The sequence below is a fragment of the Roseomonas indoligenes genome (assembly GCF_017813365.1).
Classification (GTDB): Bacteria; Pseudomonadota; Alphaproteobacteria; order Acetobacterales; family Acetobacteraceae; genus Roseomonas; species Roseomonas indoligenes.
On the sequence record NZ_JAGIZA010000003.1, the window covers coordinates 429,929 to 474,709 of the forward strand.

Below are 44,781 nucleotides of genomic sequence, written 5' to 3' on the forward strand. Positions count from 1 at the left end.
TTTCGTCCGGGGTCTCCCGAGGCATGAGAGGCGGTACGTCCCGCCCCGAGGCACATCTAGCGATTCGCTCGCTCCGATGCACGCGGCTTTTTGAAGGCAAGACGCGAGCCCTGCCAGCAACTTATGAGGCGTGGCGGAAATGCCATGGCAAGTTTGCGCGGCGTCCATGGCCACCCGCGCCGAAAGCGCGGTCTACCCTCCGTCAAGACGCCTTCGCGGCTTTCGGGCGCATGGCGCGCGCCAGATCCGTCATTCGCCTGTCAAGAAAATCCAGCGCGGCGGCGGTGTCTTCCGGTTCACGCAACCAGAAGGTCAGGGTGGCGGCGTAGAGGCCGGCCAGCGAGGCACGACGCGTGTACCAGGAGAAATCGGCGGAGGTGTCGCTGGCGGCAGCCCAGACGGCGTCCGCGGTTCGGGCCAGGGTGCGGGCCATGATGCGGGCGTTCCAGGGCAGGGCGAGGATGGAGAGGGCGCGCCGGAGGGCATCCCGGTGCGGCGAGGTCTGCTGCAGCCGGATCTCGAGGATCCGGCGGATCCGGGCGGGGGTGCGGAGGGCTGCGAGGTCTTCCCGTGCCGCCGCCTCCTCCATCCGGCGGTCGGCGAGGTCGCTCCAGGCTTCCGCGGCGCCGGCGGGGCCGGTCGGGAAGAGCCAGCGATGGGCGGCGGGCTCTTCCCCGGCGCCGCGCAGCCCGGCCTCCAGCGCGGCCGCGGTCCATCCGAGGCGGGGAACATGCGGGAGGGTGGCCAGGATGGCGGCGTCCCGCTCCGCGCTGCGCTCGATCACCGTGCCTTCTCCTTGCCGTCTCTCGGGCCTTCGGCGGGCGCCTGATGGCGCGCGAGTTCCTCGTTGAAGCCGAGGCGGGAGAGATCCTCCATCCGCATGGGGTAGAGAAGCCCCTCCAGATGGTCGAATTCGTGCTGCATCACGCGGGCGGCCATGCCGTCCGCCTCCCCGGCCACGGGGCGGCCCTCGGCGTCCAGGCCCTTCCAGGCAATCCGGGTGGCGCGGCGCACCTCCCCGCGCAGGCCGGGGATGGAGAGGCACCCCTCCCAGCCGAGTTCCCTCTCCTCCCCGATCGGGGCGATCTCCGGGTTGAACAGGGCGAAGATGCGGGGTCCGTCCCGCATGACGAAGAGGCGCAGGGGAATATGGACCTGCGGGGCGGCGAGGCCGAGGCCACTGGCGTCGACCATCGTTTCCGCCATGTCGGTGGCCAGGCGGCGCATCTCCGGGGTGGTGGGGTCTGGCACGGGGTCGGCCCGGCGCAGCAGGACCGGGTGGCCCATGCGGGCGATCTTCAGGATGGCCATTCGCGTTCCAAGAGTGTCGGGGCAACCGTGGCCCAGCCCCGCATGTTGGAGCGGTGGCCGGATTCGTCACCAGTGTGCGGCGCAGCGGCGTTTCGGGCTTCCGCCCCCCTTGCTCCGCATGCTACACGGCCGGGCTTTCGCCGGAAGGGATTCGGTCCCGCCGGCCTTTTGCGATCGTCAAACTCAACCCCTGACCAGGAGGTCGTTGCCGCGTGCAAGTCGTCGTTCGGGACAACAACATCGACCAGGCGCTGAAGGCGCTCAAGAAGAAGCTGCAGCGCGAAGGCGTGTTTCGCGAGATGAAGCTGCGCCGCCACTTCGAGAAGCCCTCCGAGCGCCGTGCGCGCGAGGCCGCCGAGGCCGTTCGCCGCGCCCGCAAGGTCGAGCGCAAGCGCCTGGAGCGCGAGGGCTTCTGAGCCCTTCCCGCCCCTGACCGATCAGGTCCGGGGGGCGGGACACCGATGACGTCAGGAGCCGCGGCGCGGGATCACCCCGCGCATCGCGGCTTTTGGCGTTTCTACCCGGTCTTGCTAAGGCCCCAGAAGGTGGCGAAATTCGGCACCACGTCCCGCAGCGTGTTCCGGTAGGCGGTGGCCTGGAAGTACTGGCCGAGCGGGATGAAGGGCACCGTTTCGAAGGCGCGGCGCTGCATCCGGCCGGCGACTGTTTTCTGCACCTGCAGGTCAGGGGCGTCGAACCACTCGTCCCGCAGGGTTTCCAGCTCCGGGTCGTCGGGCCAGCCGAACCAGCCGGCCCCGCCATTGGCGCGGAGCTGGGTGTTGGCGGCCGGCGTGGCGTTGTCGGATCCCGCGGAGAAGGTGACGAAGGCGCTCCAGCCGCCGGCATCGGGCGCGGCCTTGCTGGCGCGGCGGGTGAGGACGGAGCCCCAGTCCGTCGCCTGGTAATCGAGGTTCAGGCCGATCTTCCTCATCGTATCGGCCATCACCTCGCTCATCGCGTTCAGGTGGGGCAGGTCGGTGGGGACGATGAAGACGACCTTCTCGCCCTTGTAGCCGGCGGCGGCGAGCTCGCGCTTCGAGCGCTCCAGGTCCCTGGGGCGGGACAGGATATCCAGGGCGATATCGTTGGCGAGCGGGGTGCCGGGGGTGAAGACGCCCGCGGGAACCCGCCACATGGCCGGGTCGTCGCCGGCGCAGGCGATCATCAGGTCCTTCTGGTCGATGGCGCCCAGCACCGCCCGGCGGACCAGCGGATTGTTGAAGGGCGGCTGCAGGTGGTTCATGCGGAAGCTGGCGCCGTAGCCCGCGCGGTCCAGTACGGCCACGGTCAGGTTGCGGTTCCGGCGCAGCAGGGGCAGCAGGTCGGGGGTGGCGAAGTCCCACCAGTCTACCTCCCCGGCCTGGAGGGCGGCGGCGGCGGTGGCCGGATCCGGGGTGGTCAGCCACTCCACCCGATCAAGATTGACGATCTTGGGGCCGGCGGTGCCACTGGGCGTCCCGTTCGGGCGGGGGACGTAGCGCTCGTTGCGGGCGTAGACGGCCCGGGCGCCGGGGACGCGCTCACCGGCCAGGAAGCGATAGGGGCCGGAGCCGACGATTTCCGCGACCTGCGTGGTACCGGGGGTCCTCGCCAGGCGCTCCGGCATCATCGCCGGCATGAAGACGCCGAACTTGCCCAGGGCGTTGGGCAGCATCGGAAAGGGCTTCTTCAGGCGGAAGAGGATGTGCCGGTCGTCAGGGGCGGAGAGCTCGTCGGTCGCGGCCATCAGCGTGGCGCCGAATCCGTCCCGGCTCGCCCAGCGGCGGATGGAGGCGACGCAGTCCCTGGCGAGGACGGGCTCGCCATCATGCCAGCGAAGGCCCTCGCGGAGCGTCAGGGTCCAGCGGCGGCCGTCCTCCTCCACGCTGTGGCCTTCGACCATCTGCGGCTGCGGCTGGTAGTCCGCGTCCGTGCCGTAGAGGGTGTCAAAGACCATGAAGCCGTGGTTGCGCGTGACGTAGGCGGTGTTCCAGTGCGGGTCGAGGGTCGAGAGATCGGCCTGCGGGATGAACTTCAGGACCCGGGCGCCCTGCGCCGCCCCCTGGCGCGGGGATGCCAGGGCGGCGCCTGCAGCCAAGCCGGCCGCCCCGAGGATTTGCCGTCGCCGCATCGCACCGAACTCCCGATCAGGCCGGCATGGCAGCACGGCGCGGCGCGGCCGTCACCTTTCCCCGGACAACCGCGGGGCCCCTGCCCCGTTCGCATGTCGCAGAACCGGACGCCCCATGCCCCAGCTCACGCCCGAACTGATTGCCCGTGTCCCGCCGCCGCCCGAGGGGCCGCCCGTGCCCGCGCCGGACGAGCTGCGGCTGCGGGCGGAGATGACGGTGTTCCTGCATGACCGGGACCCGAAGCTCGGGATCTGGGTCTTTGCCTATGGCGCGCTGATGTGGCGGCACGGGGAGGCCGCGCCCGATATCGTCGCGCCCGCGCGCCTGCCGGGATTCGCCCGCCGCTACGACCTGTCCGATGTGCACGACCGGGGGACGCCGGCGCGGCCGGGACTGACGCTCGGGCTGGAGCCGAACGCGGCGCTGGCCTGCGCGGGGCTGCTGCTCCATCTGCCGGGGCCGGACGTGGCGGCGCATCTCTGGCCGGTCTGGAAGCAGGAGATGGGGCCTGGCTTCTACGTGCCGGAGTGGCACGACGCCCTGCTGACGACGGCGCATGACGGGAGCGGCGCGCCGGTTCGGGCGCTGTGCTTCATGACGAGGCGCGGGCACCGGCTGCATGTCGGGGAGCGGCCGGTGCATGAGACCGCCGACACCTTGTCCCGCGCCGCGGGGCCGAACGGGTCGGGCGCCGCCTACCTGATGGACGCGGCCGGGATCCTGCGGGCGAAGGGGATGCGGGACGCGATGCTGGAGAGCCTGGAGGCGGAGGTGGCCCGCCGCCTCCAGACGATGCCGCCTATTTCTGGAGAGCCTGGACGATCTGCTGGGTGACCTTCTTGGCGTCGCCGAAGAGCATCATCGTGTTGTCGCGGAAGAAGAGCTCGTTCTCCACACCGGCATAGCCGCTGGCCATGCCGCGCTTGACGAAGAACACGGTCTTGGCGCGCTCCACCTCCAGGATGGGCATGCCGTAGATCGCGGAGGACTTGTCGGTCTTGGCGGCGGGGTTGGTCACGTCGTTGGCGCCGATCACGTAGGCCACGTCGGCCTCCGCGAATTCGGGGTTGATCTCCTCCAGCTCGTGCACGTCGTCGTAGGGGACGTTGGCTTCGGCGAGCAGGACGTTCATGTGGCCGGGCATGCGGCCAGCGACGGGGTGGATGGCGTACTCCACCGTCGCGCCCTCCTTCTTGAGGAGGTCGGCCATCTCCCGCACCACCTGCTGGGCCTGGGCCACCGCCATGCCATAGCCGGGGACGATGATGACCTTGCCGGCGTTCTTCATGATGTAGGCCGCGTCCTCCGGGCTGCCGGACTTCACGGGGCGGGCGGGGCCGCCGGCGCCTGCACCGGCCGAGGCCGCGCCACCCGCATCGGCGCCGAAGCCGCCGAGGAGGACGTTGAGGATGGAGCGGTTCATCCCCTTGCACATGATGTAGGAAAGGATCGCGCCGGAGGCGCCGACGAGGGCGCCGGTGACGATCAGCAGCAGGTTGCCGATGGTGAAGCCGATGCCGGCCGCGGCCCAGCCGGAGTAGCTGTTCAGCATCGAGACGACGACGGGCATGTCCGCCCCGCCGATCGGGATGATGAGCAGGAAGCCGAGCGCGAAGGACAGGATCGCGATGATCCAGAAGAGCCAGGCGGGGCCGCCGGTGGCGACGAAGGTGGCGATCAGCAGGACCAGCACCACGCCGAGCGCGGCGTTCAGGGGGTGCTGGCCCTTGAAGAGGATGGGCGCGCCGGACATGCGCCCGGCCAGCTTGGCGAAGGCGATGACGGAGCCGGAGAAGGTGACGGCGCCGATGGCGAGGCCGAGCGACATCTCCACCAGGGACTGGGCGTGGATGTTGCCGGGGGTGCCGATGCCGAAGCTGGTCGGCGCGTAGAGGGCGGCGGCGGCCACGAAGACGGCGGCGAGGCCGACGAGGGAGTGGAAGGCGGCAACCAGCTGCGGCAGGGCTGTCATCTGGATGCGATTGGCCACCACCGCGCCGATGGTGCCGCCGATGGCCAGACCCGCGATGATGAGGCCGATGCCGCCGACCCGCATGCCCGGCTGGGCCAGGGTGGCGACGATGGCGATGGCCATGCCGACCATGCCCATGATGTTGCCGCGGCGGCTGGTGCGGGGGTGGGAAAGTCCCTTCAGCGCCAGGATGAAGAGGATCGAGGCGACGAGGTAGGCGAGCGTCGAGAGCGTGTGCGCCACCGGTTCAGCCCTTCCGCTGGAACATGGCGAGCATCCGCCGGGTGACGAGGAAGCCGCCGAAGATGTTCACGGCGGCCAGGGTGACGGCGAGGAAACCGAAGGCCTGGGCGATCCAGGATTCGCCCAGCCCGGTGGCGAGCATGGCGCCGACCACGATGACGGAGGAGATGGCGTTGGTGACGCCCATCAGCGGGGAGTGCAGCGCGGGCGTCACGCTCCAGACCACGTGGTAGCCAACGAAGCAGGCCAGCACGAAGATGGTGAAGAGGAGCAGGAAGGGCTCGGCGGCGGCCGCATGCGCCTCGATGCCCGGCAGGGCTTCCCCGGCGGCGGCGCGGGCCTCCAGCGCCATGGCCATGGCCCGTTCGGCCATCGCCTGGGCGCGCATGGCGAGTTCCTCAGCGTGCATGTGTCGGGTTCCCTCAGCCGGCGGCGAAGTTCGGGTGCACCACCTGGCCGCCGCGCGTGAGCATCACGCCGCGCACGAGGTCGTCCTCCGCCGGAAGGGCCGGCTTCGAGGAGTCCTTGTCCCAGAAGGTGGTCAGGAAGGTCAGGAGGTTGCGGGCGTAGAGGCTGCTGGCCGCCGCCGGGATGCGGGCGGGCCAGTTGCGCCAGCCCAGGATGATGACGCCGTTCTCCGTCACCACGCGCTCGCCGGGCTTGGTCAGGGCGCAGTTGCCGCCGGCGTCAGAGGCGATGTCCACGACCACGGAGCCGGGCTTCATGGAGGCGACCATCGCCTCCGTCACGAGGATCGGGGCGCGGCGGCCCTGGACCAGGGCGGTGCAGACCACGATGTCCATCTTGGCGATGGCGGCGGCGACGACCTCGGCCTGCTTGGCCAGGAATTCCGGGCTCATCGCCTTGGCGTATCCGCCGGAGGTCTGGGCGGCCTTCGACTCCTCGTCCTCGTAGCCGACGAAGCTCGCGCCGAGGGACTTGATCTCCTCCTTGGCGGCCGGGCGGACATCGGTGGCGGAGACCCGGCCCCCGAGGCGGCGGGCGGTGGCGATGGCCTGCAGGCCGGCGACGCCCGCGCCCATGACGAGCACGTTGGCGGCGGGGATGGTGCCGGCCGCCGTCATCAGCATGGGGAAGCCCTTGTCGAAGGCGGAAGCCGCCTCGATCACCGCCCGGTAGCCGGCGAGGTTCGCCTGGGAGGAGAGGATGTCCATGCTTTGCGCGCGGGTGGTGCGGGGCAGGAGCTCCATCGCGGCGGCGTCCACGCCGGCGGCGGCAAGGCGGGCGACTGAATCCTTGTCCGCGCTCATGGTGGCGATCAGCAGGGCGCCGCGCGGGATCAGGGCCAGCTCGTCCGGCCCCTCCTCCCCGCTGGCCAGCGGGGCGCGCACCTTCAGCACGATCCCGGCGCCGGACAGGGCGGCGGCGGCGTCCGGGGCGATCTCCGCCCCGGCCTCGGCATAGGCGGAATCGGGGATGCCGGCGGTGAGGCCCGCCCCGGCTTCCACCGCGACCGTGTTCCCGAGGGCGATCAGCTTTTTGACGGTCTCCGGCGTCGCCGCTACCCGAGCCTCGTCCGCCCGGCGCTCCTTCATTACGGCAAGCCGCATCATTCCATTCCCGTCGTTCCTGGTTGCGCAGGATCGCGGGGCCTAACGAAAGCTGCAAGCCCGGAAGGATCGAGGCGCCTTAGTCGGCGGCCCCCGCCGCATCCCGCAGGGCCGCCAGGAAGGCCTCGGCGGCGGGGGAGAGGGTTCGGCCGGCCCGCCGGATCAGAAGGATGTCCCGCCGGATCTCCGGCCCGGCGATGGGAACGGGCATCAGCCCCGGCGAATCCGTGCCGACCGCGGAGGAGGGCAGGATGGCCACGCCCAACCCGGCGCGGGCCAGCCCGAGCGCGGTGCTCATGTAGGTGACCTCGTAGGCGGGGGTGGCGGAGAGGCCCTGGCCGGCGAAGGCGCGGTCCACCAGGACGCGGACGCTGCTCTCGGGGTCGGTCAGGATCAGCGGCACGCCCGCGAAGTCGGCGAGCCGAACCGACCGCCGCCCGGCCAGGGGATGGCCGAAAGGGACCGCGGCCACCATCCGGTCCACGATCAGCGGCTCCGCTTCCAGTTCCGGGTCTGCCTCCAGCTCGGTGCCGATGGCGAGTTCCACCTCCCCTGCCCGCAGCAGCGCGGCGACGCGGCGGGCCACGGCGTCCCGGATCAGGACCTGGATGCCGGGGCGGTCGGCGCGGAGACGTGCCAGGGCACGGGGCAGGAGCGTGGTGCCGATGGAGGGAAGCGCGGCGAGCCGCACCGTCCCGACGCGCTGCGCGGCCACGTCACGCGCCTGGGTCATCAGGAGGTCGAAATCGCCGACCAGCCGCTCGAACTCCGCCGCCAGGCGCAGCCCCTCGGTGGTGGGCAGGGTGCCGCGGGTGCCGCGATCCAGCAGGCGCAGGCCCAGTGCCTCCTCGAACTGGCGTAGCTGGACGGTGAGCGTGGGTTGCGAGACGCCCAGCGCCTCAGCCGCCCGTGTGAGGCTGCCCAGGCGGACGACGGAGACAAAGGCGCGGGCCTGACGAAGACTGGGCGGCATAGCGTCTCTCTATGGGGCCGATCAGAAGCTTTCAATTGTCCGATGGGCTGTGCCCGGTTCAATCTTGCCGGGAAGCGCGGGCTCTACCCGCCAGCCGAGGAAACAGACATGACGCCCATCGCCGGCACGCGCCGGGCCCTGCTTGCTGCAGGGGCCGCCCTTGCCGCCCCTGCCCTTTCCCGCCCGGCCCTGGCCCAGGCCGCATGGCCGACCCGGCCGATCCGGATGATCGTGCCTTTCGCCGCGGGGACGAGCACGGACATCATGACCCGCCTCGTCACGCCGCGGATGACGGAGGAGCTGGGGCAGCCGATCGTGGTGGAGAACCGCCCGGGCGCGGGCGGGATCGTGGGGTCGGACGCCGTCGCGAAGGCGGCGCCGGACGGGTACAACCTGTGCATGGGGTCGATCGCCTCGCACTCGGTGAATGCGACGCTGATCCGGACCATTCCCTATGACGTGCTGCGGGACTTCACGCCGGTCTCGCTCGTCACCAACGCGCCGAACCTGCTGGTGGTCGGCAATGCCGTGCCCGCGAAGACGCTGCCGGAGTTCATCGCCTGGGCGAAGACGCAGCGGAGCGTCGCCTATGCCTCGGCGGGGAACGGCACCTCGTCCCACCTCGCGGGGGAGTTGCTGAAGCTGAAGACCGGGGCGCCGCTGGAGCACGTGCCCTACCGTTCCGCGCCTCAGGCGTTGACGGACGTGATCTCCGGCCAGGTGCCGATGACGATTTACCAGGTCACGGCGGTGCTGCCCTTCGTGCGGGACGGGAAGATGAAGGCGCTGGCCGCGACCTCCGCGAGGCGGCTGGAATGGACGCCGGAGGTGCCGACGGCGATCGAGCAGGGGATCGCGGATTTCGACGTCTCGGCGTGGCATGGGCTTTTCGCGCCGGCCAACCTGCCGGCACCGATCCTGGAGAAGATCTACGCGGCGCTGAGCAAGGCGCTGAACGATGCTGCGCTGCGGCCGAAGCTGGTGGAGCAGGGACTGGAGCCGGTGGGAATGGCGCCGGCGCAGTTCCGGCCCTTCCTCGAGAGTGACATCGCCAAGTGGCGCGAGGTGATCCGCGCCGCCGACATCAAGGCGGACTGATGCCGGAGATGCTGAGGATCGGATGCGGCTCCGGGTTTTCCGGCGATCGGATCGACGCCCCCATCGCCGTGGTCGCGGCGCTGGCGGCGGCCGGGGGGCCGGCGGCGCTGATGCTGGAATGCCTTGGCGAGCGGACGCTCGCGCTGGCGCAGGGGGAACGGCTGAAGGATCCAGGGCATGGCTACGAGCCGATGCTGGAGGCGCTGCTGCGGCCAATCCTGAAGACCTGCCGGGCACACCATATCCCCATCGTGACGAATGGCGGGGCGGCGAATCCGCAGGCGGCGGCGCGGGCGACCCAGCGGCTGGCAGCGGAGCTGGGGATCGAGGGGCTTCGCGTGGCCGTGGTGGAGGGGGACGACGTGCGCGGCACCGATGCCCTCGACGATCTCGCGCCCTGGGAGGGGGAGCCCGGGGCGGTGATGGACGAAGAGAAGGTGATCGCGGCCAATGTCTATCTCGGCGCACGGCCGATCGCGGAGGCCCTTCTCAGGGGGGCAGAGGTGGTGATCACCGGGCGATGCTCGGACCCGGCGCTCGCGCTCGGGCCGATGATCGCGAATTTCGGATGGGCGGAGGATGACTGGGACCGGCTGGCGGCCGGGACGGCCTGCGGGCACCTGCTGGAGTGCGGGAGCCAGGTGACGGGCGGGTATTTTGCCGATCCCGGCGTGAAGGACGTGGAGGGGATGGCGGAGATCGGCTTTCCCATCGCGGAGATTGAGGGGGATGGCGGGTTCACCATCACCAAGCCCGCGGGCACGGGCGGGCTGGTCGATCTGCGGACCGTGAAGGAGCAGCTGCTCTACGAGATCCACGATCCCGCGGCCTATCTGACGCCCGACGTGGTGCTGGACATCACGGGGGTGGAGCTGGAGCAGGAGGGGCCGGACCGGGTGCGCGTGCGGGGGTGCCGCGGCAAGCCGCGGCCGGAGCGATTGAAGGCCACCGTTTCCTTCCCAGGCGGATGGCTGGGCGAGGGCGAGATCTCCTATGCCGGGCCGAATGCGCGGGCGCGGGCGGAGCTGGCCGGGCGGACCTTGCTGGAGCGGGCGCGGAACCTGGGGCTGGAAGGGCGGGCACGGCTGGACCTGATCGGCGTGGCGAGCGTGCATGAGGGGGATTCGGGGGCGCTGCGCGGGGAGCGGCGGGACGAGCCGGCGGAGGTTCGGCTGCGGCTCTCGCTCGCGACCGAGGCGCGCGCGCTGGCGGAGCGGGCGACCCGGGAGGTGCTGGCGCTGCTCTGCTGCGGGCCGGCGGGCGGCGGCGGGGCCCGGATGCGGGTGGTGGACCGGGTGCGGACGCTTTCCTTCCTGGTGCCGCGCGACCGGGTGCATCCCCGGGTGGAGTTCGTGGCTTGATTCTCCATCAACTCGCCCATGCCCGGGCCGGGGATAAGGGCAACCGGCTGAACATCGGCCTCTTCGCGCGCGATCCCCGGCACTTCCAGCATTTGGCGGCGGAGGTGACGGAAGAGCGGGTGATGGCGCTGTTTGCGCATCGCGGCTGCACGAAGGTGGTGCGCTACGACCTGCCGCGGCTGCACGGGTTCAACTTCGTGCTCGACGACGTGCTGGAGGGCGGGGTGAACGGGGCGCTGAACCTGGACGGGCACGGCAAGACCCTCTCCTTCCTGCTGCTGGGGATGGAAGTCGCGCCGCCGGGCTGACGTCATTCACGGGATGGCAACGGAAAGCGGCGATCTATCGGGCGGCCTTCAGGGACCGTTCCATGATCCAGATCATCGGCTGCCTGACCGAGCGCCACGACCTGACGATCGTCACCATTGCCGCGGCCATCTGCCTTGCGGCCTCGCTCGCGGCCGCGTTGCTGCCGGCAGTGGGTCGGCGCGCGGGGGCGGGGAAGGACTGGCTGCGGCCGGCCCAGGCGGGGCTTTCGATCGCGGCCATGCACTATCTCGGCATGGCGGCGCTGCAGCTGCCCGGGCGCATCGGCTACGTGCCGGGGCTGGCCATTGCCTCCGTCCTGCTCGCCGCGGGGCTGGCCGCGCTGGCACTGGAGGTGCTGCGGCCGGCTGCCGGGCTGCCGCGCCGCCTCGGGGGCGGCGGGCTGCTGCTTCTCTCCGTCGTCTCTCTGCACTTCGCCGGCATGGGCGCGGTGGAGGTCTGGCCGGACCCGCTGGCGGCGGCTGATGAGACCGGGATGCCGCGCCCGCTGCTCGCGGCCATCGTCGTCACCGGGACGGCCGGGGTGCTGGTGGCGGGGTTGGCGGTTCTGGCGATCGAGGCGCGGTTGGGCGCCGCGGCCGACCTGGCTGAGGCGGAACGGCTGCGGCACCTGGCCGACGCGGCCTTCGAAGCGCTGGCCGTGGTGGACGAGGTGGGACGGATCACCGATGCGAGCAGCCGGCTGGGCGCCCTCACCGGGCTTACGCGGGCGGAGATGCTGGGCGGCGAGTTCACGGGGCTGCTGCGGGAGGAGGACCGGGCGCATGCCTGGGAGATGCCGCAGGTGGTCCTGGCCAGCGGCGTGCCCGTGGAGCTGCACCGGCGGGCGATGGACACCGGCGCCGGGCCCCGCACCGTGATTGCGCTGCGCGACCTGCGGGAGCGGCTGGAGTCGGAGAGCCGGATCCGGCACCTGGCGCATCACGACACCCTGACCGGCCTCGGCAACCGGGCGCAGATGATGCAGCGGCTGGAGGAGGAGCGGTCCCGCGCCGACCGGACGGGGGCGGCCTTCGCGTTGCTCTACCTGGACCTGGACCGGTTCAAGCCGGTGAACGACGTGCACGGCCACGCCGCCGGCGACCGGCTGCTGCAGCAGGTGGCCGACCGGCTGCGCGATGCTGTGCGCCCCACGGATCTCTGCGCGCGGCTGGGCGGGGACGAGTTCGTCGTAATCCAGTCCCCCGCGGGGCTGCCGGAGGCGGCGCAGGTCCTGGCGGAGCGGCTGGCGGCCCGGCTCTCCGATCCCTTCGACCTGGGGGAGGCCGAGGCCAGCATTTCCTGCTCGATCGGCGTCGCGCTCTATCCCACCGATGCCGGGAGCGCCGGGGAGTTGCTGCGGGCGGCGGATGTCGCGCTGTACCGCGTGAAGGACGGCGGGCGGGGCAGCTTCGCCTTCTTCCAGGCGGAGATGGACCGGGACCTGCGGCGGCGCCGCGCGCTGGAGCGGGAGGTGCGGATGGCGCCCGGGCGGGGGGAGCTTTCGCTGGCGTGGCAGCCCCAGGCGGAGACGGGGACCGGCGAGATCACCGGCTTCGACGCGCTGCTGCGATGGAGGCATCCGGAGCGCGGCGATGTGCCGCCGGACGTGTTCATCTCCGTCGCCGAAGCTTCCGGCGCCATCATCCCGATCGGGCACTGGGTGCTGCGGACCGCGTGCCTGGAGGCGGCGAGCTGGCCGCGGCCGCTGCGGGTGGCCGTGAACGTCTCCGCGCTGCAGGTGCAGCAGCCGGACTTCCCGGCGCAGGTGGCGCGCGTGCTGGCGGAGACCGGGTTGGAGGCCGTGCGGCTGGACCTGGAGATCACGGAAACGCTGCTGATCCACGACACGGAGCGCGCGCTGGAGACGCTGCGGGCGCTGAAGGCGCTGGGGCTGCGGCTCTCCCTCGACGATTTCGGGACGGGCTATTCCTCGCTGGGGACGCTGCGGGCCTTTCCGTTCGACAAGCTGAAGATCGACCGCAGCTTCGTGCGGCAGATGACGGAGGACGGGCCTTGCGGGGGGATGGTGCGGGCGATCCTCGGGCTGAGCCGCGCGATGGCGCTGCCGGTGGTGGCGGAAGGGGTCGAGACGGAGGCCCAGCGCGCGCTGCTGGGCGCGGCGCTCTGCGAGGAGATGCAGGGCTACCTGATCGGCCGCCCCCAGCCCATCGAGGCCTTCGATGAGCTGGTGGGGCGGAGCGAGGCGGCTGCCCGGGGGGCGGCCTAGGGCGCCGTCTCCGGCACCCCGGCCTCTCGCAGCGTGGCGGACTGGCGGGCGGCGAGGTCCTCCTCGCGGTAGTCGTCCACCAGCTCGTGGAAGAGCTGGTGCCAGTTCAGTTCGGCCTTGAGGCGGAGGAAGACGCTGCCGAGGCCGACCGCGGCGCGGTCCATCAGCACGAACTCGCGCGGAGGGCGGACGCCGCCGACGCGCTTGAGGCCGGCATGGACCTCCTCCGCGACCTTGCGGCCGTATTGCGGGTCGTTCGTCTCCTGCACGGGGCGGATGCGGTCCTCCAGCAGGGGCTCGTAGAGGAAGCGCGCCCAGCGGAGGAGAACCTCCATCGTCTCGCGCTTGAGGTCCTTGAAACCCCAGAGCTCGAAGGCGTGGGCGGCCTTGTCGTTGTCGGAGTCGCGGACCGCCTCGTAGAGGGTGAGGGTTCCCGTGATGAAGCGCGGGGGGAAGACGCGGATGGCGCCGAAGTCGAGAAGGTTGATGCCGCCGTCGCCATTCTCCATTCCCGGCGGCCGCACCTGGTAGTTCCCGAGATGCGGGTCTCCGTGGATGATGCCGTAGCGGTAGAGCGGCACGTACCAGGCCTTGAACAGCGCCTTCGCGTAGGCGTTGCGCTCCTCCAGCGAGGGCTCCTCGGAGAGGCGGGTAAGGATGGAGCGGCCATCGAGCCAGCTCATCGTTAGCAGGCGCTTCGTGGTGAGGGACTGCACGGGGGTCGGCACGTGCACGGCCGGCTCGTCGCGCAGCATGAGCCCGTAGGCGCGCATCTGCGCGGCCTCGCGCTCGTAGTCGAGTTCCTCGCGCAGGCGCTCGCTCAGCTCGTCATAGACGTCGTCGTGCTGGATCGTATTGTCCATGCGCGCGTAGAGGCCCATGGCGAGGCGGAGCTGCTTCAGGTCGGCTTCCACCACGCTCGGCATGTCCGGGTATTGCAGCTTGCAGGCGACGAGCGTGCCGTCCTTCAGCGTCGCGCGGTGCACCTGGCCGAGCGAGGCGGCGGCGGCAGCCTCGCGCCCGAACTCCGTGAAATTGGATTCCCAGGCCGGGCCGAGCTCCGTGCCCATGCGGCGGCGCACGAAGGCCCAACCCATGGGGGGCGCGTTGGCCTGGAGGGAGGCGAGCTGCTGGGCATACTCCTCCGGCAGTGCGTTCGGCACGGTGGAGAGGAACTGCGCCACCTTCATCAGCGGGCCCTTGAGGCCGCCGAGGATGGATTTCAGGTCCTCGGCATGCGCGGCCTTGTCGGTCTTGATTCCGAGGAAGCGCTCCCCCGCCACGCGGGCGGCGATGCCGCCCACGGCGCCGGAGGTGCGGGCCATGCGGCGGATCTCGCCGAAAAGGGTGTTTTCCCGGTCAGCCATCCGCGCGCTCCAACTCGTCGATGAAGCCGGCGATCACGTCCAGGCCACGCTTCCAGAAGCGGGGGTTGGAGGCGTCGAGGCCGAAGGGGGCCAGCAGGTCCTTGTGGCGCAGCGTGCCGCCCGCGCGCAGCAGGTCGAGATACTTGCCCGCGAAGTCCGGCACGGCGCCGTCCTGGTAGACGCCGTAAAGGGCGTTCACCAGGCAGTCGCCGAAGGCATAGGCATAGACGTAGAATGGCGTGTGCACGAAGTGCGGCACGTAGGACCAGTAGACGCCGTAGTCCGGGGTGAAGTCGAAGGCCGGGCCGAGGCTCTCGGTCTGCACGCGCATCCAGAGGGCGGCGATTTCCTCCGAGGAGAGCTCGCCCTTGCGGCGAGCGTCGTGCAGCAGGGTCTCGAAGCGGTAGAAGGCGATCTGGCGGACCACCGTGTTCAGCATGTCCTCCACCTTGGAGGCGAGCATCAGGCGACGGCGTGCGGGATCGGTCTCCGCGTCCAGCATGGCGCGGAAGGTCAGCATCTCGCCGAAGACGGAGGCGGTCTCGGCCAGGGTCAGCGGCGTGCCGGACATGAGGTAGCCCTGGCCGGCGGCCAGGCGCTGGTGGACGCCGTGGCCCAGCTCATGCGCGAGCGTCATCACGTCCCGCGTCTTCCCGTGATAGTTCACCAGCAGGTACGGGTGGGCGGAGGGGACGGTGGGGTGCGCGAAGGCACCGCTCGCCTTGCCCGGGCGCAACGCGGCGTCGATCCAGGGCTTGTCGAAGAAGTCGCGGCCGAGGGCGGAGAGTTCCGGGCTGAAGGCGGCATAGGCGTTGAGCACCTGGTCGCGCGCGGCTTCCCAGGAGATGCTGCGGTCCACGTCTCCCGGAAGGGGCGCGTTGCGGTCCCAGTGCTTCAGCTTCTCCAGGCCCAGCCAGCGGGCCTTCATCGCGTAGTAGCGGTGGGAGAGGCGCGGGAAGCTCTCCACCACCGCGGAGACGAGGGCGTCCACCACCTCGTCCTCCACCATGTTGGCGCGGTTGCGGGAGGTGCCGGGGCGCGGGTAGTTGCGCCAGCCGTCGATGATCTCCTTGTCCTTCGCCAGCGTGTTGGTGATGAGGGAGAAGAGGCGGATGTTGTCGCCGAAGGCCTTCGAGACGCCGGCCGCCGCGGCCTCGCGCACGGCGCGGTTGCCGTCCGAGAGGAGGTTCAGCGCCGCCGAGACGGTCAGCTCCTCCGTCCGGCCTTCCCGCGTCACGGGCACGCGCATATGGGCCACCGTCTCGTCGAAAAGGCGGTTCCAGGCGGAGCGGCCGGTGACCTCCTTCTCGTGGAGCAGCTTCTCCACCTCGTCCGAGAGCTGGTGGGGGCGGAAGACGCGGAGGTCGCGCAGCCAGGGACGCCAGTGGGCGAGCGCGGCGGAGCCGGCGATGCGACCTTCCAGCAGGGAGTCGTCCAGCCGGTTCAGCTCAAGCGTCAGGAAGAGGAGGTGGCTGCCGATGCCCGTCACCCGTTCCTGCATGGTCTGGTAGAAGCGGCCGTTCTCCGCGTTCTGGGCGTCGCCGCTGAAGAGGAGCTGCGCGTAGGACATCACGCGGCCGATGACCTCCTCGATCCGCTCGTACTCGCGGAGCGCGGAGGCCAGCGCGTCGCCGGAGAGGGAGGCGAGGCGGCCGGCATGGGCCGCCTCGAAGGCCTGGGCGGCGCGCTCCGCCGTGTCCAGGTCGGCGAGAAGGGCGGGGTCGTCCGGGCGGGCGTAGAGGTCGCGCAGGTCCCATTCCGGCAGCCTCTCCCCGGCCGGGACGGCGCCGATCCGGGCCTCGGTGTCACGGACTGGCGCAGGCATGACGGGAACGGGCATTTCAGGAGTCATTCGGTCGGGACGCCTTGTGGTATCGGGATTCGTCCTCCCGATATAAGCCCCTGAGAAGGGGAGCCAAGGGCGGCGGGGCGGAAGCGCGGCCCGGAGCGGGGCCGGGCCGAAGGGGAATGGTCCGGGAAGGGCCGAGGAATTGGGGAGCGGAATGGATCAGGTCGCGGGCCATCCGGAGGGGGAGCGCTGGACCAGCCTGCCCGGCATGATGCTGGGGCTGGCGGCCCGGAACCCCGATGCTCCGATGATCCGCCACTGGGAGGGGGGCGCCTGGCGCCGCACGCTCTGGCGGGACTTCGCGCTGGCCGTGGCGAATGTCGCGGCCGGGCTTCGCGCCCGCGGCGTATCCCCGGGGGACCGCGTGCTGCTGGTGATGGACAGCCGGCCGGAATTCCTGATCGCGGACACGGCGCTGATGGCGATCGGGGCGGTGACGGTGCCGACCTACGTCACGAATACTGTGGCCGATCACGCCCATGTGCTGCGGGACAGCGGGGCGCGCGCGGCGATCGCGGGGAATGCGCGGCTGGCGGAGCGGCTGCGGGAGGCGGCGGGCGATGGGGGGCTGGACCTGCTGGTCTGCCTCGGGGACGCGCCGGACACCCTGTCCTGGTCCGAGCTGGCGGCGGCGCCGGGGGATCTGGCGATGCTGGTGGCGGAGGTGCAGCACATCCCGGAGGGGCGGCTGGCCTGCCTCATCTATACCTCCGGCACCGGAGGAAGGCCGCGCGGGGTGATGCTGCCGCACCGCGCCATGCTGGCGAACCGGGAGGGGGTGGCACCCGTCATCCGGCGGCTAGGCATTTACTGGAAGGGGGAGTGCTACCTCTCCTTCCTGCCGCTCTCGCACGCCTATGAGCACACGGTCGGCGGCTTCCTCCTGCCCTCCTGCGGGCTGGAGATCGTCTTCTCCCGCGGGGCGGACCGGCTGGCGAACGAGTTTCGGGACATCGAGCCGGCGCTGGTGACCGCCGTGCCGCGGCTGTTCGAGGTGCTGCGGACGCGCATCCTCGCGGGGCTGGAGAAGGAGAAGCCCTGGAAGCGGAAGCTGTTCGACCGGGCCCTGGCCCTCGGGCTGCGGCGGCTGGACGGGCCGCGGCTGAATCCCTTCGAACGGCTGGAGGATGCGGTGCTGGACCGGCTGGTCCGCAACCCCATCCGCGCCCGCTTCGGCGGCAAGCTCCGCGCCCTCGTCTCCGGCGGGGCGCGGCTGGATCCGGAGCTTTCGGGCTTCTTCCTCGCGCTCGGGGTAACGGTGCTGCAGGGCTACGGCCAGACGGAGGCCGGGCCCGTCGTTGCCGTGAACCTGCCCTGGGACAACCACCGCCGCACCGTCGGCCGGCATGTGGAGGGGGTGGAGGCGCGCATCGCGGAGGACGGGGAGCTGCTGATCCGCGGGGCGCTGGTGATGGACGGGTACTGGAACGACGCGGAGGCGACGGACCGTACCCTCTCCGTGCCGCCGGGCGAGAACCGGCCCTGGCTGCACACCGGCGACGTTGGCAGCATCGATGGGGATGGGCGCATCACCATCACCGATCGCAAGAAGGACTTCATCAAGACGCTGGGCGGCGACATGGTGAGCCCGGCGCGGATCGAGACGCTGCTGATGGCGGAGCCGGAGATCGCGCAGGCCGTGGTGGCGGGCGAGGGCCGGCCGGGGATCGTCGCGCTGATCGTGGCCGCGGAAGGCGCATCGCCCGACAAGGCGGTGCAGCGGATCAACGGCAAGCTGTCCTCGCTGGAGCGCATCCGCAAGTGGAAGGCGGTGGACCCTTTCACGATGGAGAACGGGCTTCTCACCCCCACCATGAAGGTGAAGCGGCGCGCGGTGCTGGAGCAGCACGCCGGGACGGTGGATGCGCTCTATGGCTGAGGCGGCCTTGACCGCCCTGCCCGGCCGGTCCTGAACTCCTCCTCCTGAGAGCGGCCGCCATGAAAGCGGCCGCCCGGAGGAACCAGGAATGCTGATACGCCGCCACGCGCTGGCGCTGCCCGCCCTTGCCCTGCTGACACGACCGGCCCTCGCGGCCTGGCCGGAGCGGCCGATCCGCGTCGTGGTGCCCTATGCCGCGGGCGGCAACATCGACGTGGTGAGCCGGCTTCTCGCCCCGGCGCTGACGGAGCGGCTGGGCCAGCCCGTGGTGGTGGACAATCGTCCCGGCGCGGGCGGCAGCCTGGGCGCGGAGCAGGTGGCCCGGGCGGCGGCGGACGGCTACACGCTGCTGGCGGGTTCCAACGGGCCGATCACGGTCAACCCCTTGGTGCAGGCGCGGCTCCCCTATGACCCGCTGCGCGATCTGGTTCCCATCGCACTGGTGAACGCCGTGCCGCTGGTGCTGATCGCCGGCGGCGCGAACCCGCCCGCGACGCTCGCCGCGGCGGTCGCGGAATCCAGGGCGAAGCCCGGCGGGTTCACCGTGGGGACGCCCGGTGCCGGAAGCACGGCGCATCTCGCGCTGGAGCTGTTCAACAACGCGTCCGGCGCGGCGCTGATGCACGTGCCCTACCGCGGTGGCGGCGCCGTGGTGCCGGATCTCATCGCCGGCAATATCCGAGCGATGTTCGTCGAGCTCTCCACCGCCCTGCCGCTGCACAAGGAGGGCAAGGGGCGCATCCTCGCGGTCGCGTCCAGGGCCCGCGTGCCGCAGCTGCCGGAGGTGCCGACCTTCACCGAGGCGGGGGTGAAGGACTTCACCGCCGCGAGCTACTGCGGGCTGCTGGCGCCGCGCGGCACGCCGGGGGCGGTGCTCTCGGGGGTGCGGGATGCCGTGGCGGCGGCCACCGCCGATGCCGCGATCCGCGTGAAGCTGGAGGGGATGGGTTCCGAGGTGGCGTCCGGGGCGGAGCAGACGCCGGACGGGTTCCTGGCCTTCCTGCGGCGCCAGGCGGAAGACGCCAGGCGGGCTGCCGATATCGCGGGGCTGAAGCCGGAATGAGCGCGCCCGATCCCCGGGTGCCGGACAGCGCCTGCGACTGCCATTGCCACGTCTTCGGGCCGGCGGCGCGCTTTCCCTATTCCGAGCCGCGCTCCTACACGCCGGAGGACGCGCCGCTGGAGGACTACCTGGCGCTGCTGGACCGGCTGGGCCTGGCGCGCGGCGTGATCGTGCAGCCCAGTGCCTATGACCGCGACAACAGCGCCACGCTGGACGCGTTGCGCCGCGCGCCGGACCGGCTGCGCGGCGTGGGCGTGGGCGGGGCGGAGCTGACGCCGGCGGTGCTGCGGGAGTGGCATGCGGCGGGCATCCGCGGGCTGCGCGCCAATGAGTACCGGCGCGCCGGGCAGGCCGCCTATCACGGCGGGGTGCGGCTGGCGGAGATCGAGCCGCTGGTGCCGGCCATGCGCGACCTGGGCTGGCACCTGCAGCTCTGGCTGGATGCGGCGGACCTGCCGGAGCTGATGCCGCGCCTCTCGCGCCTCGGGCTGCCGGTGGTGGTGGACCATATGGGGCGGATGCCCCACGCGCGCGGAACGGGGGATCCGGGCTTCCAGGCGCTGCGGCGCGGGGTGGCGGAGGGAACGCTCTGGGCGAAGCTGTCCGGCACCTATCGCCTGGGCGCCACCGGGCCGGACTATGCGGAGGCGCGGCCCTTCCACGAGGCGCTGGTGGAGGCGAACCCGGAGCGGCTGGTCTGGGGGACGGACTGGCCGCATCCCCGGCCGGAGGGGCCCGTGCCGGATGCGGCGCGGCTGCTGGAGGTGTTCCTGGACTGGACGCCGGAGCCGGCGCGGGAGCTGATCCTCTCCCGCAATCCGGAGCGGCTCTACGGCTTCCCGGGCGACTTCCCCGGCGGCTAGTCCGCCGCGACGGTCACGGTGACGGCGTGGCAGGCGTTGTTGGCGTAGCCCTTCGGGTTCCAGGGCGGGTCGATCGGCTGGGCCCGGCCCCGCGCATCCCGTGCCCGGGCGAGGATGCGGCATTCCCCTGCCCTTTCCGGCATCCAGTTCAGGGTGAAAGGGGCCCAGCCGAAGGCGCCTTCCTGCTGGCCCAGCCCTGCGGGCTGCCAGTTCGCCCCGCCATCGGTGGAGACGTCCACGGCCGCCAGCGGAACATGGCCGGACCAGGCGTGGCCGCGCACCGTGGCGGGCTGCCCCCTGCGAAGGGCCGTGCCCTCCGCGGGCGAAAGGATGTGGGACTTCACGGGCATGTCCTCGATGACCGCCATTTCCTCCGGCGGCGGCCATTCGCCGGGGGCAACGGGGCGCGAGGGCAGGCGGTAGTCGTAGCCCGTCATTTTCGCCCCGTCATGCACGCGGTCGCGGAGCGCGATCCGCGACAGCCACTTCTGCCAGGCGGAGCCGGGGAAGCCCGGAGCCACGATCCGCAGCGGCGCCCCGTGCAGGAAAGTCAGTGGCGCGTCGTTCATGGCGAAGGCGAGCAAGGTCTCCGGCGCCAGCGCCTTCCAGAGCGGCAGCCCTCGGGAGAGGGCGTCCCCTTCCCCGCCCACGGCACGGTCCGGGCTGAAATGGGCGGTGTAGACCGCTTCCGGGCGGATGCCGGCCGCGTGAAGCACATCGCGCAGGCGAACGCCCGTCCAGCGCGCGCAGCCCACCGCGCCCTCGGCCCAGGAAAGGCCGTCGACGGGCTGCTTGAAGCCGTGGCGACTGTTGCCCGCGCATTCCAGCACGGAGGTCAAGCTCACCACCTCGAAGCGGGTTCGCAGGTCTTCGATGCTGAGCGCCATGGGACGCTCCACCGCTCCGTCCACCGCCAGCGTCCAGCCGGCCCGGGTTTCCGGCGAGGGAAGCGCGCCGTTGTTGCGCACGAAGAAGCGGGAGACGGGCGTGATCGGCGCGTCCAGCAGCGCCAGCGGCGTCTCCGCGTTCAGCGCCTCGTCCGGCAGCACGGCGAGGTTCTCCTTGCCGGCGCGGAGGAGGGTCTCGTTCCGCGCCGGGGCGCCCTGGGCTGCATCCATGGGGTTGGAGCCTATGGCGCCGGCCGGATCACCCCGCAATCCCCCGGCGGGCCTGCGCCGGGGGGGGCGCGTCACATCCCGAGTGCGCGGCGGTAGAGCTCGAGGAGGGTCTCCATCTCCTCCACTTCGGCGGGCTCCTGCTTGCGCAGGCGGATGATCTGGCGGACCACCTTCACGTCGAAGCCCGCGCTCTTCGCCTCGGCGAAGATGTCCTTGATGTCGTCGGCGAGCGCCTTGCGCTCCTCCTCCAGCCGCTCCACCCGCTCGATGATGGAGCGCAGCCGGTCGACGGCGATGCCGCCGACATCCGGGTCCGGGTCAGCGGCCTGCCTCGCGCGGCTCGCGGCGGCCTCGTCGTCGATGTCGAAAGGTACGTCGGACATGGCAGCCCCCTTACTCCGCTCGGCGGCTGGAGGGAGGCGGGCGCACGCCGCGCCAGCCTCATTCCCTTGCCGCCCCTCAGCCCCCCTCGGGCGAAGGCGCGGGTCTTACCCCCGACGCCCCTCCCGCCTCAATGCCCAGATTCGGGGGAGAGAACCTTCCGCGAACGGCGTGGCGCCCAGGCCACCCGCGCTCAGGCCACGGGGCCGTCGGCGCCCCGGTGCAGAAGGTGGGTCATGGCAGCGGTTCCCAGCACGGGGACCAGGAGGTTGGCGAAGGGCAGCAGGGCCAGGGTGGCCATGGCCGCGCCCACGGCCAGGACGGAGAAGGCCCGGCGCTTGCGGAGCAGCCGTGCCTCGGACACCGGCATGCGGCGCTGCGCCACCCCCTCGAAGAGGCCGTTGCCGAGGGAGACGGCGGCGACCACCCAGAGCAGCGCGCCGCCCACCAGCGGCAGGAGAAGTGCCACCGGGAGCAGGACGAGGTTCAGGGCCAGGACCTTCAGGGCGAGCACAAGGTTGAACACGCCCTGGGAGGCGAGCGAGGCCCCGCGCCTGGGCGGGGGCAGCGCGGGGTAGTGGCGCCGCTCCACCGCCGCTGCCGTCTCGTCCAGGAAGAGGCCGGCGATGGCGAGGGCGAAGGGGACGAAGAGCCAGAAGGCGGCGAAGAGGCCGGCGACGCCGCCCAGCACCCCCGCCGCCGTGGCGAGCCAGCCGGTGCCGCCGGCCAGCGCGTCCATGGCCCAGCCGGCGAGCCAGACGAGGCCGCCGAGCGCCAGCACGGCGCCGGCCATGCCTTTCAGCAGCGGGCCGCGGAAGCCGCGGTCCAGCACCTGGTCGAAGGGCATGACCAGGCTGGCGATGACGGCCTGCAAGCTAGTGTCCCGGGTTCGACTTGGCGAAGGCGGCCTTCTGGTCCGCGCTCGCCTCCTTCTGGTGCTTCGCCTGCCACTCCTTGTAGGGCATCCCGTAGACGATCTCCCGCGCCTCCGGGTCCGGCAGGGGAATGCCCCTGCCCTCCGCCTCCTCGCGGTACCAGCGGGAGAGGCAGTTCCGGCAGAAGCCGGCCAGGTTCATCAGGTCGATGTTCTGCACGTCCGTGCGCTCGCGCAGGTGCTGCACCAGGCGGCGGAAGGCGGCCGCTTCCAGCTCCGTCCGCGTCGCGTCGTCGATCTCGGTCATGAAAGGCCCTCTTCTGGCCGCCGAGATGGGGTGGCGGCGGCGCCGGCGCTATCCCTGGGGCCGGCCTTCCCGATGTTGCGGCAGGCCGTCGCAGGGGGCAGCCCAGGGAATGCCGGAGGCGACGCGCACGTGGTCCGCCGGGGGCACGGCCGCCGGGTCGTCCAGAGTCGCGGTCGCCACGTCGATCTCCTCGGGCAGGTCATGCGCCCGGAAGGTCAGGGGGGTGCCGCAGTCCCCGCAGAAGCCCCGTTCGGCACGGGAAGAGGAGGCGTAGGGGCGGATTCTGCCGCGCACCACGTGGAAATCGCGGGCGCGGACGCTGAACCAGGCAACCAGGGGCGCCCCGGCAACGCGCCGGCAATCCTGGCAATGGCAGATCGTGGCGTGGAAGGGCTTGCCGCGCGCCTCGTAGCGCACCGCGCCACAGTGGCACCCGCCCGCGAGTGAGGAATCGCTGGCTGGCATTCCATCCCCCTTCTGGCTCGCGCCAGGGTGTCATTGCCGGGCGGTGCAGGGGAAGCCCGGCCGGGCTCAGCCGCGGCGAGACCAAGGTTGGACGCCTGCCCCAGCCCGATCATGTGTCGGAAATGTTAACGTCACAACAAGTTGAGACTCTTACGCTTTATACAACTTCGAAAGAATTAGCTTTACGTTAAGCAACCTGAAGTTGTTAAATGTGATCCCTGAACGTCATTTGGGCGAAAATTCCCCATGCCGCAACCGGAATCTCCGCTCGTGCCCCAAGGCCCGCTTACTGAGCACCGGGGCCTGGTCGCACCTGAAACTGCGGCAGCAGTGCTGAGCGGCACAGCGGGCCGGAGCGCGGATCCCCGCGCCGCCTGAGATGCTTGGCCTGACGGGCCATCCCCTTCCAGTTCGCTTCCGGGCCCAGACCCCTCCCCGCCCGAAAGCTGTCCAGCGAAACGCCATACCCAATCCGGAGCTGTGAAAAACCATGGCCGTTACCGTCGATACCGCCCTCGGATCCGTCCCCGGCAATAGCAACGTCACGCTGCTCACGCTCGGCACGTCGACGATCACGGGCGAGGTGACTGACAACACCCTCCGCTTCGGGGCAGGCAACACCATCACCTTCGCCGGCACTTCCGGCGTGTACCACGGCACGCTGAGTGGGACGGCGGCCACGCCCTATGGCGAGGCCGGGAACTACTTCGCCGTGGGATCGACCAATCCCGCAACCATCAACTACTCCACCGTGCAGCGGTATTTCGGCCTGCAATGGGGCTCGGTGGATGCCGGCAATACGATCAGCTTCTACAACGGCAGCACGTTGGTCTACCAGATCACCGGCGCCCAGGTAGAGTCCGGCGCCAACGGCTCGCAGGGAGCCGACGGCACCATCTACGTCAACATCAACTTCACCTCGCCCACCTCCGGCTACAACCGGGTGGTGGTCACGTCGCCCTCCCCCGCCTTCGAGTTCGGCCGGGTCGCATCCTCCACCGTCAACATCCCCACCACGGCGGGACAGCTGGAATCGCCGACGGTGGTGACGGCGACGGACACGACCACGGGCAAGATCGTCGGCTTCGACAGCGCGCCCGCGAGCCTCTCGGGCACCGTTTTCCGCGATACGAACGCGGATGGCACCCAGGGGACCGCGGACAGCGGCGTGTCCGGCGTCACCGTCCGGCTCTACAATTCCGCCGGCACCCTCGTCAGCACGGACGTGACGGACGCGAACGGTCGCTACGACTTCGCCAACGTGGCGGCGGGCACCTACAGCGTGCGGGTCGCGGCGCCGAGCGGCAGCAGCTTCTCCCCGACGGCGACCGGCGCCTCCGGCAGCGGGGTGAACAGCTCCGGCAACGGCACGATCACGCTGGCGGCGGGCAGCAGCGGGTCCGTCAATGCCGGCGTTTATACGCCCGGGACGATCAGCGGCTTCGCCTTCACGGACACGAACGGCAACGGCACGCAGGACCTGCTTGAGCCCTCGCTCGGCGGGCAGACGGTGCAGCTGCTGAACAGCGCCGGCACGGTGGTGGCGACGACGAGCACCTCCATCCTCGGCGCCTATTCCTTCACGGGCGTGGTTCCCGGCACCTATACGGTGCAGTTCTCCTCGCCCGCCGGCACGGTGTTCACGGCCCAGGACCAGGGCACGAACGATGCGGTGGACAGCGATGTCGGCTCCACCGGCCGCACCGCCCCCATCACCCTCACTTCCGGCGGCAGCGTCACGAACGTCGCGGCGGGCAGCTTCGTGCCGGCCACCGTTTCCGGCGCCGTCTTCACCGACAGCAACGGGGACGGCATTCGCGCCACGGGCGATGCCGCCGTGGTGGGCGCGACCGTGCAGCTGGTGAACACCTCCGGCGCGGTGGTGGCGACGACCACCACCTCCTCCACCGGCGCCTATTCCTTCACCGGGGTCGCGCCCGGCACCTACCAGGTGCAGTTCGTCTCCCCGAGCGGCACCGTGTTCACCCTGCAGAACCAGGGGCTGAACACGGCGGTGGACAGCGATGCCGGCGCCAATGGCCGCACCGCGTCCTTCGTCCTCGTCGCCGGCGGCAGCGTCACCAACCTCTCGGCCGGCGTCTTCACGCCTGTCAGCGTTTCCGGCACCGCCTTCGTGGACGCGAACGCGGACGGCATCCAGGGCACGGGCGAGGCCGGGATCGCCGGCCAGACCGTGACCCTGCTGAACGCCCTGGGCCTGCCGGTGGCGACCACCACCACCGGCGCCAACGGCGCCTATTCCTTCACGGGCCTGCAGCCCGGGACCTATCAGGTGCAGTTCCCCGTCCTGACGGGGGCGGTGTTCAGCCCGCAGGACCAGGGCACCAACGACGCCGTGGACAGCGACGCGAACGCGCTGGGCCGCACGGCCACGATCACCCTCGCCTCCGGCGCATCCGCCACCAACGTCTCCGCCGGCTCCTATGTCCCGGCGACGGTCAGCGGCGTCGGCTTCGTGGACGTCAACGGGGACGGCGTCCAGGGCACGGGGGAGCTGGGTGTCGTCGGCCAGGCCGTACAGCTGCTGAACAGCGCGGGCAATGTGGTGGCCACCACCGTTACCGGCGTGGGCGGCGCCTATTCCTTCGTCGGCGTCACGCCCGGCACCTACCAGGTGCAGTTCCTGCTGCCCGGCGGATCGGCCTTCACGGGGCAGGACCAGGGCACGAACGACGCGGTGGACAGCGACGTGAACGCCGCGGGCCGCACCGCCGCCATCAGCCTCACCTCCGGCAGCAACGTGGCGAATGTCTCGGCCGGCAGCTTCGTGCCGGGGACGATCGCCGGCAGCGTGTTCAACGACGTGAACGGCAACGGCATCCGCAACCCGCTCGCGCCCGTGGTGGCGGGGGCGACGGTGCAGCTGCTCAACAGCGCGGGCGCGGTGGTGGCGACCACGACCACCTCTGCCCTGGGCAACTACGCCTTCACCAACGTGGCGCCCGGCACCTACCAGGTGCAGTTCGTGGCGCCGAGCGGCACGATTTTCACGCAGCAGAACCAGGGCCTGGACCTGGCGCTGGACAGCGACGCCAACCCGACGACCGGGCGGACGGGGAGCATCACCATCCTCTCCGGCGGCAGCAACCTGACCACTTCGGCGGGCGTCTTCACCCCGATCTCGGTCGCTGGCAACTTCTTCACGGACGTGAACGGGGACGGGATCCAGGGCACGGGCGAGACGGGCATCGCGGGCCAGAGCGTGCAGCTGCTGAACGCGCTCGGCGCGGTGGTGGCGACCACCACCACCGGGGCGAACGGTGCCTATTCTTTCACCAACATCGTCCCCGGCACCTACCAAGTGCAGTTCACGGCGCCCAACGGCGCGGTGTTCACAGCCCAGAACCAGGGCAGCAACACGGCGGTGGACAGCGACGTCAACGCCTCGGGCCGCACGGGCCTCTTCACCCTCACCTCCGGCCAGTCGGCGCCGAACATCTCCGCGGGCGCCTATGTCCCGGCCACGATCGGCGGGGTGGGCTTCCTCGACAACAACGGCGACGGCATCCAGACCGCGGGCGAAGGCGGCGTGGCCGGCCAGACTGTCCAGCTGCTGAACAGCGCCGGCGCGGTCGTGGCCACCACCACCACCTCCAGCACCGGCGCCTACTCCTTCACCGGCATCGTCCCCGGCACCTATCAGGTCCAGTTCACCGCCCAGTCCGGCACGGTCTTCACGACGCAGGACCGCGGCACGAACGACGCGGTGGACAGTGACGTGAGCGTCACCACCGGGCGCACCCCGAACATCACGGTCGGCTCCGGCCAGGTCGTCTCCAACGTTTCTGCCGGCAGCTTCACCCCCGTGTCCATCGGCGGCGTCGTCTTCGGAGACACCGATGCCGACGGCATCCGCACCAGTGGCGAGGCGGGGGTCACCGGCGTCACCGTGCGCCTGCTGGACGCGGACGGCGCGGTGGTGGCCACCACCACCACCGGCACGGGCGGTGCCTACAACTTCACCGGGGTGGCGCCCGGCCAGTACCAGGTCCAGTTCGTCGCGCCCAATGGCACCGTCTTCTCCCCACAGGACCAGGGGACGAGCGAGAACTTTGACAGCGACGCGAACCCCAGCACCGGCACGACCGCCCTCATCTCCCTCGCATCCGGGCGCACGCAGCCCAATGTAGGGGCCGGCATCTTCACCCCGGCCTCCACTGGCACGGGCAACATCTTCTTCCTGGACGCCAATGGGAACGGCGTGCGCGACGCGGGCGAGGCCGGGATCACGGGCGCGACCGTGCAGCTGCTGAACAGCGCCGGCACCGCCGTGGCGACGACCACCACGGATAGCAACGGCACCTATAGCTTCACGGGCGTGACCCCCGGCACCTACCAGGTGCAGTTCACGGCGCCCAACGGCGCCGTGTTCACCGCGCAGGACCAGGGCACCAACGAAGCGGTGGACAGCGACGTCAACGGCGCCGGGCGCACGGCCAGCATCGCCGTCTCGTCCGGCGGCACGATCTCCAACGTCGGGGCGGGCGCCTACGTGCCGGTCAGCGTCAGTGGGCGCGTCTTCACCGACACGAACGGGGACGGGATCCAGGGATCCGGCGAGGCGGGGGCCACCGGCCAGACCGTGCAGCTGCTGAACGCGGCCGGCGCGGTGGTGGCCACGACCACCACGGGCAGCGGCGGCGCCTATTCCTTCACGGGGCTGACGCCCGGCCAGTATCAGGTGCAGTTCGCCGCCCCGTCCGGCAGCGCCTTTACGCTGGCGAATCAGGGCAGCAACTCCGCGGCCGACAGCGACGCGAACCCGGCAACGGGCCGGTCCGCACTGCTCACCCTCGCCTCCGGCCAGACCGCGACCAATGTCTCGGCCGGCACCTATGTCCCGGTCAGCGTCAGCGGCACGGCCTTTACCGACACCAACGGCGACGGCGTGCAGGGCACGGGCGAGACCGGGGCCTCCGGCCAGACGGTGCAGCTGCTGAACACCGCCGGCGCGGTGGTGGCCACGACCACCACGGGCAGCGGCGGGGCCTATTCCTTCACCGGCCTGCCGCCCGGCACCTACCAGGTGCAGTTCGCGGCGCCGGCCGGCGCGGTGTTCACCGCGCAGGACCAGGGCGGCAACGATGCGGTGGACAGCGACGTCGCGCCGACCACCGGCCGCACGGCGCCGATCACCCTCGCCTCCGGCCAGGCAGCGACCAATGTCTCCGCGGGCAGCTACACGACGGTCAGCCTCGGCGGCGTCGTCTTCGCCGATGCCAATGGCGACGGCGTGCAGGGCACGGGCGAGGCGGGCGTGGCCGGCCAGACCGTGCAGCTGCTCAACAGCGCGGGGGCGGTAGTCGCGACGACTACGACCTCGGCCACGGGGGCCTACTCCTTCACGGGCGTGGCGCCCGGCACCTATCAGGTCGGCTTCGTCACCGCGGGCGGCACGGTGTTCACCGCCCAGGACCAGGGCAACAACGACGCTGTGGACAGCGACGCCAACCCGGCGACGGGGCGGACGGCGGCGATCATCCTGCCCTCCGGCGGGGGTGCCACGAACATCTCCGCGGGCATCTTCACGCCGACGACGGTGAGCGGCAGCGCCTTTGTGGACGCGAATGGCGATGGCGTGCTGAACGGCGGCGAGGCGGGCGCGGCAGGCGTGGCCGTGCAGCTTCTGGCGAGTGACGGGACGGTGGTCGCGACGACCACGACCTCGAGCACGGGGGCCTACTCCTTCACCGGCGTCGCGCCCGGCACCTACCAGGTGCAGTTCACCGGGCCGAACGGCACCGTCTTCACCGCCCAGGACCAGGGCGCGAACGACGCCATCGACAGCGACGTCAACGCGACCGGGCGGACGGGCTCCATCGTCGTCGGCTCGGGCCAGGCGGTCGCCAACGTGTCGGCGGGCTTCTTCACCCCGACCTCCGTCTCCGGCACCTTCTTCACCGACACCAACGGCGACGGCATCCAGGGCACGGGCGAGGCGGGCGTTGCCGGGCAGACCGTGCAGCTGCTGAACGCGGCCGGCGCCGTGGTGGCCACCACCTCCACGGGTGCGGGCGGGGCCTACTCCTTCGCCAACGTCACCCCGGGCACCTACCAGGTCCAGTTCGCCGCGGCCGCCGGCACCGTGTTCACCGCCCAGGACCAGGGCGGCAACGATGCCGTCGACAGCGACGCGGGGGCGAATGGCCGGACGGCTGCCTTCACCCTCGCCTCCGGCGGAAGCGCGGCCAATGTCTCGGCGGGGACTTTCACGCCCGTGACGGTCTCCGGCAACGTCTTCACGGACGCGAACGGAGACGGCATCCGCAATGCCGGTGAGGCCGGGGTGTCCGGCACCACCGTGCAGCTGGCGAACAGCGCCGGCGCCGTGGTCGCCACCACCGCCACCTCGAACACCGGCGCCTACTCCTTCACCGGGGTTGTGCCCGGCAGCTACCAGGTGCAGTTCGTCGGGCCGAGTGGAACGGTCTTCACCAACCGGGACGTCGGCACCGACGACACGGTGGACAGCGACGCGGGCTCCAGCGGGCGCACCCCCGCCTTCACCCTTGCTTCGGGTGAGAGCGCGACGAACATCTCCGCGGGCATCTTCACGCCGACGACGGTGAGCGGCAGCGCCTTTGTGGACGCGAATGGCGATGGCGTGCTGAACGGCGGCGAGGCGGGCGCGGCAGGCGTGGCCGTGCAGCTGCTGGCGAGCGACGGGACGGTGGTCGCGACGACCACGACCTCGAGCACGGGAGCTTACTCCTTCACCGGCGTCGCGCCCGGCACCTACCAGGTGCAGTTCACCGGGCCGAACGGCACCGTCTTCACCGCCCAGGACCAGGGCGCGAACGACGCCATCGACAGCGACGTCAACGCGACCGGGCGGACGGGCTCCATCGTCGTCGGCTCGGGCCAGGCGGTCGCCAACGTGTCGGCGGGCTTCTTCACCCCGACCTCCGTCTCCGGCACCTTCTTCACCGACACCAACGGCGACGGCATCCAGGGCACGGGCGAGGCGGGCGTTGCCGGGCAGACCGTGCAGCTGCTGAACGCGGCCGGCGCCGTGGTGGCCACCACCTCCACGGGTGCGGGCGGGGCCTACTCCTTCGCCAACGTCACCCCGGGCACCTACCAGGTCCAGTTCGCCGCGGCCGCCGGCACCGTGTTCACCGCCCAGGACCAGGGCGGCAACGATGCCGTCGACAGCGACGCGGGGGCGAATGGCCGGACGGCTGCCTTCACCCTCGCCTCCGGCGGAAGTGCGGCCAATGTCTCGGCGGGCACATTCACGCCCGTGACGGTCTCCGGCAACGTCTTCACGGACGCGAACGGAGACGGCATCCGCAATGCCGGTGAGGCCGGGGTGTCCGGCACCACCGTGCAGCTGCTGAACGGCGCGGGGGCGGTGGTCGCGACCACCACTACGGGTGCGGGCGGGGCCTATTCCTTCACCGGGGTCGCACCTGACACCTACCAGGTGCAGTTCGTCGGGCCGGCGGGAACCGTCTTCACCACCCAGGACGTGGGCGGCGACGATACGGTGGACAGCGACGCGGAGGCGAATGGGCGCAGCGATACCTTCACTCTCGCCTCGGGCGGCAGCATCGGGAATGTCTCCGCCGGCGTCTTCACGCCCGTCACCGTCTCCGGCAGCTTCTTCACGGACACCAACGGCGACGGCATCCGCGGCACGAACGAGGCGGGGATCGTCGGCCAGACCGTGCAGCTGCTGAACGGCGCCGGGGCCGTGGTGGCCACCACCACCACCGGCACGGGCGGCGCCTATTCCTTCGCCGGCGTGGCGCCCGGCACCTACCAGGTGCAGTTCACCGGGCCGAACGGGTCCGTCTTCACCGCCCAGGACCGGGGCAGTGACGATACGGTGGACAGCGACGTCGGGGCCAATGGGCGCAGCGCCGCCTTCACCCTGGCCTCCGGCGGCAGCTCCGCCAGCCTTTCCGCCGGCGCCTTCGTTCCCGCCAACATCAACGGGGCGAACGACTTTGTCTTCGCGGATAATAACCGCAACGGCATCCGTGACGCCGGGGAGACGGGGCTGGCGGGCATTACCGTCCAGCTGCTGAACCTCGACGGCACCGTGGCGGCGACGACCACGACCACGGCCACGGGCGGCTACTCTTTCACCGGGCTGACGCCGGGGCAGTACCAGCTGCAGTTCGTGGCGCCCAACGGCGCGACCTTCAGCCCGCGCAACATCGGGCCCGACGACACGATCGACAGCGACGTGACCCCGAGCAGCGGGCGCTCCACGATCATCACCCTCAATTCCGGAGGCACGCTCGACAACTACGCGGCCGGGCTCTTCGTGCCGGCCTCCATCACCGGGGCGAACGACTTCGTCTTCCTGGATAACAACAACAACGGCGTCCGCGACGCCGGGGAAGGCGGGCTGGCCGGGGTCACGGTGCAGCTGCTGAACCCTGACGGCACCGTGGCGGGCACGACCACCACGCGGGCGGACGGGACCTATTCCTTCACGGGGGTCGCGCCGGGCCAGTACCAGGTGCAGTTCGTCGCGCCCGACGGCGCCACCTTCAGCCCGCGCAACATCGGCGACGACGATACGGTCGACAGCGACGTGACGCCGACGACCGGGCGCTCCACCCTCTTCACCCTCTCCCCGGGTGGAACGCTGAACGACCTCGCGGCCGGGCTTTTCCTGCCCGGCGGCTTCGGCGGGGCGGGCGATGCGGTGTTCGCGGACAACAACCGGAACGGCATCCGCGATGCCGGTGAAGGCGGGCTGGCCGGGATCACGGTGCAGCTTCTGAACCCGGACGGCACCGTGGCGGCGACCACCACCACGGGGGCGGATGGCACCTACAGCTTCCCAGGCGTCGCGCCGGGGCAGTACCAGGTGCAGTTCGTCGCGCCGACGGGGGCGACCTTCAGCCCGGCCGATGCTGGCACGGACGACACGATCGACAGCGACGCGGCCCCGGGCACCGGGCGCACGGCGACGGTCACGGTCAGCCCCGGCGGCACGGTCAACAACGTCGCCGCGGGTCTTTTCGTGCCGGCGAGCGTGAGCGGAGCGGGCGATATCGTCTTCGCCGATAACAACCGGAACGGCATCCGCGACGTCGGCGAGACGGGGCTGGCGGGCATCACCGTCCAGCTGCTGAACGCCGACGGCACCGTGGCGGCGACGACCACCACGGGGGCGAACGGGACCTACTCCTTCGCGGGGGTGACCCCGGGGCAGTACCAGCTCCAGTTCGTGGCGCCCAATGGCGCGACCTTCAGCCCCGACAATGTGGGGGTGGACGACACGGTGGACAGCGACGTCGCTCCGGCCACCGGGCGCTCGGCGCTGGTCGACATCGGGCCGGGGGGCACCCTCGACAACCTTGCGGCGGGGCTCTTCGTGCCGGCCAGCTTTGCCGGCCGGGGCGACGTGGTCTTCGCGGACAACAACCGCAACGGCATCCGCGATGCCGGCGAGGGTGGCGTGGCCGGGGTCACGGTGCAGCTGCTGAACCCGGACGGGACGGTGGCGGCCACGACGACCACCACGAGCACTGGCGCCTACTCCTTCACGGGGGTCGCGCCGGGAACCTACCAGGTGCAGTTCGTGGCGCCGAACGGCGCGACGTTCAGCCCGGCCGATGTCGGCACGGACGACACGATCGACAGCGACGCGGCCCCGGGAACCGGACGCTCCCCGCTCGTGACGGTCGGCCCTGGCGGGACGGTCAACAACGTCGCGGCGGGCCTCTTCGTGCCGGCCACGGTCAGCGGGCCGAACGACTTCGTCTTCGCGGACAACAATCGGAACGGCATCCGCGACCCCGGGGAGACGGGGCTGGCCGGGATCACCGTGCAGTTGCTGAACCCCGACGGGACGGTGGCGGCCACCACGACGACGGGGGCGGACGGGACCTATTCCTTCGCCGGGGTGACGCCGGGGCAGTACCAGGTCCAGTTCGTGGCCCCCAACGGTGCCACCTTCAGCCCGCGCAACATTGGGGCCGACGACACGATCGACAGCGACGTGTCGCCGGCCAACGGGCGCACCCCTCTCCTCACCCTCGCGCCGGGCAGCACGCTCGATAACCTGGCGGCGGGCCTCTTCGTGCCGGGGAGCGTTGGCGGGACGGGCGATATCGTCTTTGCCGACAACAACCGGAACGGCATCCGCGATGCCGGGGAGACGGGGCTGGCCGGGATCACCGTCCAGCTGCTGAACCCGGACGGGACGGTGGCGGCCACGACGACGACGCGGGCGGACGGGACCTACTCCTTCGCCGGGGTGACGCCGGGGCAGTACCAGGTGCAGTTCGTGGCGCCGACCGGGGCGACGTTCAGCCCGACCGACGTCGGCACGGATGACACGATCGACAGCGACGCGGCCCAGGGCACCGGGCGCACGGGGCTCGTCACGGTCGGGCCGGGCGGGACGATCGACAACCTCGCGGCGGGCCTCTTCGTGCCCGGCAGCTTCGCCGGGTCCGGCGACGTGGTCTTCGCGGACAACAACCGCAACGGCATCCGTGATGCCGGCGAAGGTGGTCTGGCCGGGGTCACGGTGCGGCTGCTGAACGCGGATGGCTCGATCGCGGCCACCACGACCACGGCGGCGAACGGGACCTACTCCTTCGCCGGCGTCGCGCCGGGGCAGTACCAGGTGCAGTTCGTGGCACCGAACGGCGCGACGTTCAGCCCGGCCGACGCCGGCAACGACGACGCGATCGACAGCGACGCGGCCCCGGGCACCGGGATCTCCCCGCTCGTTACGGTCGGGCCTGGCGGGAGCGTCAACAACGTCGCGGCGGGCCTCTTCCTGCCGGCCGCGATCAGCGGGGTGAGCGACTTCGTCTTCTCGGACAACAACCGCAACGGCATCCGCGACGCCGGGGAGACCGGGCTGGCGGGCATCACCGTCCAGCTGCTGAACCCGGACGGGACGGTGGCGGCCACCACCACCACCACGCGGACCGGCGCCTATTCATTCACCGGCGTCGCACCGGGCCAGTACCAGGTGCAGTTCGTGGCGCCTTCGGGCGCTACCTTCAGCCCACGGAACGCCGGCACGGACGACACGATCGACAGCGACGTGACCCCGAGCACCGGGCGCACCCCGCTGCTGACCCTCGCGCCGGGCAGCACGCTCGATAACCTTGCGGCGGGCATCTTCGTACCGGCTTCCATCACCGGGGCGAACGACTTCGTCTTCGCGGACAATAACCGGAACGGCATCCGCGACGCCGGGGAGACGGGGCTGGCCGGGATCACCGTCCAGCTGCTGAACCCCGACGGGACGGTGGCGGCTACGACGACGACCGGGGCGAACGGGAACTACAGCTTCACCGGCGTCGCGGCGGGGCAGTACCAGGTGCATTTCGTGGCCCCGACCGGGGCGACCTTCAGCCCGCGGAACATCGGGCCCGACGACACGATCGACAGCGACGTGTCGCCGAGCAGCGGGAGCACCCCGTTGCTCACCCTCACGCCGGGGGCCACGATCGACAATCTCGCGGCGGGCCTCTTCGTACCCGGCAGCTTCGCCGGGTCGGGCGACGTGGTCTTCGCGGACAACAACCGCAACGGCATCCGCGACGCCGGGGAAGCGGGGCTGGCGGGGATCACCGTCAACCTGCTGAACCCGGACGGGACGGTGGCCGCCACGACCACGACGAACGCCGGCGGTACCTATGCCTTCGCCGGCGTCACGCCCGGGCAGTACCAGGTGGAGTTCGTGGCCCCGACGGGCGCGGTCTTCAGCCCGACCGATGCCGGCACGAACGACGCGGTCGACAGCGATGCGGACCAGGGCACCGGGCTCACGGGGCTGATCACCGTCGGGCCGGGCGGGATCGTCAACAACGTCGCGGCGGGTGTCTTCGTGCCGGCCACGATCAGCGGGGCCAACGACTTCGCCTTCGCCGACAACAATCGCAACGGCATCCGCGACATGGGGGAGGATGGGCTGGCCGGGATTACCGTCCAATTGCTGAACCCGGACGGCACCGTGGCGGCCACGACGACAACGAGGGCGGACGGCACCTACAGCTTCGGGGACATCTCTGCCGGCCGCTACCAGGTGCAGTTCGTGGCGCCCGCGGGCTACGCTTTCAGCCCGCGCAACATCGGCACCGACGACACGATCGACAGCGACGTCACCCCGAGCAACGGGCGCACGCCTCTTCTCACCCTCGCGCCCGGGTCGAACCTCGATGACGTGGCGGCGGGGCTCTACCAGATCACCACCCAGGTGGGCGGCAACGTCTACATCGATGCCAACGGGAACGGCATCCACGATGCCGGCGAGGCGGGCCTGGCCGGGGTGGAGGTGCGGCTGCTCGACGCCAACGGCGCGGTGCTCGGGCCGGTGACGACGACGGACGAGGGCGGGAACTACTACTTCACCGACCTTGCCGCCGGCAGTTACAAGGTGCAGTTCGCGCCGCTGGTCGGGACGGCCTTTACCCTGCAGGACCAGGCCGGGTCGGAGTTCCTGGACAGCGACGCATCCCAGCTGAACGGGGTGTCCAGCCTGGTGGTCACCCTCGGCGCCAACGCCTCCGACCTCCGCAGCACGGCGGGGCTGGTGCTCGCGCTGGATCCGCTGACCGGGCTGGTGCCGACCACCTCGCTTACCGACGGGTCGGACGGGTTCCCCGGCACGGCCGCGTCGGATCACATCCTGGGCGGGGCCGGCAATGACTCGATCAACGGCCTGGACAGCAACGATGCCCTTTACGGCGAAGATGGCGAGGACTCGCTCAACGGACACCTGGGCGACGACTTCCTGAGCGGCGGCAACGGCAACGACAACGTGCAGGGCCAGCAGGGCAACGACACCATCCTCGGCGGCGCCGGCGACGACATCGGCGAGGGCGGCGACGACAACGACCTGCTGGAGTCCGGCGCCGGAAACGACAACATGCAGGGCGAGGGAGGGAACGACACGCTCTACGGCGGCAGCGGCAACGACATCCTGACGGGCAACGAGGGCAACGACATCGTGGTCGGCGGCACCGGCAACGACTCGCTGCAGGGTGCCTCCGGCGACGACATCGTCATCGGCGGCCAGGATGACGGGCGCATGAGCCTGAACGCTGCGGGCCGCGTGACCGGCATCGTCTTCGGCGACGTGATCGAGGGCAATGCCGGGGCGGACAAGTTCGTCTGGCAGGCCGGGGACGGCGTGGACTTCATGCTGGACTTCAACCCGGCCGAGGGGGACACGCTGACCATCTACGGGTACACGCGGTTCCAGGCGGTGGAGCGGACGGACCAGGGCCAGATCGCGCTGTACCTGGACGACAACTCCGGCTTCATCCTGAACAACGGGGTGTTCCAGGGATCCACCCCCAACGACGTGCTGCCGGGCATCCGCTTCGTCGCCTCGACCGCGGACGCGCCGGGCTCGATCGTCGGCGGGGACGCGGTGGTGCCGGTGCTCGCGCAGAACTGGTTCGCGCGCTTCACCGGCGGGACGGAGGTTCCGGTCTCGCAGGGGTTCCAGGATCCCGGCCAGCCGGCGACGGTCACCTTCCAGACCATCACGGACCATCACGGGATCGCCTTCACCTGACGATCCCGCCCTGGCGGCGTGACGAGGGGAGCCGGACCGAGTGTCCGGCTCCCCTTTCTTTTTGCTGGGCTACGCCTCCGGAACGGCCTTCGCCGTAGGATCGTCCGGCGACGCGAACTCGATCCGGGGGACCTTCTCCGCGAGGAAGGCTTCCACGGCCGCGTTGAAGGGACCGGGTGCCTCGATGCACGGCAGGTGGCCGGCGGCGGAGATCTCGACGAAGCGGGCATCCGGGATGGAGGTGGCCATGGCGCGCATCGTCGCGGGCATGGCGCCGTCCGTCTCCCCCGCGATCAGCAGGACGGGCTGGCGCAGGGCGGGCAGTTCCGCGCGGAGGTCGTAGGATTGCAGGGCGCGGGCGCAGGCGACGAAGCCGGGCTCGGCGGTCGTCGCGATCATGCGCCGCACGCGCGGGATGGCCGGATGGGCCGCGCTGACGGAGGCGGGGGAGAACCAGCGCTTCACCGTGGCGTCGGCGAAGGCCTCCATGCCCTTCTCGCGCGCGAGGTCGATCCGGTCCTGCCAGGCCTGGGCCCCGCCGGGCGCGGTGGCGGCCTGCCCGTCAGAGGCGACCACGGCCGAGACGAGATCGGGGCGGCGCGCCGCGAGGAGGAGGGCGGTGGCCGCGCCCATGGAGACACCCGCGACGACGGCGCCGCGGATGCCGAAATGGTCCATCAGGGCGGCGGCGTCATTCGCCAGAACCTCGAAATTCGCGGGTTCGGCCGGGACTTCCGTGCCGCCATGGCCGCGCTGGTCGTAGCGCAGGGTGCGGTAGCGGCCGGCGAAGGCGGCGACCTGCGCGTCCCAGACGGAGAGGTCCGTCACGAGGGAGTTGCTGAACACCAGCCACGGCGCGCCCTCGGGCCCGTCGATGCGGCAGTGGAAGAGGAGGACGTTCGCCCGGACCGTCTGCGTCTCGTCGCTCAACACGCTCTCTCCGTTCAGTCCAGTGTCATGCCCGTCTCGCGCACGAAGGCGGCGAAGCGGGTGGTCTCATCCGCCATGTAGCGGGCGAACTCCCCCGGTGTTGAGGGTGCGGGTTCCAGCCCGTTCTCCTCGCACCAGCGCCGCACCGCCGGATCGGCCAGCACGGTGCGGATGTCGCGGTTCATGCGGTCGCGGATCGCATCGGGCAGGCCGGCGGGCGTCAGCAGGCCGAGCCAGGTGAGGAAGACGTAGCCGGGCAGGCCCGCCTCGGCCAGCGTCGGCACCTCCGGCAGCAGGGCGGCGCGGCTGCGGCCGGTGACGGCCAGGGCGCGCACGGCGCCCGCGCGGATGTTCGGCGCGGCGGTGATCAGCGTATCGAACATGCCCTGGATCTTGCCGCCGAGCAGGTCGGTGTTGGATTGCGCGGCGCCGCGATAGGGCACGTGCAGGATGTCCACCCCCGCCATCGCCTTGTACATCTCGAGCGAGCGGTGCGAGGCGCCGCCATTCCCGGAGGAGCCGAAGGCGAGCTTTCCCGGGTTGGCCTTCGCGTAGGCGGTGAGTTCGGCCAGGCTCCGGGCTGGGACGGAGGGATGGACCGTGAGGGCGAGCGGGGATTCGATCAGCAGGGAGACCGGGGTGAAGTCCGCCACCGGATCGTATTCCAGCTTCCGGTAGAGGCTGACATTCATCGCATGGGTGCCGGCGAAGCCCATGTAGAGGGTGTTGCCGTCCGGGGCCGCGTGCGCGGCGATTGCGGCCGCAATGTTCCCGCCGGCACCGGGGCGATTGTCCACCACCACAGCGCGTTCCCAGAGGGCCCCCAGCCCCTCCGCCACCTTGCGTGCGACGAGGTCCGTGATGCCGCCGGGCGGATAGGGCACGATGAGGCGGATGCTGCGTCCCGGGAATTCCGCGCGGGCCGGGAGGGCGGGGAGCGCGAGGGCCGCGGCGAGCAGGGCGCGGCGGTGCATCAGGGGAGGCTCCGCGCGAAAGCGACCAGGGCTTCCGCCACGGCGGCGGGCTGTTCCGGCACCAGGGCGTGGCCGGCGCCTTCGACCACCACGCGCGTCACGTTCGGGCCGAGGCTGGCCTGCAGTTCCGCCAGGGAGGGCGGGGCGGCGATCGCGTCCTCGGCGGCGGCGACGTAGAGCAACGGGTGGCGCTCCGCCGCGCGCAGCCAGGCCTTGTCCGCGGTGGCGGCGGCCGCGGCGCGCTGGGCCATCGAGACCTCGGGGTGCCAGCCCGGGAGCCATACCGTCGCGTCGTTGCCGGGGGCGAAGTAGGCGCGGCGGAGGTGCGAGAGCCGCTCCTCGTCGGAGAGGGATAGAGTGAAGCTGGCGGTGATGGAGCGACGGATCTCCGGGTCAACCTCCGTGCCCGTCACGGCCGCGAGGAGGGCGACGGCGCGCACGAGATCCGGCCGGTCGTGCGAGAGGACGCGCGCCACCCAGTTCCCTGCGGCATGTCCCGCGACGATGGCGGGGCCGGCACCCTCCGCCTCAATCGCCGCGGCCACGTCGGCGGCCATGTCGTGCAGCGTGGCGCCGGGGCGCAGCGGGGCGGAACCGCCGATGCCGCGCGGCTCCGGCCGCAGCACGCTGAAGCCGGCGGCGGCGATGCGCGGGGCGAGGTCGTCGAAGTCCTCCTGGCCGCGCCCGAGGGAGGGGAGCAGCACGATCAGGGGGCCCCTTCCCTCCCGCATCAGGGCCAGCCGGCCGGAGGGGAGCTCCAGCGTTTCGTGTTCCGTCATTGCGGCAGGCATCCCCGGCTTCGCACCTATCAGCAGTGCCAGGGCCGCGACCGCCGATCGACGCCGCATCGCCTTCCCTCCCCCGCCTTGTTGCGGCGGACGGTGCCAGCGGGAGGGCTCGATGTCAAAAGGTCAGTCGATTGACACAAAGGGGCGGCTTTGGCAGGCTTGCCCCAATCGAGGGGATCGGGCTCAAGCTGGAATCCCCGACGCAGGGCCGGAACGGCCCGCGCGGAACGTCCGGAAGGTTGAACAGGAATGAGCATGCCGATTGGCCGCCGCGCGGCCTTTTTGGGGATGGGTGGCGCTGCGATGGCTGCCGCCGCGGGTTCTTCCTTTGCCCAGAATGCCCGCACCGGCCGCGCCATTGTCGGCTTCCCGCCCGGCGGTACGGCGGACAGCGTCACCCGCATGTATGTGGAGCGGCTGCGGGCGCTCGGCGCCGCGCAGATGGTGGTGGACAACCGGCCCGGCGCCGGCGGGCGGCTGGCGTTGGAGAACCTCAAGCCGCTGGCGCCGGATGGCACCGCCTTCGTCATCACTCCGGCTTCCATGCTGACGATCTACCCGCATCTTTATGCGCGCACGCTCCGCTACGATCCGCTGAAGGACTTCACGCCCGTCTCGCCGGTCTGTGTGTTTCCCTTCGGCCTGGCGGTGTCGTCGAAGCACCCGGCGAAGACGCTTCAGGAGTTCGTCGCCTGGGGGAAGACGCGGACCTCCGTGGACTGGGCCTCGCCCGTTCCCGGCTCCATGCCGCACTTCATCGGCACGGAGCTGGCGCGCATGGCCGGCCTGAACATGAGCCACATCCCCTACCGCGGCTCGGCGCCTGCCGCGGCCGACCTGCTGTCCGGCACCTTGCAGGCGGTGATCCTGCCGCTGGGTGAGATGACCGCCTTCCATCGCGCCGGTGAGATGCGCCTCCTCGCCATCTCCTCGCCGCAACGGCTGCCGAGGCTGCAGGAGGTGCCGACCTTCGCGGAGTCCGGCTTCCCTGAGCTGGTGCACGAGGAGTGGTACGGCGCGGTGCTGCCCGGCGGCGCCGCGCCCGCGACGGTCACCGCCCTGTACGATGCCATCGTGGCCGCCGCGGCCACGCCGGAGATCAAGGACGCGCTGACGCGGATCGACATCTCGCCGCTCACCGTGGAGCCCGGCGCCTTCCGCGAGCGCATCGCCCGGGAGACGGCGACCTGGGGTCCGATCGTCGCCGCATCCGGCTTCAAGCCGGACGAGTGAGGCCCGCCATGGACACCAACTTCCCCCCTCACCCGGTGCCCGACCGCTTCGATCCCTTTCCCCAGGGGATCGAGCCGGCGGTGCCGATCGAGGGTTATCCCAACACTTGGACGCATACCCCTGCCCAGCCGCTGATCCGCCGGCCGGTGACGCGCACCGAGGCGACCGGGCCGCTGGACCTGTGGCGCAAGCTTCCCTGCGAGGAGAGCAACCTGGCCGTGCTCGGGCCGGGACGGATCGCGCAGGGACAGCTGATGCACATGTCCGGGCGCATCCTGGACGAGGAGGGACGGCCGGTGCGCGGCGCGGTGGTGGAGCTGTGGCAAGCGAATGCCGCCGGGCGCTACTACCACCCGATCGACCAGCGCGATGCGCCGCTGGACCCGAACTTCGTCGGCAACGGGCGGGTGCGGACAGATGAGGAGGGGCGCTACGCCTTCTTCACGATCAAGCCCGGCGCCTACCCCGTGCCGGTGAAGGACACGTGGTGGCGGCCGCCGCATGTCCACTTCTCCGTGCTCGGGCCTTCCTCGCTCTCGCGGCTGGTGACGCAGATGTACTTCCCGGGCGACCCGATGAACGAGTGGGACCGCATCCTGCAATCCATCCCGGACGCCGCGGCCCGGCAGCGGCTGATCGCGCGCCAGACGCATCCGGCCGAGGTGGGGGATGGGTGGATCGCCTTCACCCATGACATCGTCCTGCGCGGCCGCTACGCGACGCCGGAGGCCTGAGCCGATGGACATGCTTTCCCCGAGTTCCCAGCACACGATCGGGCCCTTCTTCCCGCGCACCTTCTTCACGGATGGCGACAACGACCTGACGCGGCTGAACGCCGAGGCCCGGCCGACGACGCGGGGGGAGCCGATCCTGATCCAGGGGCGCGTGACGAAGGAGGGCGGGTTCCCCTGCATCAACATGATCCTGGAGGCCTGGCAGGCGGATGCGGCGGGGCGGTTCAACCACCCGGCCGATCCCGAGCAGCACCTGGCCGATCCGGACTTCCTGGGTTGGGGACGCGCCTGGACGGATGCGGAGGGGCATTACGAGTTCCGCACCCTCCTGCCCGGCGGGTATGATGACCCGGCGGGCCGGCGCGCGCCGCATGTGAACCTCACCGTCATGGGCGCGGGGCTGATGCGGCGGGTGCTGGCCACGCTGTTCTTCCCGGATTTCGAGGACGCCAATGCGGCGGACCCGATGCTGAACCTCGTGCCGGAAGCCCGCCGCGCTAAGATCGTGGCGGTGCCGGAAGGCGAGAGGGACGGGGTGCGCGTGTTCCGCTTCGACATCCACCTGCGCGGCGGCGTGGAAGAGGAAACGCCCTTCTTCGAGGATTGATCCATCCTCAAAGAAGGCGGTAGGGGAACGACGTGCCCATCACCTACGACATGATGAAGCGCACGACCGCGCAGCTCTACGAGTGGTCGCTGCGCAAGGTTCCCGACGACACGCTGGACGCGCTGCGGCGGGCGCGGGAAACCGAGACGAATGAGGTGGCCCGGAAGACGCTGGGCATCCTGCTGCGCAGCGCGGAGATGGCGGAGACGCAGGACCGGTTGGTCTGCTCCGATTCCGGTGTGCCGAATTACGTCATCTCCATCGGGACGGGCGTGCGGCTGGAGGGGGATATCAAGCGCGCCATCTCGGACGGCTTTGACGAGCTGGTGGCGACGACGAACCCGCCCCTGCTGAAGCACGTGACCAACCCGTTGACGAACGAGCGGAGCTATCGCGGCAAGGAGATGCCGCTGGTGACCTGGGACCTGGTGGACGGGGCGGCCTTCGTGGAGATCGTCTGCCAGCCCAAGGCGCTGGGTTCGGGGCGCTGGGCGGCGATGGAGATCTTCACCTTCCCGACGTTGGAGCAGATCGAGCGCTACGTGATGGAGTGCGTGCTGAAGGCCGGATCGCAGCACTGCCCGCCGGTGAGCATCGGCGTGGGCATCGGCGGCACCTTCGACTACTGCGCGAAGCTGGCGGCCCGCGCGACCCTGCGGCCTTATGGCACGATCAACCCGGAGCCGATCCTGGCGGCGATGGAGGAGCGGCTTCTCAAGGCCGTGAACGCCACGGGGTTCGGGCCGATGGGCACGGGCGGGGACACGACGGCGCTGGGCGTCCACGTGGATTACGCGGCCGGGCACGGCTTCACGCCCGTGGCCGTGGCCTTCAACTGCTGGATCAACCGCCGCACCCGCGCCCGCCTCTATGAGGACGGGCGGCTGGAGCGGATCGAGTAGGAGGCGGCCATGGAGGACGAGATCCGGCGGCTGCGGATGCCGCTCTCAGCGGAGGATGCGCTGTCGCTCCGTGCCGGGGACATGGTGCTGCTGGACGGGGAGGTCACGATCACCGCCGGCCTGCCGACGCATCACCGCATCGTGGAAGTGGCGGAGGGCAAGCGCGAGGCGCCGCGGGACCTGCGTGGCGGGAGCCTGTTCCATCTCGGCAGCTACTCGCGCGAGACGGAGGATGGCGGGTTCGAGGTGCTGTACATGAACCCGACCACCAGCACGCGCTTCAATCCGCTGATGCCCGGGCTGATCCGGCATTTCCGGCTGCTTGCGGTGGGCGGCAAGGGCGGGCTGGACGCTGCCTGTGTGGAGGCGCTGCGCGAGGTGGGCGGAGTGTACCTTTCCTTCGTCGGTGGCGGGGCGCCGCTTCTGTCGGACGCGATCCGGAAGGTGTTGGCGGTGGACTGGAACGACCTGGTTTCGCACTACCGGCTGGTGACGCTGGAGGTGGAGGGGCTGGGACCATTGACCGTCGGCATCGATGCGCACGGCAACAGCCTCTACGGGAGCCTGAGCGAGAGGGCAGAGGCGCGGATGCCGGAGATCATGGCCGGGCTCGCCCGTGCGCGTGCCGAGGCGGAGGGAACAGCATGAGCCACGAGACGGTGCTGGCCCTGGCCGCCCTGCCCCAGGACCTGCGCAATGCGCTCGCGGCGGAATACGCCGTGGTTGGCGCGGATGACGCGGCGGCGGGGGAGGCGCGCATCGCCGTGACCACGGGGATGGTGGGGGCGGATGCGGCGGCGATGGCGGCGCGGCCGGGGCTGCGGCTGATCGCTTCCATGGGCGTGGGCCTGGACAAGATCGACCTGAAGGCCGCCCGCGCCCGCGGCATCGCGGTGAGCCACACGCCGGACGAGCTGACGGAGGACGTGGCCGATTTCGCGATCGGGCTGATGTACAGCGCCGCGCGACGCATCGCGGACGCGGACCGCTTCGTGCGGGCCGGGCGCTGGATGCAGGGCCGGATGAGTCCGGGCATCAGCCTGCATCGCAAGCGGGCCGGGGTTGTCGGGCTGGGGCGGATCGGCGCCGCCATCGCCGGCCGGGCGGCCGGGATCGGGATGCAGGTGGGCTGGACCGGGCCGCGCCCGAAGCCGGAGGCGCCCTGGACGTATTACCCCGACGTGGCCGCCCTGGCGGAGTGGGCGGATGTGCTGATCTTGGCGACACCGGGCGGGGCGGAGACACGGCACATGGTGGATGCACGCGCCCTGGCCGCGCTGGGGCCGCGCGGCGTGCTGGTGAACATCGCGCGCGGTTCCGTGGTGGACGAGGCGGCGCTGCTGGCCGCGCTGGAGGGTGGCGGCATCGCGGCGGCCGGGCTGGACGTCTTCGCGAGCGAGCCGGCTCTCGATCCCCGCTTCCTGGCGTTGGAGAACGCGGTGCTGGCGCCGCACTACGCTTCACTGACGCATGAGACGCGGGCGGCGATCATCGCGCGGATGCTGCGGGACATCGCGGCCTTTCGCCGGGGCGAGGCCTTCTACGATGCCGCCGCCTGAGGCTTCGTTTCCCCGCGCGGGCGGGGATCTGCGGCAAGGCGGGACCGAAGCCCGCTCGGGCAGGCTGGACTTCAGTCGCAGCGCGGTGCCGCGCTACTTGCAGCTGGCGACGTTGTTTCGCCGGAGGATTGAGGGCGGGACCTGGAAGCTGGGGCAGCAGATCCCGACGGTGGACGACCTT

34 protein-coding genes and 1 pseudogene (1 of these 35 running past the window's edge) are annotated in these 44,781 nt (G+C 71.2%); 17 read left to right on the top strand and 18 right to left on the bottom strand.

The window, feature by feature from the left end; translation table 11 throughout:
- The 3 genes from J5Y10_RS07155 to def all read right to left on the bottom strand — a co-directional run.
- Position 1, bottom strand: partial view of a hypothetical protein gene (locus J5Y10_RS07155; protein WP_209372166.1) — a 1-nt sliver only. It extends 542 nt beyond the left edge of the window; just 1 of its 543 coding nucleotides falls inside the window; its start codon straddles the left edge of the window (only 1 of its three bases is visible, at position 1); its stop codon lies off the left edge, out of view.
- A gap of 201 nt (positions 2-202) precedes the next feature.
- Entirely contained in the window at positions 203-784 is a 582-nt protein-coding gene (locus tag J5Y10_RS07160) for a COQ9 family protein (RefSeq protein ID WP_209372167.1), read from the bottom strand.
- Entirely contained in the window at positions 781-1,311 is a 531-nt protein-coding gene (def, locus tag J5Y10_RS07165) for a peptide deformylase (protein ID WP_209372168.1), read from the bottom strand. Before def ends, J5Y10_RS07160 begins: the two co-directional genes overlap by 4 nt.
- A 212-nt stretch (positions 1,312-1,523) precedes the next feature.
- Between def and rpsU the strand changes: the two genes are divergently transcribed.
- Positions 1,524-1,727, top strand: a complete 204-nt coding sequence (rpsU, locus tag J5Y10_RS07170) for a 30S ribosomal protein S21 (RefSeq protein ID WP_043829268.1) — start codon at positions 1,524-1,526, stop codon at positions 1,725-1,727.
- 101 nt (positions 1,728-1,828) lie between these two features.
- Here the strand turns inward: rpsU and J5Y10_RS07175 are convergent, their stop codons facing one another.
- Positions 1,829-3,421, bottom strand: coding sequence for an ABC transporter substrate-binding protein (locus J5Y10_RS07175; protein ID WP_209372169.1), 1,593 nt, complete (start codon positions 3,419-3,421; stop codon positions 1,829-1,831).
- Between the two features lie 115 nt (positions 3,422-3,536).
- Between J5Y10_RS07175 and J5Y10_RS07180 the strand changes: the two genes are divergently transcribed.
- Positions 3,537-4,256 (top strand): gamma-glutamylcyclotransferase, encoded by a 720-nt coding sequence (locus J5Y10_RS07180; RefSeq protein WP_209372170.1) that lies wholly within the window; start codon positions 3,537-3,539, stop codon positions 4,254-4,256.
- Here J5Y10_RS07180 and J5Y10_RS07185 read toward each other — a convergent pair.
- From J5Y10_RS07185 to J5Y10_RS07200, 4 genes are all read right to left on the bottom strand, one after another.
- Positions 4,222-5,637, bottom strand: coding sequence for an NAD(P)(+) transhydrogenase (Re/Si-specific) subunit beta (locus J5Y10_RS07185; protein ID WP_209372172.1), 1,416 nt, complete (start codon positions 5,635-5,637; stop codon positions 4,222-4,224). The two genes, J5Y10_RS07180 and J5Y10_RS07185, sit on opposite strands and share 35 nt — an antisense overlap.
- Before the next feature lie 4 nt (positions 5,638-5,641).
- Positions 5,642-6,046 carry a proton-translocating transhydrogenase family protein gene (locus tag J5Y10_RS07190; RefSeq protein WP_209372174.1) on the bottom strand — a complete coding sequence of 135 codons (405 nt, stop codon included), beginning with the start codon at positions 6,044-6,046 and terminating at the stop codon, positions 5,642-5,644.
- Between the two features lie 13 nt (positions 6,047-6,059).
- Positions 6,060-7,208 carry a Re/Si-specific NAD(P)(+) transhydrogenase subunit alpha gene (locus J5Y10_RS07195; protein WP_209372176.1) on the bottom strand — a complete coding sequence of 383 codons (1,149 nt, stop codon included), beginning with the start codon at positions 7,206-7,208 and terminating at the stop codon, positions 6,060-6,062.
- 79 nt (positions 7,209-7,287) lie between these two features.
- On the bottom strand, positions 7,288-8,181 hold the full coding sequence (locus tag J5Y10_RS07200) for a LysR family transcriptional regulator (RefSeq protein WP_209372178.1): 894 nt from the start codon (positions 8,179-8,181) through the stop codon (positions 7,288-7,290).
- A gap of 108 nt (positions 8,182-8,289) precedes the next feature.
- On the opposite strand from J5Y10_RS07200, the gene J5Y10_RS07205 reads away from it, so the two are divergent.
- The 4 genes from J5Y10_RS07205 (at position 8,290) to J5Y10_RS07220 (ending at position 13,176) form a co-directional block, all read left to right on the top strand.
- Positions 8,290-9,279 carry a Bug family tripartite tricarboxylate transporter substrate binding protein gene (locus tag J5Y10_RS07205; protein ID WP_209372180.1) on the top strand — a complete coding sequence of 330 codons (990 nt, stop codon included), beginning with the start codon at positions 8,290-8,292 and terminating at the stop codon, positions 9,277-9,279.
- A gap of 8 nt (positions 9,280-9,287) precedes the next feature.
- Positions 9,288-10,640 (top strand): acyclic terpene utilization AtuA family protein, encoded by a 1,353-nt coding sequence (locus J5Y10_RS07210; protein ID WP_342452863.1) that lies wholly within the window; start codon positions 9,288-9,290, stop codon positions 10,638-10,640.
- The gene (locus J5Y10_RS07215; protein ID WP_209372184.1) at positions 10,637-10,948 is read left to right on the top strand and encodes an AtuA-related protein; all 312 of its coding nucleotides are present in this window, start codon (positions 10,637-10,639) and stop codon (positions 10,946-10,948) included. Before J5Y10_RS07210 ends, J5Y10_RS07215 begins: the two co-directional genes overlap by 4 nt.
- A gap of 62 nt (positions 10,949-11,010) precedes the next feature.
- Complete coding sequence (locus tag J5Y10_RS07220) at positions 11,011-13,176, top strand: putative bifunctional diguanylate cyclase/phosphodiesterase (RefSeq protein WP_209372186.1); 2,166 nt, start codon at positions 11,011-11,013, stop codon at positions 13,174-13,176.
- Here the strand turns inward: J5Y10_RS07220 and J5Y10_RS07225 are convergent.
- Together J5Y10_RS07225 and J5Y10_RS07230 are read right to left on the bottom strand one after the other, a co-directional pair.
- Positions 13,173-14,543 carry an ABC1 kinase family protein gene (locus tag J5Y10_RS07225; RefSeq protein WP_209372188.1) on the bottom strand — a complete coding sequence of 457 codons (1,371 nt, stop codon included), beginning with the start codon at positions 14,541-14,543 and terminating at the stop codon, positions 13,173-13,175. The genes J5Y10_RS07220 and J5Y10_RS07225 overlap by 4 nt on opposite strands.
- Entirely contained in the window at positions 14,536-16,368 is a 1,833-nt protein-coding gene (locus J5Y10_RS07230; RefSeq protein ID WP_245214374.1) for a M3 family oligoendopeptidase, read from the bottom strand. Before J5Y10_RS07230 ends, J5Y10_RS07225 begins: the two co-directional genes overlap by 8 nt.
- A gap of 178 nt (positions 16,369-16,546) precedes the next feature.
- On the opposite strand from J5Y10_RS07230, the gene J5Y10_RS07235 reads away from it, so the two are divergent.
- From J5Y10_RS07235 to J5Y10_RS07245, 3 genes are all read left to right on the top strand, one after another.
- Positions 16,547-18,271 (top strand): AMP-dependent synthetase/ligase, encoded by a 1,725-nt coding sequence (locus J5Y10_RS07235; protein WP_209372191.1) that lies wholly within the window; start codon positions 16,547-16,549, stop codon positions 18,269-18,271.
- A gap of 88 nt (positions 18,272-18,359) precedes the next feature.
- On the top strand, positions 18,360-19,334 hold the full coding sequence (locus J5Y10_RS07240) for a Bug family tripartite tricarboxylate transporter substrate binding protein (protein ID WP_209372192.1): 975 nt from the start codon (positions 18,360-18,362) through the stop codon (positions 19,332-19,334).
- The gene (locus tag J5Y10_RS07245; RefSeq protein ID WP_209372193.1) at positions 19,331-20,197 is read left to right on the top strand and encodes an amidohydrolase family protein; all 867 of its coding nucleotides are present in this window, start codon (positions 19,331-19,333) and stop codon (positions 20,195-20,197) included. The genes J5Y10_RS07240 and J5Y10_RS07245 overlap by 4 nt, the downstream gene beginning before the upstream one ends.
- Here J5Y10_RS07245 and J5Y10_RS07250 read toward each other — a convergent pair.
- The 5 genes from J5Y10_RS07250 to J5Y10_RS07270 all read right to left on the bottom strand — a co-directional run bounded on the left by J5Y10_RS07250 (position 20,194) and on the right by J5Y10_RS07270 (position 23,342).
- Positions 20,194-21,315, bottom strand: coding sequence for a sulfite oxidase (locus J5Y10_RS07250; RefSeq protein ID WP_209372194.1), 1,122 nt, complete (start codon positions 21,313-21,315; stop codon positions 20,194-20,196). The genes J5Y10_RS07245 and J5Y10_RS07250 overlap by 4 nt on opposite strands.
- Positions 21,316-21,386: 71 nt before the next feature.
- Entirely contained in the window at positions 21,387-21,698 is a 312-nt protein-coding gene (locus tag J5Y10_RS07255; RefSeq protein ID WP_209372195.1) for a DUF2312 domain-containing protein, read from the bottom strand.
- 191 nt (positions 21,699-21,889) lie between these two features.
- On the bottom strand, positions 21,890-22,570 hold the full coding sequence (locus J5Y10_RS07260) for an EI24 domain-containing protein (protein ID WP_209372196.1): 681 nt from the start codon (positions 22,568-22,570) through the stop codon (positions 21,890-21,892).
- A gap of 1 nt (position 22,571) precedes the next feature.
- On the bottom strand, positions 22,572-22,877 hold the full coding sequence (locus J5Y10_RS07265) for a DUF1244 domain-containing protein (RefSeq protein ID WP_209372197.1): 306 nt from the start codon (positions 22,875-22,877) through the stop codon (positions 22,572-22,574).
- A 48-nt stretch (positions 22,878-22,925) separates the two neighbouring features.
- Positions 22,926-23,342, bottom strand: coding sequence for a GFA family protein (locus J5Y10_RS07270; RefSeq protein WP_209372198.1), 417 nt, complete (start codon positions 23,340-23,342; stop codon positions 22,926-22,928).
- Positions 23,343-23,832: 490 nt separating this feature from the next.
- Here J5Y10_RS07270 and J5Y10_RS07275 point away from each other — a divergent pair, with 490 nt between their 5' ends.
- Positions 23,833-36,873 (top strand): SdrD B-like domain-containing protein, encoded by a 13,041-nt coding sequence (locus tag J5Y10_RS07275; protein WP_209372200.1) that lies wholly within the window; start codon positions 23,833-23,835, stop codon positions 36,871-36,873.
- Between the two features lie 69 nt (positions 36,874-36,942).
- On the opposite strand, the gene J5Y10_RS07280 is transcribed toward J5Y10_RS07275, so the two are convergent.
- The 3 genes from J5Y10_RS07280 to J5Y10_RS07290 are packed head-to-tail and all read right to left on the bottom strand — an operon-like array spanning position 36,943 to position 39,556.
- The gene (locus tag J5Y10_RS07280) at positions 36,943-37,803 is read right to left on the bottom strand and encodes an alpha/beta fold hydrolase (protein WP_209372202.1); all 861 of its coding nucleotides are present in this window, start codon (positions 37,801-37,803) and stop codon (positions 36,943-36,945) included.
- A 14-nt stretch (positions 37,804-37,817) separates the two neighbouring features.
- Positions 37,818-38,777, bottom strand: a complete 960-nt coding sequence (locus J5Y10_RS07285; RefSeq protein ID WP_209372203.1) for a tripartite tricarboxylate transporter substrate binding protein — start codon at positions 38,775-38,777, stop codon at positions 37,818-37,820.
- On the bottom strand, positions 38,777-39,556 hold the full coding sequence (locus tag J5Y10_RS07290; RefSeq protein WP_245214376.1) for an alpha/beta fold hydrolase: 780 nt from the start codon (positions 39,554-39,556) through the stop codon (positions 38,777-38,779). Before J5Y10_RS07290 ends, J5Y10_RS07285 begins: the two co-directional genes overlap by 1 nt.
- 312 nt (positions 39,557-39,868) lie before the next feature.
- On the opposite strand from J5Y10_RS07290, the gene J5Y10_RS07295 reads away from it, so the two are divergent.
- The 7 genes and pseudogenes from J5Y10_RS07295 to J5Y10_RS07325 all read left to right on the top strand — a co-directional run.
- Positions 39,869-40,798 carry a tripartite tricarboxylate transporter substrate-binding protein gene (locus J5Y10_RS07295; RefSeq protein WP_209372207.1) on the top strand — a complete coding sequence of 310 codons (930 nt, stop codon included), beginning with the start codon at positions 39,869-39,871 and terminating at the stop codon, positions 40,796-40,798.
- 8 nt (positions 40,799-40,806) lie between these two features.
- A complete protein-coding gene (locus J5Y10_RS07300) occupies positions 40,807-41,532 on the top strand; it encodes a dioxygenase family protein (protein WP_209372209.1) in 726 nt (241 codons plus the stop codon).
- A 4-nt stretch (positions 41,533-41,536) separates the two neighbouring features.
- On the top strand, positions 41,537-42,139 hold the full coding sequence (gene pcaG, locus J5Y10_RS07305) for a protocatechuate 3,4-dioxygenase subunit alpha (protein WP_209372211.1): 603 nt from the start codon (positions 41,537-41,539) through the stop codon (positions 42,137-42,139).
- 32 nt (positions 42,140-42,171) lie between these two features.
- Positions 42,172-43,041: a fumarate hydratase gene (locus tag J5Y10_RS07310; protein ID WP_209372214.1), complete on the top strand. Its 870-nt coding sequence runs from the start codon at positions 42,172-42,174 to the stop codon at positions 43,039-43,041.
- A 9-nt stretch (positions 43,042-43,050) separates the two neighbouring features.
- The gene (locus tag J5Y10_RS07315; RefSeq protein WP_209372216.1) at positions 43,051-43,689 is read left to right on the top strand and encodes a fumarate hydratase C-terminal domain-containing protein; all 639 of its coding nucleotides are present in this window, start codon (positions 43,051-43,053) and stop codon (positions 43,687-43,689) included.
- Complete coding sequence (locus J5Y10_RS07320) at positions 43,686-44,600, top strand: NAD(P)-dependent oxidoreductase (protein ID WP_209372218.1); 915 nt, start codon at positions 43,686-43,688, stop codon at positions 44,598-44,600. The genes J5Y10_RS07315 and J5Y10_RS07320 overlap by 4 nt, the downstream gene beginning before the upstream one ends.
- Positions 44,587-44,781, top strand: a pseudogene (locus J5Y10_RS07325) (hypothetical protein); the annotation flags it as partial. The gene J5Y10_RS07320 and the pseudogene J5Y10_RS07325, both read left to right, overlap by 14 nt.

Excerpts from the sequence above, each read along its gene's own strand:
- def (WP_209372168.1), bottom strand. The coding sequence starts at position 1,311 with ATGGCCATCCTGAAGATCGCCCGCATGGGCCACCCGGTCCTGCTGCGC.
- J5Y10_RS07175 (WP_209372169.1), bottom strand. The coding sequence starts at position 3,421 with ATGCGGCGACGGCAAATCCTCGGGGCGGCCGGCTTGGCTGCAGGCGCC.
- J5Y10_RS07180 (WP_209372170.1), top strand. The coding sequence starts at position 3,537 with ATGCCCCAGCTCACGCCCGAACTGATTGCCCGTGTCCCGCCGCCGCCC.
- J5Y10_RS07190 (WP_209372174.1), bottom strand. The coding sequence starts at position 6,046 with ATGCACGCTGAGGAACTCGCCATGCGCGCCCAGGCGATGGCCGAACGG.
- J5Y10_RS07195 (WP_209372176.1), bottom strand. The coding sequence starts at position 7,208 with ATGCGGCTTGCCGTAATGAAGGAGCGCCGGGCGGACGAGGCTCGGGTA.
- J5Y10_RS07200 (WP_209372178.1), bottom strand. The coding sequence starts at position 8,181 with ATGCCGCCCAGTCTTCGTCAGGCCCGCGCCTTTGTCTCCGTCGTCCGC.
- J5Y10_RS07205 (WP_209372180.1), top strand. The coding sequence starts at position 8,290 with ATGACGCCCATCGCCGGCACGCGCCGGGCCCTGCTTGCTGCAGGGGCC.
- J5Y10_RS07210 (WP_342452863.1), top strand. The coding sequence starts at position 9,288 with ATGCTGAGGATCGGATGCGGCTCCGGGTTTTCCGGCGATCGGATCGAC.
- J5Y10_RS07220 (WP_209372186.1), top strand. The coding sequence starts at position 11,011 with ATGATCCAGATCATCGGCTGCCTGACCGAGCGCCACGACCTGACGATC.
- J5Y10_RS07225 (WP_209372188.1), bottom strand. The coding sequence starts at position 14,543 with ATGGCTGACCGGGAAAACACCCTTTTCGGCGAGATCCGCCGCATGGCC.
- J5Y10_RS07230 (WP_245214374.1), bottom strand. The coding sequence starts at position 16,368 with ATGCCTGCGCCAGTCCGTGACACCGAGGCCCGGATCGGCGCCGTCCCG.
- J5Y10_RS07235 (WP_209372191.1), top strand. The coding sequence starts at position 16,547 with ATGGATCAGGTCGCGGGCCATCCGGAGGGGGAGCGCTGGACCAGCCTG.
- J5Y10_RS07240 (WP_209372192.1), top strand. The coding sequence starts at position 18,360 with ATGCTGATACGCCGCCACGCGCTGGCGCTGCCCGCCCTTGCCCTGCTG.
- J5Y10_RS07245 (WP_209372193.1), top strand. The coding sequence starts at position 19,331 with ATGAGCGCGCCCGATCCCCGGGTGCCGGACAGCGCCTGCGACTGCCAT.
- J5Y10_RS07250 (WP_209372194.1), bottom strand. The coding sequence starts at position 21,315 with ATGGATGCAGCCCAGGGCGCCCCGGCGCGGAACGAGACCCTCCTCCGC.
- J5Y10_RS07255 (WP_209372195.1), bottom strand. The coding sequence starts at position 21,698 with ATGTCCGACGTACCTTTCGACATCGACGACGAGGCCGCCGCGAGCCGC.
- J5Y10_RS07265 (WP_209372197.1), bottom strand. The coding sequence starts at position 22,877 with ATGACCGAGATCGACGACGCGACGCGGACGGAGCTGGAAGCGGCCGCC.
- J5Y10_RS07270 (WP_209372198.1), bottom strand. The coding sequence starts at position 23,342 with ATGCCAGCCAGCGATTCCTCACTCGCGGGCGGGTGCCACTGTGGCGCG.
- J5Y10_RS07275 (WP_209372200.1), top strand. The coding sequence starts at position 23,833 with ATGGCCGTTACCGTCGATACCGCCCTCGGATCCGTCCCCGGCAATAGC.
- J5Y10_RS07285 (WP_209372203.1), bottom strand. The coding sequence starts at position 38,777 with ATGCACCGCCGCGCCCTGCTCGCCGCGGCCCTCGCGCTCCCCGCCCTC.
- J5Y10_RS07290 (WP_245214376.1), bottom strand. The coding sequence starts at position 39,556 with ATGACGGAACACGAAACGCTGGAGCTCCCCTCCGGCCGGCTGGCCCTG.
- J5Y10_RS07295 (WP_209372207.1), top strand. The coding sequence starts at position 39,869 with ATGGCTGCCGCCGCGGGTTCTTCCTTTGCCCAGAATGCCCGCACCGGC.
- J5Y10_RS07300 (WP_209372209.1), top strand. The coding sequence starts at position 40,807 with ATGGACACCAACTTCCCCCCTCACCCGGTGCCCGACCGCTTCGATCCC.
- pcaG (WP_209372211.1), top strand. The coding sequence starts at position 41,537 with ATGGACATGCTTTCCCCGAGTTCCCAGCACACGATCGGGCCCTTCTTC.
- J5Y10_RS07315 (WP_209372216.1), top strand. The coding sequence starts at position 43,051 with ATGGAGGACGAGATCCGGCGGCTGCGGATGCCGCTCTCAGCGGAGGAT.
- J5Y10_RS07320 (WP_209372218.1), top strand. The coding sequence starts at position 43,686 with ATGAGCCACGAGACGGTGCTGGCCCTGGCCGCCCTGCCCCAGGACCTG.